Here is a 56,526-nt window from a genome sequence, read left to right as displayed (position 1 = left end):
GAAGGCTCCCGCCACCGCGGCGCCGATCCCTTCCGATCCGCCCGTGACGATGACGTGCTTGCCGACCCAGTCGCTGCCCCGTGCCATCGCGGTGATCCTCAGGCCCGGCTCGCGGTGACGATCTCGGCGATCCGGTCCCGCCACAGCAGGTAGGTGCCGGACGTGCCGTCGTCGGGCAGGCCCTCGAGCGCATTCTCGATCAGCGCATCGGTTTTCGCGACGGTGGTGCCGCAGAACACCTGCGCGGCCGCCTCGCTGTGCTCGTTGACGCTGTCGGTCTGCTGCCGGATCCGCGCCACCATCGCCGAACCCAAGGAGAGCTGCGGACGGAATTCACCGGCCAGGTCCCAGACTTCTTCCATGGCGTCGGGTGTGACACCGCCGGCGAAGGTGACCGCGATGCCGACGCCGCTCCACAGATCGGCGTGCCGCTTCGGGTCGAACTCGTCGATCATCCGCACGACACCGGCCGGGCTGCCGCCGCCGATGAACCACAACGCACGGCCGGTGCCCTGAGTCATGATGCGCTGCAGATTGTCACGGTCACCGAGCCAGCCGGGGAAGCGGGACTCGACATGCTTGTCGCGCACGTAACGCTGCATCTGGAAGAACGCCTTGAAGAAGCCGTAGCCGTCGATGGCGAGCCAGCGGAACAGCGGGTGCTCCGGAAAGACCTTGCTCCACCGGAACTTCGGGATCTTCGCCATCGCCAGGCCGACCCCGACGTACATGGTCAGGGCGTACTGGCTGGCCGGGCCGCTGATCAGTTCCGCGGCCCGGCGGCCGGGGGACAGCGAGTCGATCGCGGTGAGACCGACCGCGGCGCCCTCGTAGGCGAACCCGCGGTACTTCGGCGGCACCTGGAGCAGAGCGGCGATCAGCTCGTCATTGTTCGAGCTACGCACCGCGGAGTCGATGCCGCTGACCAAATGCATGGTCACCTGCTCGAGCTCGAGCGCGGTCGCCTGATCGGGCTGCTCGAATCCACTCATCACTCGGCGGACGCTGGCCGGGCTGGGGACGAACAGGGCCGCGCGCAGCGGACCCAACGGCGAGGACATAGGGTGCTCCAATCGTCAAGGGATTCGAGGGATGAAAGGACGGAAGACGCCGTCGAAGAACGTCAGCGCGCCCGAGGCGGCCAGTTCGGCGTCGCGTTCGGCGTGTACGACCTCGCCGATGACGATGCTGTGGTCGCCGCTGTCGAAGACGGTGTCGAGCTTGCACTCCAGGCCCGCCGCCGCGTTCGCCAGCATCGGCGCGGCGGTGTGTGGTCCGGGAAACCACTCGACCTGGTCGAATTGCGCGCTGCCGTCGGGGCGCGCGGAGTCGGCGAAATACCGTGCCACCGGCTCCTGTCGGCCCGAGAGCACCGAAACGGCGAACGCGCCCGCCTCGTGGATCGCCCGGTGCAGGCGCGCCGTGTGGGCGACGCACACCAGGACCAGCGGGGGATCCAGCGAGACGGACGTGAACGCGTTGGCGGTCATCCCGTGCGGCCGTGGCCACCCGGTGGTGACCACGGTGACACCGGTGGTGAAAGCGCCGAGCACGCGGCGCAGCTCGGCGCTGTCGGTCATGGGCGGGCCGCCTTCGTCGCCAACTCGGCGGGCTCGTCCTCATCCGGGGCGACCGGACCCTGCGGTTCGGATGCGCTCTGCTCGGTGGAGCGCTGCTGCCACCACTCGACGCCACTGCGCACCCACCAGTAGATGCCGCGGGCGGAACACACGATGACCAGCGCGAAGAACAACCCGTACGAGATGTGCAGCGCGGTGACCACGCCGTACAGGATGCCGACCGACGCGCCGAACATGATCTGCTGCTTCTTGCCCGACGGCGTGGTCCCGGGATCGGTGACCATGTAGTTGCTGAACAGCACGAACGCCAGGCCGGTCATCATGCTCAGACCGGCCAGGATCGAGACGTTCGGTTCGAAGATCCCGCGCACGATGGCCTGCAGCGCGAACGCGGTCACCCAGGCGAAGATCAGCGGCATCTTCTTCGTCAGCTTGGCGTTCAGCATGGTGCCGGTGGTCAGCAGCAGGAGCACGATGATCGCGTCCGGCGGCCCGGAGATGTACTCGGTGAAGTGGTACGGCGGCGCCACCGAGATCATCGGGAACACCAGGAAGGCCACCACGATCCCGAAATTCGACGGGTTCATGAAGTGCCGCCACTTGCCGTTGATCTTGGCGCGCAGCACCCACTTCGTGCCCACCGCGACCACGACGCCGAAGATCACCGGCCACAGCTTGTCGTGCGCGAACACCAGGAAGTTGAACGCCAGACCGGTGATGTGCGCCGGCAGCAGGAACTCGAACAGCCCGCGCGGGCCGCGGCCCATGAAGGCGGGCGGCCGCTTGTACGCCCACGCGGCGAGGACTTCCAAGCCGATTTCGGTGGAGTACGCGGTGGCCAGCGCGATGAACGGCCACAGGAACGGCTGCTCGAAACCGAGCAGCGGGAACCCGATCACATTGAAGACCGTGATCGAGATGGCGAAGTTGCGCAGCGCCAGGTAACGCGGATCTTTCGTGGGCGCCGGCGCTTCCACCCACTCCTTGGCGAACTCGGTTCCCGATTTCTGCAGGGCCGAGATGCGTTCCGCAGTGGTGGTGGTGGCCGTGCCTTTGCCGCCGGGGCCGCCGTTGGCCGCGCTGCCGTTGCCGTCTGGACTGCCAGTGGTTTCGGGATGGCCGTTCGACGCGGCCACCGCGTCGTCCGGATCCTTCTTGTCGTTGTCGCTCATCGCTGCTTGACCTCCTGCGCGTCCGAGGCGAGGTTCACGGTGTGCCAGCCCGGCGCGAGCTGGAGGGTTTGTTCGTGCGGCGTGCCGTTGTTCGCACGCCACCGGATCAGGACGTTCAGCGGTGCGGCCGGATCGACATCGCCGAGACCGAGATGTACTTCGGTCGCGCGCTTGCCGGTGTGCCCGCTGCCGCCGTCGACGTAGCTGGTGATCAGCCGGCCGTCCGGCGTGCGCACCTCCACTTGGGCGTCCACCGCGGGAACACCCTGGACCGGGAGCCCGGCCGCGGTGGTCGTGGTGGTTGCGCCCTCCCAAGTCGGCTTGACCAGCTTCAGGCCGAGGAACTGGCCGTTGTTCGCCTTGTTGTTGTGATAGAAGGTCGGATCGCCCCATTGGCGGGCGACGGCGAAGCTGAGCGCGCCGTTGCCGGAGGTGTCGCCGACGGCGATGCCGCGCGAGGGGACGGGGGTGTCCATCCCGAGCGCGTGGGTGAGGTTGGCGAACTTGCCGTCGTCCCGGCGGCTGAAGAAGCCGACCGGATCGCTGCCGGCCAGATCGGCGTCCGCGCCGACGATCGGCCAGGCCCACGGGTACTTGACCAGTTCGTCGTTCATGGTGCCGAGTTCCTGGATCTGCGGCCACCGGTTGGTGTCGCCCTTGATCATGCCGGTGGCCTGGACCAGCTCGTTGCGGCCGTCGTTGTCGAAGTCGCCGGTCTTGGCGTCCCAGCCCCAGGTCTCCCAGGCCAGGCCGACATCGGTCCCGCGGTTCTCGAACGGCGCGACGCCCTCGGCCAGCTGACGGGCGGCGTCCGCGGTGTCCTTGGCCGTGTTGTACCAGGCGAAGTGGCCTTCCATCAGCGCGAACCGCACCGCGATGTTGCTGACGAACAGGTCCGGCATGCCGTCGCCGTTCAGATCGCCGAATTCCGCGGCCATGCCCTTGTCCGAATCATGGCCCATCACATACGACTTCGGGTCGGTGAGGCCGCGCTCGCCTTCGGCGAGATGGAAGCGGATGTCACCCGGCGTGGACTGGTTCACGAACAGGCGGTCGCGGCCGAAGTCGTTGGCCACGTACAGCTCCGGGAGCTGGTCGCCGTTGAGGTCCCTGGACGCGGCGGCCAGCGCCCATCCGGTGTCCGTGCCGATCGGGAACGGATTGGCCGCCTCGCGGAAATCGGCGGTCGGCTCGTCGCCCGACTTGGCGGAGGCCAGCGTGAAGATTCGGGCCTTGCCGCCGTTGCGCGCGTTGGACAGCGAGTCGCTCATCCGCAGCGCGAGCTTGGCGTCGTCGGTCAGCACGTCCATGTCGGGGAAGTAGTTGCCCAGGAAGATGTCCGGCTTGCCGTTGCCGTCGAAGTCGGCGACCGATACCACCGCGGTGATCCAGCGCTGGCCGTGATAGCTGCCCGGCGGGGACTCGGGCGATGGGACCAGGTCCACCGGACGGAAAGCCTTGCTGTCCAAGCGGTTGGCGTTCGAGCGCTGCAGATAGAGGATCGGCGTGCGGCCGTAGAACTGAACGAGCGCGTCCATCCGGCCGTCACCGTTGAAGTCGCCGGGTGTGCAGCCCGACGGCACACTGGACTCGTCGATGGGTAGCGGCTTGGGATCCAGCACGAACGGCTCGTAGCGGCTGGTGTTGCTGTCCGGCGTCGGGCTCAGGAAGACGGTGTCCGAGCGGGGATCGACGACGCACAGGTCGTCGGCCAGCCGGTTGCCGTCGAAGTCGTTCATCGCGATGGCCGCGCCGATCGATGAGATCCAGGCCGCCAAGTGGTCGTAGGCCGGACGCACATGGCGGATCTTGCGATCGGTCGGCAGTCCCTTGGGCAGGGCGATCGGCATCGGGGTGAAGTCGAACTTGCTCGCGATAGGCCCGCCCGCGTCGTCGTGGATGGGCAGCAGCGCCGAGCGCGCGGGAATGAACAGTGAGCCCATCAGCAGCAGGGCTACCGCGGGTACCACGGCTTTTCGGAGGAGGGACCGGTTGATGGGAATTTTCACGAGCGCTGTTCCTCCTCATGAGCGAGAGTGAATTGCTTTCCCGCGGTATCCGCGAGTCCGTCGAGCACCTCGCGCAGCGTGGCCAGCGCCTGGTCCATTTGCTGCTCGGTGTGCCTGCAGTTGATGAAGAACCGCAGCCTGGCCTCTCCGGCCGGGACGACCGGGTGGGTGATGGCGTTGACGCTGAAATCGCGCTGCAACATCGCCAGTGCGGCCAGCACGGCGGGTTCGTCGGCGCCGGTCATGACCGGGATGATCGGGGAATCCTCGGACGTGCCGATGTCGAAGCCGAATTCCCTGGCGCGGCGGTGGAAGTATTCGCTGTTTCGCCGCAGCTGGGTCACGCGCTCCGGCTCGTCGCGCAACACCTCCAGCCCGGCCAGCGCGGCGCCGATGGCGGACGGGGCGGGTGCGGCGGTGTACATGCTCAATCCGCCTGCGACGTATTTGAATCCGTCGACCAGTTCGCGGTTGCCCGCGAGATAGCCGCCGACGCTGCCGAGCGCCTTGGACAGCGTACCCATCCAGACGTCCACGGCGTCGCCGGGCAGGTCGAACAGTTCGCGCACACCGTGGCCGGTAGTGCCGAGGGTGCCGAACGAATGCGCCTCGTCGATCATGATCGAGCAGTCGTAGCGGCGGGCCACCTCGATGATCTCGGGGAGCCGCACCACATCGCCGTCCATGCTGTAGAGACCCTCGATGATCACCATGGCCCGGTCGAAACTGCGCCGGGACATCTTCAGGATGGTCTCCAGCGACTCGGGATCGTTGTGCCGGAACGAAACCCGTTTGCAGCGCGACCATTCGGTGCCGGAGACGATACTGTGGTGGATCAGTGCGTCGCAGACGGCGAGATCGCGCTTGCCGAGCAGGAATCCGACCGCGGCGGCATTGGTCAGGTAACCGCTCGCGGTCACCAGCGCGGCCTCGGTGTCGTAGATGCGGGCGAGCTCGGCTTCCAGCTCACGGTAGATCGGCAGCTCGCCCGCCACGATGCGGACCGCGGCGGCGGAGGTGCCGTACTGGTCGATCGCGTCCTTGGCCGCCTGCCGCACCCGCGGGTCGGCGGCCAGGTCCAGGTAGCCGAAGCTGCTGAAATTCACCACGTCCCGGTCGGCCATCCGGGTCACCGCACCGCTGATGCCCTCGTGCGGCAGGTAGTACGGGTTGACGAGACCGATCTGCTGGACCCAGGTGTCGAACCGGCCGAACCGCTGCGCGGCCTCGAGCACGCCGGGGTGGTCGCGGAAGGACGTGTGCGCGGCCCCGCGCCGCGCGCCGTTGCCGTCGGCCGCGGTCGACGTTGCCGTCGCGGATCCGTTCATGGCCTTGGGGGATCCGTTCGTGGCCTTGGCGGAGCCGTTGCCGCCTTCCGTCACCTTCGTGGTCGCTGGGGCGGCGGTCGTTTCGCCGCCCGCGTGCCTGGCCAGCAGCGCCCGGGCCAGGTCACGGGAGTTGTTGCCGGTCAATTCGTCCTCGCTCTCGCCGCACGCTCTTCTTCTTGGGCAATCTGCTCGGCAATTCGCGCGCCGAGCCCCCGCAACGTCAGTCCGATCACCGCCAGCACCGACAGCTGGGTCCCGAGCACCTGCACGACGCGTGCGGCGAACTCCATACCCATCAGTGAGTCCATGCCGAGTTCCGGCAGCGGAGTATTCAGATCCACGGTCTCGGGGTCGACGCCGAGCACCGCGGCGAGCTGTTCGGCGAGCAGGTAGGCGACCACTTCGCCGCGCTGCTCGACACCCAGCTGCAGGATTTCCGCCCGCAGCGCCTCGGCCCCGGATGCGCCTCCGCCCGCGGCCGCAACCTGCTCGGCGAAGCGCGGCGTGCGCGCGGACGCCAGGTGCGCCAGCGCCCACTGACTCCAATCCACGTCGAACACCACGGCCTGGGTCAGGTTCAGCCGCAGGCATTCACCGAGCAGATCGGTGGCCAGGTCCATGTCCACCGAGCGGTAACCGGTCCGCTCCGCGTACCGGGTGACCGCCTCGTAGTCCGCCATCCCGCCGCCACCGCTCATGAAGCCCCAGTTCACCGCCAGTGCCGCGGCGCCGCGGGCGCGCCGGGTGGCAGCGATCATGTCGAGCACGGAATTGGCTGCCGCGTAACCGAATTGCGGGAGGATGCCGATGACGCTGCTCGCCGAGGAGAACAGCACGAACATGTCGAGGTCGATGTTCGCGGCGGTGATCGCGGTGTCCAGGTTCAGCGCACCGGCCACCTTCGGCCCGAAGATCTCCGCCAGCGACTCTGCGGTGATCTGCGGGACCTCGCGGTTGTTCACCACTCCCGCGGCGTGGAACACCCCGCGCAGCGGGTGACCGCTGCGCTGGATGCGCTCGATCAGCGCGGCGACGGCGTCGTAGTCAGCCATGTCGAGGCGTTCCTCGACGACCTGCACTCCGGCCGCGGCGAATTCGGCCACGGCGGCACGGGCCGCATCCCCGGTAGCGCCGCTGCGCCCCGCCAGTACCAGGCGACGGGCGCCGCCGCGGACCAGCCAGCGCGCGGTAGCCAGACCGAACGCGCCGAACCCTCCGGTCACCAGATAGTTGCCTTCGGGATCGATGGGCAGTGTGGGCCGCTTGGGCAGCACCACGGGATTCGGCTCGCGCAGGTCGAGAACCACCCGGCCGGTGTGCTTGGACCGCACCACGGTTTCGAATGCCTCGGCGGTCGCGTCGAGCGGAAACGCGGTGTAGGGCAGGTATTCGTAGATGCCCTGGACGCACGCTTCGGTCACCCGGCGAATCCCGTTGCGGACGATTTCCGGACGCACGGCCAGGATGCGGTCCATGTCCACGGCGAAGAACGACAGGTTCCGGTCGAACGGGCGCAGGTCGATGGTCCCGCCGCCGTAGATGTCGGCCTTGCCGATCTCGATGATCCGCCCGAACTCGGCGGCCACGCGCAGGTTCTGCTGGAGGATCTCGCCGGGGGCCGAGCTGTAGACCACGTCGACGCCGCGCCCGTCGGTCAGGACGAGCACATCGTCGACGAAGCTGATCGAGCGTGAATTGATCACCTCGTGTGCGCCGAGCGCCGTGGCCATTGCACGCCGCTCGTCCGAGCTCGCCGTCGCGATCACCCGCGCGCCGCGGTTCACCGCGACCTGGACCGCCGCCATGCCCATGCCGCCCGCCGCGCCGTGCACCAGCACCGTTTCGCCTGGTTGCAGGCGCGCGAGGTCGTCGAAGGCGTACTCGGCGGTGAGGGCGGGCAGCGCCGAGCTCGAGTGGCAGGGGTCGATCTCCGCGTCCACGAAGTCCAGGGGCATCGTGGCGCCGTCGTCGGGCCGGATGGTGAGGTAGCGGCGGACCATGTCCCTGGTGCACACCGACATCCGGTCGCCCACCGCGACTTCGGTAACGCCTGGGCCGACCCGCTCGACGACGCCGTAACCGTCCATGCCCAATGTGGTGCCGAAATACGTTCCGGCGAGCTCTTTCTCGGTGAGCACGCCGAGCACCTTCAGGGCGTCCTTGTAGTTGAGGCCGACGGTGTCCACTCGGATCTCGATCTCGCCGGGCCCCGGCGCGACCCGGTCCGCGGCGCGCCAGGCCAGATCCGACAGCATGCGCGAACGCGGAATCTCCAGACGGAACGACGATTCCGGATCGGCCAGCGGCGCGGGCTCATCCCAGCTCGCCAGCCGCTCGCGCAGTGACCGGCGTAGATGCAGAGCCCAGCACGCGCCCGCGCGCAGCGCAACTTCGTCGGCCGACCCGTCGCCGAGCACCTGATCGACGATGTCGGCGGCGCGGGTGGTGGGTTCGGTGTCGACCAGCCGCCACTGCACCGCGGGCTGTTCGTTGCGCAACGTGCGCCGCGCGCCGGTCAGCGCCGCCTGCGCGGGCTGTGCGAAGTCGTCGGTCGGCAGGCAGAAGGCGCGCTCTGTGACGACCACCGCGCGCATCTCGGCAGCCGGGGCTTCGCCCTTTTCCTCGCCCATCACCAGTTCGCCGACCGCCTTGGCGACCAGTGCGAGCCCGTAGGCGTTGGGCACGGCGTCCAGTTCGGCGCCGGACACCACGACGAGGCGTGTGCGCGCCACGTCGGATCCCTGCTGAGCGGCGCGCAAAGCCGCGAGCACGTGGTCGGCGGCGCCGGTTTCCTCCGGCACCAGGGTGAGGAGCTCGGACGCGGTGCGGGCGCCGGCGATTTCCTTCGCCCGCTGCGACACAGTGCTGCCCAGGCTGACCACGAGCAGGAACTCCTCGCCGTCGGCGGGCTCGTCGGTGGCCGGGGCGTCGTCGATGATGGACCACACCGGCTCGTAGAACAGCTCGTCGAGCCGGTCGTGCAGATCCGGCTCGGCCGCCAGGCTGGCGAATCGTACGCCCGAAAGCGCGAGCGCGACAGCACCTTCCGGCGACGCGACGGTGATATCGGCGCACAGCGGATCGCCGTCGACCCGGTGGACCAGGACCACGGCCTGTTCGGGCAGCGGCCCGGTCCAGCGGACCCCGGCGACCGAGGACGGCACCACGACGCTCGCACCCTGTGCGGTCTGGGCATAGAGGGCGGCGAAGCACTGCAGCGCGGCGTCGACCGCCGCGGGGTGAGCCAGGTGCGGCAGGGTCGGCGCGCTGTCGGCCAACGGTGTGAGATCGAGCTCGGCCAGCACGGAGTCCGCGCCGACCTGCGCCCCGGTGATCAGCCGGAAGCTCGGGCCGTAAGCCAGCCCGTGCGCGGCGAGCCCGTCGTAGAGCGTCTCCGCCGCCACGTCCACCGCGCCCACCGGTGCGGTGAGGTCGATCGTGCGCGCGTCGACGTCCGCCTCGATCAGCCTGCCGTGCGCGTTGACCGTCCAGGTGGTGCCGGTGGCGGCGCGGGAGCGCAGGGTGAACCGGCGGGTGGTCTCCTCGACGGTGAGTCGCAGCACCGGCACGTCGTGCTGACCGATCACCAGCGGCGCGACGAACTCGACCGACTCCAGCCCGAACGCCGTGCGGCCCGTGCGCACCGCGACGGCGCTGAGCGCGGCGTCCAGGTAGGCCGCGCCCGGTAGCACGACCGACCCGTCCACCACGTGATCGGGCAGCCACGGCAGCGCGGCCACGGACAGCTCGACCTGCCACTCCGGCGCGGACGCCGCGGTGCGCTGGCCCAGCATGACGTACCCGTCGGTGGCCCCGACGCGATCGGCTTCGATCGCGGGGTCCTCGGTCCACAGGGTGCGGCGCTGCCACGGGTAGCGCGGCAGATCCAGGTGCGGGGCAGGGGTTTCCGGCGCGCCGGGCACGGACGTGGTGTCCATCCCGCCCGCTTGGTACAGCTCGCCCACCGCGCGCAGCAGGTTGTCGCGGTCGTCGGCGTCGCGGGAAAGCGTGCTGATCGCCGCGCCGTCGAGGCTGCGGCGCACGAATGCCTCCCGGATGTTGCCGCTGAGCACCGGGTGCGGCCCCACTTCCAGGAAGACCCGGTGACCCGCGTCGAGGAGGCTGTCCACGGCCGCGCCGAACAGCACCGGCTCGCGCACGTTGCGGCACCAGTAGGCGGCGTCCCAGTCCGGGCTCGACAGTTCGCCGCCGGTGACGGTGGACCAGATCGGCAGCTGCGCGGGCCGCGGCGCGAGATCGGCCAGCACCGTGGTGAGATCACCGAGAATGGGGTCCATCAAATGGCTGTGGTAGGGCACTTCGACGCGCAGCGCCTTGGCGAAGACGCCCTCGTCGGTGAGTTCGGCCCGGATCCGGTCCAATTCGGCCGGATCGCCGGACAGCGTGGCCGCGGAATGGCTGTTGACCGCCGCGACGCAGACGCCATCGACGCCCGAGAGGCGCTCGCGCAGTTGCTCTTCCGACAGCCCGACGGCGAGCATGCCGCCGGTGCCCGCGGTGGTGGCCTGCAACCTGGCGCGGTGGTAACTCACCAGCAGCGCGTCGCGCAGCGACAGCGCACCCGAGACATAGGCCGACGTCACCTCGCCGACGCTGTGGCCGACCACCGCGGCGGGGCGGATGCCGAGTTCGGCCAGTTCCGCGGTGAGCGCGGCCTGCACCAGGAAGTTCGCCGGCTGGGCGTAGGCGGTCTCGGTGATCCGCGACTCGTCCTCCGGCCGCAGGAGTTCCTCGACGATCGACCATCCCGCGATCTCACGGAAGATCTCGTCGATCGAGCGTGCCGCGGCGGCGAAATGACCGCCGGCCTCTAGCAGGCCGCGCGCCATGCCCCACCACTGCGGGCCCATTCCGCTGAACACGAACACCGGCTCGGCGGAGCCGTCAGTGAGTGCGCGGGCGGGCGACTTGCCCGCGCCCGCGGCGAAATCGGCCAGCTGGGCCCGTAGGTCGTCGCGGTCGCGGTAGGCGAACGCGGCGCGAATCGGATGGTGCGCGCGCTGGGTCCATGCCGCCTCGGTCACCGCGCCGACGGGTGCGGTCTCGGTCAGCTCGTGCAGCTGGGTGGCCATGGTGCGCAGCGCGGTCTCATTGCGCGCCGACAGTGGCAGCACCGTGATCGATGTCCGCTCGGCATCCTGCCTTGGCGCTTCGGGCGCGCGGGTGAGGACGGCGTGCGCGTTCGTTCCGCCGTAGCCGAAGCTGTTGACCGCCACCGCGGCCTTCCCGTCGGTGTTGGGTAGCGGCTCGGTCTCCAGCGGAATCCGTACCCGCAGCTCGTCGAACCGGATCTCCGGGTTCGGGTTGTCCAGCCGCAGCTGCGGCGCGATGACGCCGTGGTGCAGGGTCAGCGCCGCCTTGATGACGCCGGCGACGCCCGCGGCGGCTTCGGTGTGCCCGATGTTGTTCTTCACCGAACCGACTGGCAGCGGCTCGTCGCGGCCCTCGATCGCGCCGTACACCGCACCCAGCGCGGCCAATTCGAGCGGGTCGCCGACCGGGGTCCCGGTGCCGTGCGCTTCCACGTAGCGGATGTCGTGCGCGTCGATGCCGGCCAGCCGGTGCACCCGCCGGGCCAGCGTCGCCTGCGCGTCCGGGTTGGGCACCGGGATGGCCAGCGTGCGGCCGTCCTGGTTGACGCCGCTGCCGCGCACCACCGCGTAGATCCGGTCGCGGTCGCGGACGGCCGCCTCCAGCGACTTCAGCACGACCGCGCCCGCGCCCTCGCCGCGGCCGTACCCGTCGGCCGCTGCGTCGAAGGACTTGCACCGGCCGTCCACGGAAAGGAAGCGTCCCTTGCACATCGAGATGAACGCCTCCGGCCGCAACATCGCGTTGGCGCCGCCGACGATCGCCGTCTCGCATTCCCCCGACTCCAGCGCGAGCACCGCTTGGTGCAATGCGACGAGTGACGAAGAGCAGGCGGTATCGATGGTCATGGTGGGCCCGAGCAGGTCCAGCAGGAACGCGATGCGTGCCGACAGCAGGGTGTGCGACGAGCTGGTCGGGCTGTGGCTGTTGATCGAGGCGCGGGACACCGCTCCGCTGCGCACCAGCGCGTTGTCGTTCATGAAGCCGCCGACGAATACCCCGACCTCGCGACCGCTCACCCGGCCCGCCATCCCGGCGTCGTCGAGCGCCTCCCAGGCGACCTCGAGCAGCAGCCGCTGCTGCGGGTCCATGATCGAGGCCTCGCGCTGGGAGATACCGAAGAACTCGGCGTCGAACTCCCACAGCGGCTGGGTCAGGAATCCGCCGTGTCTGGTGTACATCCGGCCCGGCGCGTCCGGGTCCGGGTCGTAGAACTTCGCGAGGTTCCAGCGGTCCGGCGGCACTTCCACGACGCCGTCGCCCTTGCGCACGACGAAGTCCCAGAAAGACGCCGGGTCGTCGATGCCGCCCGGAAAACGGCAGCCGATACCGACAATTGCTACATTGGGCATGCAAAATCCCCTGATGCTCAGGTATTCGAAAAACGCCCGCGGTTTCAGATACGGCGCCATCGAATCAGCGTGGAGACAACCGGAATGAGACGCCGGCAAACATGTTCCGTCGCAGGCGCCGTCCGGAGGTGAAGTAGTTCCGTGGTCGGATGTCAGTGTCCACCCATGGTAGGAGCGTCGATTCGCGGAGGTCAATACGGAATCGCGCGGTACACGGGCGAAAACCCTTGTGCCATTTGCTGATATCAAATTGATAATCACCGCAGGTCAGGGCTGGTATGACAGCATTATTCGCCTGTTATTACAGGGTTATCGTGTGCCGAATCCCGTCGAATTACATCGTTATTCGCACCGAAGGTGCGGAGAGGCCGTGGGAACGGCTACCATGGCTCGTCGATTACGCACTCGGGGTGAAAGGCGATACGCCGTGGATCCGTACAACACCGGACAGTTCCGAATCGATGCGGAAGCTGAGCCCATCGAAAGCGTGGCATGGCTGACCGAATTCACCGAAAAGTACATCGCGGGTTGGAACGGCGCGGACCCGGCGGCGGTCGCGAAATGCGTCACCGAGGACACCATCTGGCACGATCCGTCGATGTCCGAGACCGCGCACGGTCGCGCGGGAGTCGAGAAGTTCGTCGCCGACACGGTGCGCTCGTTTCCGGACGTGGCCTATGCCAATCCCTTTCCACCCGTGCTGGCCGCGGACAACCGGCTCGCCATCGTGCCGTGGCGGATGACCGGTACGCATCTCGGTCTGATCGACCCACCCGGGTTCGCCGCCACCGGCAAGAAGTTCGACCTGCTGGTGATCGATCTCTGGCAGTTCCGCTCCGGGCTGATCTGGCGCAGCCATGCCTCCTGGGATCTACAGGAGATGCTGCTGCAACTGGGCCTGATGCCGCCGCGCGGCAGTGCCGCCGAACGCGCGATGGCGCGCGCCCAGCGGGTCAGGTCCCGGCTTCCGTTCTGAGCCGGTATCAGTCGCCGGGCGCGGCGGTGAACCGCTCCATCGCCACGATGACCGCGGTGCCGACGGTGTCCAGTTCGGCGCCCATGCCGACGAGCAGATTCACGATGGCGGGCACCAGCACCTCGAGGAGGCCGTCGTCGCCGAGGTGCCCCGCCATCTCCAGTTGGATGAAGCCGAACAGGCCCATCCACAACTGTGCGGCCGCCGAACGGACGTCGGGAGTATCGATCAGTCCCGCGTCCTGCGCCCGCCGCACCGCCCCGACCACGTGGTCGAACGTTTCCTGGTAGTGCTCGAACTCCGAGTCGTGCCCGGCCACCAGCACATTCCCACGGTTGATCTTCATATCGATGCGCGTTCCGGTGCCGAACATCAGCTGGAACAGCTCCGGCCTGCGCCGCGCCTCGTCGCGGAAGACCAGGCCCAGCGCCAGCAGATCGGCGATCGGCTCGTCGGTCACGCCCGCCTCGCTCATGCGCTTGCCCAGTTGCGCGAAGCCGGCCGAACCCGCGGCGCGGATCAGGCCGGGCATGCCACCGAAGTTGGAGTACACCGCCATCGTGGAGACTCCGCACATGCGCGACACACGGCGGACGGTCAGGGCGTGCAGGCCCTCGGTGGACACGACCTCCACGGTCGCGTCGATCAGGCGATCGCGCAGTGCGGTGTTCATCGCTTCCGGTGCGGCGGGCGGACGCGCGGCTAGTTCGGTCATTCCGGCAGTTTGCTTGCTCATCGCTTCCGTTCCCCAAACACGGTCAAGCCGTGACGCATAGGCCCGTTAGGGTGGTGTGCACCCTGCCACGTCGCCGAAGCAGTACCAGGGGAACGACTTCGGTTCCGATCGATGCCCCATCGATTCGCTCGGTCCGGGAAGCTGATCGTGGTTCATCGCGCACAGATATCTCCGTCCTTGCCGCACGAATTGGCGGGCAGAGCGTGAGGTGAGGCCGCGGTCGCGGGCTACGAAGAGCGGGCGCACCCGCCGGGAGGTGCGTGTCGGAGGTGAGTGTCGTCACTGAGACTCTATGTGATAGAGAGTAACACCCACAGTCGTTATGCCAAATGTTTTGCGTCCTTTTCGAATTCGTTCTCCAGGGCCGCGCTGTGATATCCGACGGTCGAGACGGCATAGTCCTGTTCACGGTGACAATCGGCCTCCGCCTCCACTCAGTAAGCGGCAACTCCTGTCGCAAATAGGACAAAGCGGGCATGCGCTCGGTGGGTGGGGTAGTGGATCGCGTACCTGTCAAGATCGACCTCGGACCAGTTGGTGTGCGGCGGGCCGCCTCGCGGATCCGTGCGTGGTCCGGATCCGGGACGGCGAAACGCCAGGGCAGGCGATGACGCGCCTCGGTGACCGGCTGCTGCCGGTTCTCCAGGGGGGCGGTCACAAACACCCGGCAACGGTATCGTCCACGGGGGACAGTTTCGTGGGTGGGAGCACTATCGATGTTGTCACCTATTCCGGGAGTCATCGCATGGCCTGCGATCGGCCTCGTCGCCGCCGTCCTCGCGGGCCGGTCGGTGCTCATGCGCGACACCGTCGTAGATCAGCTGATCAACCGGCTGTTCCTGTGGGGTTTGCTGAGCTTGCTGCGGTACCGCTGCGCCATGGCGCCCGGTGTCGCGAGCCTGGCCCATCAGCTGGCGCTCGGCTGCACGGTGATGTCGTCGATGTGCCTGCAGGGGATCGTCCGTGTCTGGGCATTCGACGCGGACCCTGTCGCTGTCTGGCGCAGGCACCGCGTCTGTGGTGTGGTCGCCGCCGGATGCGCCGCGACCATCCTGCTGGCGGGCACGTCGGCGCGCCACGAAGGACGACTGGTCGACCTGAGCGTGAGCCGGGGGACATCGTGGTGTGGACCGCGTTCGGCCTGCCCCTGCTCGTGAACACTTCGCTGCTGGCCCGGATGTGCGTGCGGGAGTTGCGGTCCGGTGGGATCGGCGTGGAGGGGAAACCGGTCTGCGGCGGAATGGCGTGGGCAGCAACCCTCTTCGGTACCGATCTGGCGCTGGCGCTGGTGCAGGCGGTCACCGGTCGGCAAGGCGGGGGAGCGCATCTGACCAGGGTGGAAGCGTCGGTCACCGCGTGCCTCGTACTCGACGCGATGTTCATTGCCATTCCGCTGGTGAAGGTGCAGCTCGACGCGGCGGAGCTAGACCGTGCCGGGCGAACCTGCCGCAGGTTGCGGCTGTTGTGGCCGGATCTCACCACGGCGGTTCCCGAGGTCGTCCTGCGTCCCGGCCCGGAGGACCGCGCCGACGCGACGTCCCGGCTGATGCGGATAACCGCTCCGGCCACCGCCGGGTCGGCGGGGTCGGGCTGTCCGCTGACCGACTACGCACGCCAGGTGGCACAGGCGGCCCGCGCGGAAGTCGGGGTCCGCGCCGGTCGGATCGCCCCCGGCCTGGTTGCCGGTGCCCGCGAAGGATTTCGACGCCGGACTGCGGCAACTGCTCGCTCTCGCCCGGGTGTGGCCGACCGCCCGCGCCACCGCGGGGTGAGTGCTGCGGCCTCGTGGGCCCCTAGAGCACTGCTTGGGTCTGGGTGATCTTTGCGACCAGCTTGTCCGCGTCATCCCGGATCGCCGTTTCGACCACGATGAACGAACGTCCGGCGTGCAGCGGAATCGCGATTGCCGTGGCGTAGCCGGAGCGGACGGCGCGGAGGAAGTTCGTCTTCGACTCGACCGTTGTGGTGCCCTGCTTGCCTTCGGGCAGGTTCAGGAACGCGCACACCGCGCCGGTCGCGTCGGCAAGCGACATCAGCGCTCCACCGTGCAGCACGCCACCGAGGGTGCACAGCGACTCGTCCCAGGCCAATCGGCTGCGTACCAGCTCGGGTCCGTGTGCGAGGACCTCGATGCCGAGCCGTTCGGTGAACGGCATGGTCCGGTGGAACAGCGCGGTGCCCGTCTCGTCGATCATGAGCGCGATCCTGCCCGACGCCGCGCGTGGCGTCGATTACGCCGCAGGTAAGCAGATCCGGCGCGGGCGTTGCGCAAGGGAGATCTCGGCATCGGTTCGATATCGGTCCGCCCGGGGCGAAACGCTTCGCCGTGTGCGCGGGTATCAGGACATGAACCCGTTGAACAGGAGAAACGCGATGACCGACCTCCGGCCGTTCTATCGGCAAGTGCAAACGCACTACGACGTCTCGGACGAATTCTACGCGCTGTTCCTCGACCCCACGATGACCTACAGCTGCGCCTATTTCGAGCGCCCCGACATGACGCTCGAACAAGCGCAGCGCGCCAAGATCGATCTCGCGCTGGGGAAGCTCGACCTGCAACCGGGAATGACGCTGCTCGATATCGGTTGCGGCTGGGGCGCGACGATGGTGCGCGCCGCCACCGAGTACGGCGCCAGGGTCGTCGGCCTGACGCTCAGCCGCAACCAGTACGACCATGTCCGGGCCACGATCGACCGGAAGCGCCTCGCGGGCGCCGAGGTCCGGTTGCAGGGCTGGGAAGAATACGACGAGAACGTCGACCGCATCGTCAGTATCGGCGCGTTCGAGCACTTCCGGCGGGAGCGCTACGCGACATTCTTCGAACGCTGTCATCGGATGCTGCCGCCGGGCGGGCGAATGCTCCTGCACACCATCGTCGGCCACACCCTCGACGACCTCCGGCGCATGAAAATTCCCGTGACCAGGGAGCATGCGCTCTTCCACCTCTTCATCAAGCGGGAGATCTTCCCGGGCGGCCAGCTGCCGCAACCCGCCGAGGTGACTCGGCTCGCCGGTCGCGCCGGCCTGGGCACCGAGAAGATCCAGGAGCTGCGACCGCACTACGCGCGCACCCTCGACTGCTGGGCACAGGCGCTGCGCGAGCACCGTGCCGAAGCGATCGCGATCGCTTCCGAAGAAGTCTACGAGCGCTACCTGAAGTACCTCACCGGCTGCGCGGCGAATTTCCGCAGCGGGCATATCGACGTCATGCAGTTCACGCTGGTGAAGGAGGGTGCCTCCCGGTAGCCGCTCAGCCGCCGGAGGATCCGGTATGCGGCCGCGGCGGCAGCAACCGCCATGGCCCGCAGTTCTCGGTCCGGAACGCGACGTCGGTCGGCTTGATCTCCACGCGGACCGGACTGAGCCGGGTGAAGTTGTTGGCGATGATGTTCTGCATGTTCGTGTTGTCCCCCTCGACCTTCCACAGCCTGCGCCAGTCGCAACCGAAGGCCGGGTCGGAAGTGCCCGGCGCCTCCCATACGCCGGGGAGGATGTCTACGCCGACCAGGTAGACGCCGTCCTGTGGCATGGTGTTCGCGGGTTCGGCCGCCGCCGTTCCCGCGGCCAGCAGGATGACCGCGGAGGCCGCGGCCCCCGCGAGTAGAAGCGTGCTTGCACGCATAAGGGTGTTCTCCTCGACTGTGCTACCGCCGCGTCGCGGCTGTCGTTCGCCCGCCCGCACGGCGGAACCGGGAGATCCCCACATCTCCGCGGCCACACTTACCAGAACAGACCCGGTGGTGTGCCCGAATCCGGAATTCCGGTGCTGTCGAACAACGCTGCGCGCTCCAGTCGCACGATATGTCGTCGCATTCAGCTATTGGCGCTGCTGCCCGCCGTGCAGTGGGCGTGTCTGACCGGCGTTATCTCGGACGACCAGGGCATTTCCGACGCATTCTGCGTGCCGTTCGGCGCTGTGGCGACCCGGGTGATATACGCTCTGCGATCTCTGCGCAAACTGCCGCAGCGCGCCTGATGGCAATGCGCGGCGCAGGCTGTAACACTTCGATAACGCGCCTTGCCTTGCTGAGACAGGCGTTGCCAGAGTGAATCATGGGTTTGGTGTTACAAGTGGGAAGGGAGGGGTGCCCCGTCCCGGGGGCACCGACCGCACTATGAAGCCAAGCATCATCAAGGCCGGTATCTGTACCGCCGTCACGGCCGCGGTAACGATGACGTTGTCCGGGTTGCTCCCTGCCACCGCGCAGGCTGCACCGGCATCGCCGAACATGGCGAACAAACTCGCAGGCAGAACCGTATTCCTCGACCCGGGACACCAGGGGTCGAAGCACTCCGAAAACCTTGCCAGACCGGTCAGCGACGGCCGCGGCGGTACGAAGGACTGCCAGACAACCGGCATGAGCACGATCAACGGCGTTCCCGAACACACCATCAACTGGAACGTCAGCCAGATGGTGCGAACCGCGCTGGAGGGACTGGGCGCGCGGGTTGTGCTGAGCCGCCCGGACGACACGGGCTGGGGTGGCTGCATCGATGACCGGGCGAACGCGGCGACGCAGTCCGGCGCCGCCGTGGCCGTGAGCATCCATGCCGACAGCGCCCCCGCGGAGTATCGCGGCTTCCACCTGATCGTCCCGGAACTGCCGGTTCCGAACGCGGTCGTCAATGAGGTCCAGTCCGGAGCGGGACTTGCCGCGACGCAGGCGGTGCGCGACGCGTACCGGCAGGCAGGCTTCGTCTCGGCGAACTACGGCGGCGTGGTGGACGGCATGCAGACCCGCAAGGATGTCGCCGGGCCCGCGCTGACCGCGGTGCCGCTCGTTTTCCTGGAGATGGGCAACGGAGCCAATCCCGAGGACGCCGCGCTGCTCGAGACGGCGCAAGGCCAGCTGAAACACGCGATCGCCCTCACCACCGGGCTGGTCGGCTACCTGCTCGGTACACCGCAGGCGGGTGCGCCGTCGGATCAGTCGGCGGTGCAGCCCATTCCGCAACCGGGCACGCCATCCGACCGTCCGGCGGGGGAGCAGAGCACTCCGCAGGGGCAGACGGTCCCGGGCACGCCGCAGGGGCAGACGGTCCCGGGCACGCCGCAGGGGCAGACGGTCCCGGGCACGCCGCAGGGGCAGACGGTCCCGGGGATGCCGCAGAGTCAGACGGTCCCGGGGATGCCGCAGAGTCAGACGGTCCCGGGCACGCCGCAGGGGCAGACGATCCCGGGGATGCCGCAGGGCCAGACGGTCCCGGGGATGCCGCAGAGCCAGACGGTCCCGGGCACACCGCAGTCGCAGTCCACACCAGGCACACCTGCGACACCGAACACGCCGGGCACCGCTCAGTCGCCGAGCACACCGTATTCGCAACAAGTACCCGGATTCACCGTGACCCCGGGCTCGATCATGGAGTTGCTGCTACCGCTGGCGAAGTCGCTCGGCTTGGACGACAACGCCATCAGCACGGAGTTGATCGACCTGGCCTACACCCTGGCGGGCATGCTGCTGGGCCCCGCGAAATAGTCCGCACACCGAACCCACCGGACGCCATCCTCGCCGGATCGAGGATGGCGTCCGGCTTTTTCGCACGCTCATGCTGCGCAGTAGGGTGAGCGGAATGGCTGACCGGATTCCTGTTGTGCTCGTCGCGGGGTTTCTCGGTTCCGGGAAGACCACGCTGCTCAACCACCTGCTGCGGAACAATCGGGGTACCCGGATCGGCGTGGTGGTCAACGACTTCGGCGCGATCAACATCGACTCCATGCTGGTCGCGGGGCAGGTCGACGCCATGGTCTCGCTGGGCAACGGGTGCGTGTGCTGCGCGGTCGACGTCACCGAGCTGGACGCGTTGTTCACCCGCCTCGCGCAGCCGCGCGCCGAGATCGACGTGATCGTGGTAGAGGCCAGCGGCCTGGCCGAGCCGCGCAATCTGATCCGGATGGTCGTCGGAAGCGACAATCCGCGCATCCGCTACGGCGGCTTGGTCGAAGTGGTCGACGCCGAGCAGTTCCCGGAGAGCAGCGCACGCCATCCCGAGCTGATCACGCATCTGCGGCTGGCCGATCTGGTGGTGGTGAACAAGGCCGACCGGGTGTCGCCGCAGCAACTGAGCCGGTTGCGTGCGGACGTCGCCGCGCTGGTCGCCCCCGCGCCGGTGTACGGGACGACGCACGGCCGGATCGATCCAGGCCTGCTGTTCGACGAACCGCTGCGGGAAACGCCTCGCGTGGCCGAGCAACTGAGCTTCGACGAACTGCTCGCCGACCACGACCACGACGACCACTCCGGGCACCGCCATCTGCACGACGACTACACCAGCGTCTCGTTCACCAGTGGGCGCGAACTGGATCCGCGCAAATTGATCGGCTTCCTGGAGGACCCGCCGCCGGGGCTGTTCCGGGCCAAGGGCTTCGCCGCGTTCGGCGTGGCCGGCGAACGCAGGAAGTTCGTCCTGCACATGGTCGGCCGCCACATCGTCTTCGAACCGGGCAGCTGGTCGCGGGGCGAACCCCGTGGTGCTCGGCTGGTGCTCATCGGCGCTGGACTGCACACCGACGCAGCCCTGGCCCGGCTGCGGGACACCGTGCACGACGCCGAGGTCCCGCTCGACCCGCAGAGCATGCTCGGCGTCTGGCGCTACACACCGCACTGAGCGCAGCTCGCCACATGTCGCCGGGACCGGGCATTCGGTAGTGGCAACGAGCGGTTTTGCCGCACCGCCGGCTACGCCATCGAGGCGGCCGAGGGCAGGGTCACGCGCGATGACTTCGACGTTCTCGCGATCGCCGAGGTACTCCGGTCACCCGCAGGCATTCACCCATTCGGACAGGCCGTCGGCGAACAATTGCCGTTTCCAGATCGGGACTTCGTGTTTGATCCGGTCGACCAGTTCCGCGCACACCGCGAACGCCTCGCCGCGATGCGCCGCCGCCACCGCGACGACGATCGCGCGATCGCCGATGGCGAGCGAGCCGACGCGGTGCACGGCGGCGACCGGCAAGCCGTGCAAGGTTGCGACTTCCGCGCAGACGGTGTGCAGGAATCGCTCCGCCTGCGGGTGCGCGGAGTACTCCAGAGCCGAAACGGCCTGTCCGCCATCGTGATCGCGGACCTTACCGGCGAACACCACGACCGCGCCGTAGTGCGGTCCGGTCACCGCCGCCTCGACCTCGTCGGGGTCGAGCGGCTGGTCGCTGATCCGGGCGAGCCGGACCGTGGCCTCAGCCGTTGTCATGACTACCACCTCCGGCTACTTGTGCGAGCAGATGATCAAGCAACGGTTCCAGCACCGCGATGCCGTCTTCGACGCCGCCGGGCGATCCGGGCAGGTTCACGATCACCGAGCGGCCCGCAAGCCCGGCCACCCCGCGGCTGAGCGCCGCGAGCGGGAATTTCGCGGTGCCGCGCTGCCGGATCGCCTCCGCGACGCCGGGGAGTTCGCGCTCCAGCAGCGCGAGGGTCGCTTCGGGGGTCGCGTCGGTGGGGGAGGCGCCGGTCCCGCCGGTGCTGATCACCAGCGCGGGCTCGAAGCGCAGCGCGTCGGCCAGACCGTACTCGATATCGTCGTCGGCGTACACCAGCGGACCGCGCACCGAGAAGCCGAGATCGGCGAGCCATTCCACAAGCACGGGGCCGGTGGTGTCGACCCGGGTGCCCGCCGCGACGCCCGTGGAGGAGACCAGCACCACCGCCGAGCGCTCGACCGCATCGAATTCCGGCTCGGTGTCCTCCGAGAATTCCTCACCGGCAACCGCACCGGCCGAGGCGTTCTCGTCGTCTTGCTGCGGAATCGTCGTTTCGGGCTGCTCCGGGGTGGCCGGTCGCTCCCAATGTCCGTGCTTGCCGCCCTCTTTGGTGAGCAGCCGCACGTCGGTGAGCGTCGCCGCGGGATCCACCGCCTTCACCATGTCGTGCAGCGTGAGACCGGCGACCGCGACCGCGGTGAGAGCCTCCATCTCGACCCCGGTGGGTCCCTTGGTCTTCGCGGTGGCCTCGATCGTGATGGCGGTGCCGGTGAATCCGAACTCGACCCGCACCGACGAGAGCGCCAGCTGATGACACAGCGGGATCAGTTCCGAAGTCTTCTTGGCCCCCGCGATGCCCGCGATGCGCGCGGTGGACAGCACGTCCGCCTTCGGCATGTTGTCGGCCCGGACCAGCGCGACCACCTCGGCCGTGGTGCGCAACTCGCCCGCGGCGACGGCGATCCGGGTGGTGTCGTCCTTAGCGCTCACATCGACCATGCGGGCGCGACCTTCGTTGTCGACGTGGGACAGCTCACTCATGCCTCCACCTCGCTGGCGCTCGGCTCCGGCACGAGCGAGCGCTCGGCTGTGTCCATTGTTCGCTCGCTCATAGTGACCACACTCGCACAAGCGCGCCCGCGGGCAGCGTGGTGACCTCGGCGGGCACATCGACCAGCACGTCCGCCCACGCCATGCCCGCCACCAGATGCGAACCGGGCCCCGACACCACCTCGACCGCCTTCGGGTACCGGTGCAGCGGGCGCGATTCCCCGGACCGGGCGCGGACCAGCTTGCCGCGCAGGAATTGCCGCTTGCCCTCCGGGGAGCGCGGCACGGCGGTGAGCAGCGGAAGTTCGTAACTGTCCAGCTCGGGTAAACCGGCGAGGTGGCGCAGGATCGGGCGGGCGAACACTTCGAACGACACCATCGTGCTGACCGGGTTGCCCGGGAAACTGAGCACCGGCACCCCGTCGACGACACTGAGCCCCTGCGGCCCCCCTGGCTGCATCGCGACCGAGCCGAACTGTCCACCGAGCGGCTCTAGCACGTCCTTGACCACCTCGAAGTCACCCTTGGACACGCCACCGGAGGTGAACACCACATCGGCCGCCTTGGTCGCGGCGGACAGCAGCGCGCGGAATCGCACCGGATCGTCGGGGCTGTGCGCCACCGAGACGACCTCGACCCCGTTGGCCGTCAGCGCGGCGGCCAACGCGACGCCGTTGGAGTTGTAGATCTGTCCGGGGCGTAGCGCGGCTCCCGCGGCCACCAGCTCGTCGCCGGTGGTGATGACCGCGCCGCGCACGGCGCCGAACACCGCCACCGTCGGCAAGCCGACCGCGGCGAGAGCCCCGACGTGCCGGGGGGCGAGCATGGTTCCCGCACGGACGAGCAGGTCGCCGGTCCGGACGTCGGTGCCCGGTTCGCGCACGAATTCACCTGCGCGGCGGCCTTGTTCGATGGTCACCGTGTTGTCGTCGGCGTGCGTGTCCTCCACCGGAACCACGCAGTCCGCGCCGGGCGGCAGCGGTGCGCCGGTCATCACTTTCACAGCCGCGCCGGGCGGCAGTGGCGTGCGGCCAGGAGCGCCGGCGGCGACCACTCCGGCCAGCGGCAGCGTGACCGGCGCGACCAGCACGGACTCCGCCCGCACCGCGTACCCGTCCATCGCGGAATTGCGGAACACCGGCAGGTCGATCGGCGAACGGACGTCCTCGGCCAGCTGCCTGCCCAGCGCCCGCGACACCGCGACGGACTCGACCGCGCGCGCGGCCAGCGGCCGCAGCAGCTGTTCGATGCTGTCGCGGTAGTCGTCGACGGGCCTGGCCGAAACGCTCGCGGGCCGGGGGTTCATGCGGTCAGCCTAACTCCCTATGCCAGGGACTTTCCGCCTCCACCGCCTGCGCCGATCCGGTGACAGGGTGTGCGGCGATGTCGCGGTCGTCGGCATGTGGGCGCCTCACGACCGGAGCCCCGCCGCGGTGAGCCATCGGTGGACCTTCCGCCCGCTGCCGATTCGGGCCCGCCGGTCATAATGGACGTGTGACTCTGGTCGAGATCGGGATTCCCGCCGTACGTTCCGGGCGTCCCTCGCTCGACGGCCGTCCCGACGACACCCCCCATTTGCTGGATCGTTTCGGACGCGTCGCCCGAGACCTGCGCGTCTCCATCACCGAGAAGTGCTCGCTGCGCTGTACCTATTGCATGCCGGAGGAGGGGCTGCCGGAGATTCCCCGGCACGAACTGCTCACCGTGGACGAGATCGTGCGGCTGGTGCGCCTCGCGGTGCGCGATCTGGGGGTGCGCGAGGTCCGCTTCACCGGGGGCGAGCCGCTGATGCGGCGCGAGCTGGAGCAGATCATCGCCGGCTGCCACGCGGAGGTCCCGCACATCCCGCTGGCCATGACGACCAACGCCGTCGGGCTCGAGCACCGTGCCCGCGGGCTTGCCGCCGCCGGGCTGCACCGGGTGAACGTGTCGCTGGACACGGTCGACCGGGCCGGTTTCCACCAGCTGACCCGGCGCGATCGTCTCGAATCCGTGTTCGCCGGTATCCGCGCCGCACGGGACGCCGGACTGGCCCCGATCAAGGTCAACGCCGTACTGATGCGCGAAACCCTCGCGGGTGCGCCGGATCTGCTGCGCTGGTGCCTGGACGAGGGCTGCGAGCTGCGGTTCATCGAGGAGATGCCGCTCGACGCCGACCACGAGTGGGCCCGGGCCAACATGGTCACCGCCGCCGAACTGCTCGACGTGCTCGGCACGCGGTTCGAGCTGACCGGGTCCGGCCGCGCCGATCCGTCGGCCCCGGCGGAGAAATGGCTGGTCGACGGCGGGCCGGGGACCGTGGGCATCATCGCCACGGTCACCCGCAAGTTCTGTGACACCTGCGACCGCACCCGCCTCACCGCGGACGGCATGCTGCGGTCCTGCCTGTTCAGTGATCAGGAGTTCGACCTGCGCCAGGCCCTGCGTTCCGGCGCCGACGACGAGGAACTCGCGACGCTCTGGCGCGGCGCGATGTGGAACAAGTGGGCGGGGCATGGCATCGACGCCGAGGGCTTCGTCCCGCCGGAGCGGACGATGGGAGCCATCGGTGGTTGAGATCCGCTACTTCGCCGCGATCGCCGACGCGGTCGGCAAGGACAGCGAGACCCTGGACTTTCCGGCCGGTGCCACGGTGGCCGACCTGCGCGCCACCCTGGCGGCCGCCTACGGCCCGGGGCTGGACAAGATGCTGTCGGTGTGCGCCTACCTGATCGGCGACGAACTCACCCGCGATCCCGCGGCCGCGCTCAGCTCACATGTCGACGTACTCCCGCCGTTCGCGGGCGGATAGGCGTACCTCCTCCGGCCGTGCGCGTTGTGCGTACCTCCGCCTTCGCTCCGGCCGTGCGCGTTGTGCGTACCTTCGAGTCTTCGCTCCGGCCGTGCGCGTTATGCCTACTCCGTCTTCGCTCCGGCCGTGGGCGGGCTCACGACGGACTTCGTCCGGGTTGATTTCGAGTTCGTCCGCGATCTGCTGCGCGCCACCGCGGCGGGACCGGGAGGCATGGGCTGCTGGGGATACGTGAATATTCGGTGCGTGAGGGTGTAGAAAACGGCATGCGCGGTTCGTCGTCCGAATAGAACGGGGTATCCGGCCCGTCGATGCGAGGAAGGATGACGCTATGCACTACCTGGCGACACTGGTGGGACGCGAAGACGCACCCGGCGCCCGGCCCGGCACGCCGGAGTTCGAAGCCGAGGTGGTCGAGTACGCGGCGTTCGAGGAGCGCGAGGCCGCGGCGGTCGCGGGCGGCGCGGCGCTGTTCCCCTCCGCCGACGCGCTGCACATCCGGCGCAGCGCAGGACAGACGCTGCTCACCGACGGGCCGTACGCGGAGTTCGCCCAGGTGGTGGACGGGCTGTACTTGTTCACCGCACGGGACCGAGCAGAGGCGGCCGAGATCGCCTCGGCCATCCCGCTGGGCGATCGTGGGCGCACCGAGGTGCGTCAGGTCGTGGATCTGGGCGACTGACGTGCGCGCCGGTCCGGCCGCGACGATCGACGCCGTCTACCGCGCCGAGTTCGGCCGGACCCTCGCGACGGTGGCCAGGATGGTGGGCGATATCGGCCTGGCCGAGGACGCCGTGCAGGAGGCATTCGCCGAGGCACTGCGCACCTGGCCCGAGCGCGAACTGCCGTCCAACCCGGGCGGCTGGCTGGATCGCGGATCAGGCGTGGATGACCGGCGACGGCCCGAAGGCGATCTTCGACGGTGCGGTGGCGTGGTTGCGTAACCGTCGTGCCCTGCTGCCGCAGGGTGTGACGACCCTGGAGCGGCTGGTGGCCGGCGGGCCGTCAGGCCGCTGATCAGCGATTGTGGGCGCAGCTGGGGGACTCGTTGACTGCGGCGGATGCGCGAGTGTTGTTTAGCATGTTGGAGCCTCGGGTGGAGAACCGGCGCAGGGCATCGATCTGGAGCGGTTGCGGCGCGGGGTGTTCAAGGCGTCGGCGAAGGGACTGCTGACCGCGTTGGGCCGGTTGCGGGATGTGAACGCGTTGGTGCCGGACTCGGTGGACGTCTCGGCGCTGCCGCCGCGGCGGCTGTTGGGGTTGGCCACGCTCGGGTTGTCGGGGCGGGTGGGGCGGCTGCGGCGCATGCAGCGGGAGCATTTGCTGACGGTGCTGGTCGCGACGGTTTTCACGCTGCGCTCGCGTGCGGTCGATGATGTGCTGGAGCTGTTCGACCAGGTGATGGTCAACGATCTGATCTCCAAGGCCGAACGACAGTCCAAAGACGAGAAGCTGCGCCGCTATCCGCGGGTGTCGCGGACGGCTGGCAAGCTCGCCTCAGCGGTGCGGGTGCTGCTGGAGATGGCCGAGGTCGACGCGCAGATGCCGATGCATCTGGTGTGGGATCTGATCGAGAACGCGGTCACCAAGGCCGAGTTGCGGGCCGCGCTCGCCACGATCGACGAACTCGTCCCGGCCGGTGACGCGGAGTTGGACACTCAGCGGATGGAGGAGCTTGCGGGCAGGGTGAACACGGTACGCATGTTTGTGCCGTCGTTGAGGCACACGGTCGAGTTCGGCGCGACCGGGGACGGGAAACCGGTGCTCGCCGCGATGCGCACCGTGGCCGATCTGTTCACCGCGCCGCGCGACCTGGTTGAACATGCTTTCGGACCAGGCCGCTGGTTTGTCGGCGATGGTGCTGTCGGGCACTCCGCGCGACTCGCTGTACGCCGTCGACGTGGTGTTGCGCCAGCACGGCGGGAAGATCCCGGATCAGATCATCACCGATACCGGCTCGTACAGCGATATCGTCTTCGGGCTGCTGCATCTGTTGGGCCGCACCTACCGGCCGCAGCTGGCGAATCTACCTGATCAGCGGCTGTGGCGTATTGATCCGGCCGCCGATTACGGACCGTTGAACAAAGCCGCGCGCGGGCGCATCGATATCGGCAAGATCGTGGAGAACTGGGAAGACATGTGCCGCATCGTGGTGTCGATGCACGCCGGTGAGGTTTCCGCGCACGAGGTCATCCGCATGATCTCCCGAGACGGCAACCCCACCTCACTGGGACAGGCCGTGGCCCACTACGGCCGGATTCCCAAGACCCTGCATATTCTGCGCCTGGCCGACGACGAACCGTACCGGCGTGAGGGCAAGGCCCAGTCCAATCTGATCGAGGGGCGTCACGACCTGGCACGCCGCATCTTCCACGGGCGCAAGGGTGAACTCGTGCGTGCCTACTACGACGGTATGGAAGACCAGCTTTCCGCGTTGGGCCTGGTACTCAATTGCGTTGTCCTGTGGAACTCCTCGTACATGAGCCGCGCGGTGGACGCGCTGCGCGCCCAGGACTATCCGGTGCGCGACGAGGACGCCGCACGGCTGTCCCCGTTCGTGCGCACACACATCGGCTCGGCCGGGCATTACAGCTTCTACCTGCCCGACCTCGGCGGGCACCACCGACCGCTACGCGACCCCGATACCGCCGAGGACCAGGAGTGCATCAGCGCAGGCCGTGCGTGGTCGGCGCGGAGTTCGCAGTGAGGCGGCCGGATCTATAGCTGACGGGGTGTCCGCGGTCAAGGCACACGACAGCACCACGTCGGTGGCGCACATCGAATCTTTCTCACTGCTGGCGAATCGTGCTGGTGAGGCTAGGTTCGTGCGGTTCCATTCGTTCGCACCCGTGCCGAACCAAGGCGGTTCGTGGGTTGAGGGCCAGCAGGAGAGAAATCGGTGAGCTCGGCAACCGCGACGTCGTCGGTGAAAACGGCAACGGCGACAGAGCCGATCCATGGTGGGGCCGAGGTAACGGCCGAACCCAGCGCTGTGCAGTTTCCGCTGTGGGATGTCTCACAGGCGGATCCGCAGGATGTCATCGACGTCACCCGGATGGATGAGAGCTTCCGGACGAGAGTTGCCGGTCCTGTCCGGCGGGATGGGTAGGGACGTCGGTGGCCATCACGGATATACGGGCGTTCGCCCATCTCACCGAGGTCGACATCGATGCGCTCGGGCATGAACTGGATCAGATCCGCACGGACATCGAGCGATCGCTCGGGCAACGAGACGCGGACTATATCCGGCATGTCATCAGGATTCACCGCGGCCTCGAGGTGACTGCGCGTCTGTTGTTGTGCGCCAGCCGATATCGGATGCCGCGGATACCGGGGACCGTGATGTTGGCGGCGGCCAAGTCCATCGAGATGATGGAACTCGGCCATAACATCAGCCACGGCCAGTGGGATTGGATGAACGATCCCGAAATCCATTCCACCAGCTGGGAATGGGATTTCATCGGTCCGTCCGCTCATTGGAGGCGCTCGCACAACTACGTTCACCACACCTACACCAACGTCTACGGGATGGACGAGGACCTCAGCTTCGCGGTGCTGCGGATGACCCGTGATGAGCCGTGGCGTCCGATCCACCTGATCCAACCCCTGATGAGCCTGGCCGTCGCGGCAGGGTTCGAATTGGCCATCGCCGTCCACGACTTGGCACTCGAGCGACGGCACCTAGGCATCCCCCGCAACCAGTTGGGGTCGAAACCGAACATCGAGTTCGCGCGCAAGATCGCCCGCCAAGTCGGTAAGGACTTCCTGCTTTTCCCGGCGCTGAGCGGGCGGGGGTTCCGGCACACACTCGCGGCGAACGCGACAGCGCTGTTGCTGCGCAACCTGTGGTCCTACCTGGTGATCATGTGCGGGCACTTCCCCGACGGCGCCGAGAAATTCACCACCGAACACCTGGAGGGGGAGACCCGTGGTGAGTGGTACCTGCGGCAGCTACTGGGGACCGCGAACTTCACCGCCGGCCCGGTGCTGGCGTTCCTGAGCGGCAACCTCTGCTACCAGATCGAGCATCACCTGTTTCCCGACCTGCCCAGCAATCGCTACCCCGAGATCGCCGAGCGTGTCCGCGCCCTGTGCGACAAGTACGACCTGCCCTACACGACCGGCTCGCTGGCCACACAGTTCTGGCTGGCTCACCGCACCGTGTGGAAGCTCGCGCTGCCGGACCGGTTGCTGCGCCACACCTCCGACGATGCCACCGAAACCCGCTCCGAACGGAAATTCTCCGGAATCTCACTCACCGCAGGTGATCGGTTCATCCGGCAGGCGACCGACCCGATCACCGGTGCGCGACAGGGGCTTCGCGCTGCCCTGGCGGCGGCCGGCTCGTCGAAGCGGCAGGCCGATCACCGTCGGGGCCGGTGGTTTCAGCGGCGATGGATCGGCTCGATCGCCGGTCAGCGCTGAGGGACAGCAGTTGAAAGGACAGTCGTTGACGACACAGCGGCCCGTGGTTCGGATTCTCGCCGGAGTGGCAGGCCGCAGCCTCACCCTGATGGTCGGGATGGCGATCGGTGCGGTGGACGCACTTGCGGCCCGGCGAGACCAGATCATCCAGCAACCCGCCTCTGCGTTGCAGCCGGTCGTCGTGGGCGTGAGCGGAGGCGCGATCGCGGCCGCGGCGATAGCGCTAGGGATGACCCGTGACCAGGCCCGGCAGATCGCGATCGAACATCCCGAGCAGAATGTCCTGGGCGCGAAGAGTTTTCGTTCCCTGCTGACCCGACGCGCCCTGTACCCACAGGCCCAGATTCGTGAACTCGCCCACGCGATCGTCGGTGACCGCACCTTCGCCGACTTCGCCCTCGAGCCAGAACCGGCCGGACAGCAACCACACCAGACCGCGTCGTCTCTGCTCATCCCCGTCTACTCCGCCGAACACGGCACGCTGCTGCTACCCCGGGACCTACCGAAGCTGGGCCTGTCCGACCTGCCCGTCGCCGATGCGCTCGTCGCCGCCACCCGCATACCGGGAGCGCTGCCCGCGGCGGCGGGACTCGAGGAGATTTTCGACGGCGGCTGCCAATACCGGGTCCCGCACGACATCTTCGCCCCGCACCCTGCCTTGATCCTGGACCTGTACGGGCCGGAGCCCCATGACAGCCGGGGAGGGCTGATCTTCCCTCTGTTGCATCCATCGCTGCCCGCAATCGCGCATCGTCCGCGCCCGTTCCGCGACGAGACCTTGCGCGAGTCGACGATCTTCGCCCACCAGCCCTACGGCGCGGCACTCAAAGCGCCCGCACGGACGTCTGAAGAACTGTTCGACACCGGCTACGACATCACCACGACCTGGATCGGCTCCCGCACCGACCACGAACTCCTGAACATCGTCGACCCGCATGTTCTCGGTCTGCCGGCCGAAACCGTCGCGGCCGATCGAATCCAGCCGATCGCCTGACGAAGTCGTTCAGAAGATACAGCTACCGGGTTGCGCCACAGGCTGTACCTCCGCCTTCGACGGGAAATCGCCGGTGTGATGCTCGAACAACTCTGCCGCCCGCCGGTAGGACAACCGCCCACGCAACGTCGACGGGGAATTGGTGCCGTTGGAGGAACAGGATCGGTCGCGGTGGGACCGAGCAGCGGTCCGGGCCGGGCTGGATTGCCTGAGGTCGGCCGAGGCCGATGGTGGCGGTCCGTATCTCGCGCAGGCGCGAATCGCTGCCTCGCACGCGACGGCGCCGAGCTGGGCGCAAACCGATTGGCACTCGATCGTCGCGGAGTACGACGAATTACTCCGGCTCGCTCCGTCGCCTGCGGTGTCGGTGAGCCGCGCCGTGGCCGTGGGTTTCGCCCGCGGGTTCGGCGCGGGGCTGGCCGCCCTGGACGAGGTTGCCGATGACCCGCGGCTGGCCGGATCGCACCTGGTTCCGGCGACCCGCGCCGACCTGCTGCGACGTGGCGGACGGTGGCGGGAGGCCGCGGAGAGCTATCGCGCGGCGCTGGAACTGGCAGGCAACGACCAGGTGCGGCGGTTCCTGGCGCGCCGCCTCGTGGAGGTCGAGTCTGCGCGCTGAGCGCTCAGCGCCACCAGGTGTCCAGCGGCGTGACCGGAACGGTCCGCTTGTGCCGGGTGTTCAGATAGATGGATTCGATCCTGGCGGCGACTTCTTCGGTGACCTCGTTGCCCTCGAGGTAATCGTCGATCTCGCTGTAGCGCAGACCGAGCGCCTCTTCGTCGGGCAGCGCGGGCCGGTCGTCCTCCAGGTCGGCGGTGGGGACCTTGGACCAGATGCTGGGCGGCGCACCCAGTTCTTGCAGCAGCGCCGCGCCTTGGCGCTTGCTGAGGCCGGTGAGCGGGGTCAGGTCGACGCCGCCGTCGCCGTGCTTGGTGAAGAAGCCGGTGACCGCCTCCGCCGCGTGGTCGGTGCCGACCACCAGCAAGTTCTCCTGCCCGGCCAGGGCGTACTGGATCACCATGCGTTCGCGCGCCTTGATGTTGCCGCGCACGAAGTCGCGCAGTTTGTCCACGCCCAGCGCGGTGGCAGCTTCGGCGGCCGCCGCGTTCGCGCTGGGGCGGACGTTCACCACGACCTGGCGGTCCGGCTGGATGAACTTCAGCGCGATCCTCGCGTCGGCCTCGTCGGCCTGTACCCCGTAGGGCAGCCGGACCGCGAGAAAGGTCGCGTCCGTGCCCTCTGCGCGCAGCTCTTCGGCCGCGAGCTGGCAGAGCCGGCCGGTGAGGGCGCTGTCCTGCCCGCCGCTGATCCCGAGGATGAAACCCCGTGCGGGAGTGGCGTTCAGATAATCCTTGAGGAAATCGATCCGCCGCCGCACTTCGGTCTTCGGCTCGATCGTGGGCTGGACGCCCAATTCGCTGATGATCTGTTCGCGCAGGTTCCGCATGGCGCCCGAGTCTACTGGCGATTCATCGGGTGACAACGCGCCGAACGAGGCTCTCCCAGTTGTCTCCGACCTGCTCGCGGGTGTACCCCTGGACGTGCATCTGGTGCATGACCAGCGGCGCGCCCAGCATGGCCAGGAGCGCGTCGGTGACGAGCGGGATCTCCCCTGGTGCTTCGGCCTGCCGCAGCAGCATCGCGACGTGGGCGCGCAGCAGACCGTAGGGCGCGCCGGAATACCGGTCCCCGGCCTCGCCGAGTTCGGCCGCGCGGTGTAATTCGCCCGCGACTTCGATGTCCAGCAACCGGGCGCGTCCGAAGGCGACCAGCCGTTCCACCGGCGGAGCACCGGGGCCGAGCGGCGGCGGGCCGAAGATGAACGCTTCCTGGAACTTTCGATCGGAGTGGTCCAGCAGCGCGAGCATCAGCCCGGACCGGCTGCCGAACCGGCGGAACACCGTGCCTTTGCCGACCCCGGCGCGCTTGGCAAGCGCGTCCATGGTGAGGCTGTCGGCACCTTGTTCGCGCACCAAGTGCTGCGCGGCGTCGAGCAGGAGTTGCCGGTTGCGCGCCGCGTCGGCACGCTCGGCGGGCTGCGACGTGCCTGGCAGCGGCGCGCCGACGTCGAGCAGGCGGCGCCCACGTGGTGGTGGTGCGTCGGATGTGGGGTAGTTCACAGCGCTCACGCATACTCCGCGGGAAGTAATCGGACCGCAGTCCGGTTAATCTGAGGTGACACGACGGACACCACATTCAGTACACCAGGAGTTCTCATGAGCCAGACTCGCATCCTCGCACTCGTCGGTAGCCTCCGTGCTGCCTCGATCAATCGTCAGCTCGCCGAGACCGCCGCGCAGACCGCCCCGGAGGGTGTCGAGGTCACCCTCTACGGAGGGCTCGCCGACATCCCGTTCTACAACGAGGACATCGACGTTCCCGGTTCCGTGCCCGCCGCCGCGCAAGCCCTGCGCGACGCGGTCGCCGAGGTGGACGGCCTGCTGCTGGTGACGCCGGAGTACAACGGCACGCTGTCGGCGGTGCTGAAGAACGCGATCGACTGGACGTCGCGTCCGTACGGCGCCGGTGCCATCACGGGCAAGCCCGCCGCCGTGGTCAGCGCATCGATCAGCCCGAACGCGGCGCAGTGGGCGCACGGGGACGCGGTCAAGGCGCTCGGCGTGGCGGGTGCGAAGGTCGTCGAGTCCGCGCATCTGCACTTCGGTGTGATCGGAGAGCGGTTCGCCTCCTCGCATCCGCGCGATGACGCGGAAGCGCTGACCGAGCTGGCGAGTACGGTGCGCGAACTGGTCGAGGCCACCCGCGGCCAGCTGGCGTCCGTGTAAGCTCCACTCCCGGTCTCCGCCGAGGGCCGTCGTTACCGCGGTAGCGACGGCCCTCGGTGTTTGCCTGATGTTTGCTGTCGGTTAGCTGGAGCTCTAAGAAGTGATCTGCATCACTCTTTTGCCGGTGGGAGAATCGAGCATCCTGGTACTTCTCCCCGTGGAATTTCATCAATGTGACTCGCTACATGTCGTGTTGGATGAATCTGTCGGCCACTAGGTGTAGTGTCTCCGGTACTGGAAGAGGACGCGAGCACGAGACGGTCAACCGTGGCTGATCAGGGGCTTCGAGTCCGGATCCAGGAGTTTGCGCAGTATGTCGGATCGTGCATCGCCAGCGACTGCTTGCAGGTCGCTCGAAACGATCGGCATACGGATCACAAGCTGTGGATCAGGCACAAGGAGAGAGGGACATCAAATGACCGTCACCGTGTACACCAAGCCCGCTTGCGTCCAGTGCAACGCCACCTACAAGGCCCTCGACAAGGTCGGCGTGGACTACGAGGTCATCGATATCTCGGAGAACGACGAGGCGCGTGACTACGTCATGGCGCTCGGGTACTTGCAGGCGCCGGTCGTGGTGGCCGGGGACGATCACTGGTCGGGCTTCCGGCCCGACCGCATCAAGTCGCTCGCGACCGTGGCGGCCTGATCGCGTCCACCGCTTCCGGTTCATCCGAGGGGCCGAGTGCCCAGCACTCCTGAGAAGAGGAAGTCGACCATGTCGGAGACGACGGCGCTGGTCTACTTCTCCAGCGCTTCGGAGAACACACATCGTTTCGTCGAGAAGCTGGGTCTCCCGGCGACTCGCATCCCACTGCACACCGCCGACTCACTGCGCGTAGACCGGCCGTACGTGCTGATCGTTCCCACTTACGGGGGCGGTCGGCACGTATTGGGGGGCAATCGTTCCGAGAAGGATTTCGTCCCGCGGCAGGTCGCCAAGTTCCTGAACGATCCGCACAACCGGTCGCTGCTGCGCGGCGTCATCGCGGCGGGCAACACGAACTTCGGCGACACCTATTGCTATGCGGGCGAATTGATCTCGCGCAAATGCGGGGTGCCGTACCTGTATCGCTTCGAACTCATGGGAACCGCTGAGGACGTCGAGCGCGTCCGAGAGGGATTGGGATTGTTTTGGCAACAGCAACGACAGCACCGACCGGAAAAACAGCTCGCTTAGAGCAGCCCCCGGTCCGCGGCGCCGAAGCGGGCGAGGTCCTGGACTACCACGCCCTCAACGCGATGCTGAACCTGTACGGCCCGGACGGCGAGATCCAGTTCGACAAGGACCGTGAGGCCGCCCACCAGTACTTCTTGCAGCACGTCAACCAGAACACCGTCTTCTTCCACAACCTGGACGAGAAGCTGGACTATCTGATCGAGGAGAACTACTACGAGGCAGAGGTTCTCGATCAGTACAGCCGCGGGTTCATCAAGAAGCTGTTCAAGCAGGCCTATGCCAAGAAGTTCCGGTTCCCCACCTTCCTCGGCGCGTTCAAGTACTACACCTCGTATACGCTGAAGACCTTCGACGGCAAGCGTTACCTGGAGCGGTTCGAGGACCGGGTCTGCATGGTCGCGCTCACCCTCGCCGCCGGTGACGAGGCGCTGGCGAGCAATCTGGTGGACGAGGTCATCGAGGGCCGTTTCCAGCCGGCCACGCCGACCTTCCTGAACTCGGGCAAGAAGCAGCGCGGCGAGCCGGTGTCGTGCTTCCTGCTGCGCATCGAGGACAACATGGAGTCCATCGGGCGCTCGATCAACTCCGCGCTGCAACTGTCCAAGCGCGGCGGCGGCGTCGCGTTGCTGCTGAGCAACATTCGCGAGCACGGCGCGCCGATCAAGAAGATCGAGAACCAGAGCTCGGGCGTCATCCCGATCATGAAGCTGCTGGAGGACTCGTTCTCCTACGCCAACCAGCTCGGCGCGCGTCAGGGCGCGGGCGCGGTCTACCTGCACGCGCACCACCCCGATATCTACCGGTTCCTGGACACCAAGCGGGAGAACGCGGACGAGAAGATCCGCATCAAGACTCTCTCGCTGGGCGTGGTCATCCCGGACATCACCTTCGAGCTGGCCAAGAAGAACGAGGACATGTACCTGTTCTCGCCTTACGACGTGGAGCGCATCTACGGCAAGCCGTTCGCCGACATCGACGTCACCGAGAAGTACTACGAGATGGTCGACGACAAGCGCATCCGCAAGTCGAAGATCAAGGCGCGCGAGTTCTTCCAGACCATCGCGGAGCTGCAGTTCGAGTCCGGCTACCCGTACATCATGTTCGAGGACACGGTGAACCGGGCCAACCCGATCGCGGGCAAGATCACCCACTCCAACCTGTGCTCGGAGATCCTGCAGGTGTCCACGCCGTCGGAGTTCAACGACGACCTGTCCTACGCGAAGGTGGGCAAGGACATCTCCTGCAATCTGGGCTCGCTGAACATCGCCAAGTCGATGGACTCACCCGACTTCGCCCAGACCGTCGAGGTGGCGATCCGGGCGCTGACCGCGGTGTCGGACCAGACGCACATCTACTCGGTGCCGTCCATCGAGCAGGGCAACAACCACTCGCACGCCATCGGCCTCGGGCAGATGAATCTGCACGGCTACCTGGCGCGGGAGCGGGTCCACTACGGGTCCGAAGAGGGCGTCGACTTCACCAACATCTACTTCTATACCGTCGTCTACCACGCGATTCGGGCGTCGAACAAGATCGCGATCGAGCGCGGCAGTTACTTCGGTGGCTTCCCGGAATCGAAGTACGCCAGCGGCGAGTACTTCGACAAGTACACCGATCAGGTGTGGGAGCCGAAGACCGATCGCGTGCGGCAGCTGTTCGCCGAGGCGGGCGTGCACATCCCGACCCAGGACGACTGGCGTGAGCTGAAGGCCTCGGTCATGGAGCACGGCATCTACAACCAGAACCTCCAAGCGGTGCCACCGACCGGCTCGATCTCCTACATCAACCACTCCACCAGCTCTATCCACCCGGTGGCGTCGAAGATCGAGATCCGCAAGGAAGGCAAGATCGGGCGCGTCTACTACCCGGCGCCCTACATGACCAACGACAACCTCGAGTACTACGAGGACGCCTACGAGATCGGCTACGAGAAGATCATCGACACCTACGCCGCGGCCACCCAGCACGTGGACCAGGGCCTGTCGCTGACGCTGTTCTTCAAGGACTCCGCCACCACCCGCGACCTCAACCGCGCCCAGATCTACGCCTGGCGCAAGGGCATCAAGACCCTCTACTACATCCGCCTGCGCCAAATGGCTTTGGAGGGAACCGAAGTCGAGGGCTGCGTGTCCTGCATGCTGTAGTTTGCAGCGCCTGCGTCGCTGCGTTCGCGGAACCGCCGCAGCGACGCAGGCAACCGCCGGGCTCGACCACGAATCCGCGCCGCCTAGACCGGCCGGCAGCGATAGAAGGTCCTCATACCTGCGGTTATTGCCTGATGTGGTCGCAGGTGAGACCTGTTTCTACGTGCCCGCGGCGTTCGCGGCTGCCTCGACGAAGTCGCGGATGGTGGCGCGGTGATCATCTTTGCGCCAGGCGATCGCCATGACCGCGGGCTCGATGCCCGTGACCGGCGTGACGCCGATGCCGGGGCGGCGGTAGATCTCCGCGTCTCCCTCGGACAACAGGACGATGCCGCTGCCTTCCTCGACCGCGGCGAAGGTTTCCTCGGCGTTCCATACCGTCGCGCCGATCCGGGCGGGACGGCCGCCGCGTTCGGGGGCGGCGAGCCAGTGGTCGCGGAGTGATCCGGCGCTCTCCGGCATCGCGATGAACGGCTCGTCGAGTAGTTCGGTGAAGTCGACGCCGTCGCGTCCCGCCAGCCAGTGGTCGTGGCAGAACGCGACCCAGCGCGGCTCCCGGACCAGCACACGCACGTCGAACGAGTCGTGTTGGGGGAACGGCAGCCAGACGAAGGCGACGTCGACCTCACCGGAGCCGAGCCCGGCGGTGGGGTCGTCCCAGTTGACCTGACGCATTCTGGTGCGCCAGGCCGGGCGATTCCGCACGAAGCCTTCGCGCGCGGCACACAGCAGTCCCCGGCCGACGCTGGTGGACATGCCGACGGTGAGCACCGAGTTCTCGGCCGCGGCAGCGTCAGCGACGATGCGTTGTGCTTCGCGCCATTGCGCCAGCAGTACTTGTGCCTGCGGCAGCAGGGCCTCGCCCGCCGCGGTCAAGCCGATGCCGCGCTTGTCCCGGACGATCAAGGTGACCCGCAGCTGCTGCTCGAGCTGGCGGATCTGTTTGCTCAGCGCGGGCTGGGTGATGAACAGGCGCTCGGCAGCCCGGGTGAAGTTCAGTTCCTCGGCGAGAACCGCAAAGTATCGCAGGTCCCGTAAGTGCGCCTCCATAACCATTGGTTATCACACTTGCTATTGGACGGTCCATCGATGTCTGCCCACAGTGGTGCCATGGTTTCTGAGGTTCAGGTCGAAAAGGTCACTTTCGACAGTGACGGCGTCGTTCTGGTCGGTCGGCTCTACCGGCCGGCCGACGCAGCGGAGACCCGGCTGCCCGCCGTGGTGGTCACCGGGTCGTGGCTCACGGTGAAGGAGCAGATGCCGCAGGTGTATGCCCGGCGACTGGCCGAACAAGGTTTCACCGCATTGGATTTCGATTTTACCCACTATGGCGAATCCGGTGGTGAGCCGCGTGACCTCGAATCTCCGTCGCGCAAGAGTCGCGATATCCGTGCCGCGGTCACTTTCCTAGCTGGACGCTCCGATGTCGACGTACAGCGCATCGGCGCGCTGGGCGTGTGCGCCAGCAGTGGATATACGGCGGTGAATGCTGCGGGCGACGCGCGGGTCCGGTCCTTGGCGATGGTCGCACCCTGGCTGCACGATCCGGAGTTGGTTGCGCTGATGTACGGCGGGAATGAAGGCGTATCCCAGCGGCTGGCAGCGGGTTTCGCGGCTCGCGCCCGCTACGAGAGCACCGGCGAGATCGACTACGTTGCGGCGGTGAGCACCACCGATCCCTCGGCCGCGATGTCCGGAGACTTCCCTACTACGTCGACGCCACTCGCGGCGCCGTGCCGGAATGGGCGAACCGATTCGCGGTGCAGGGCTGGAACGAGTGGCTGACCTACAACGCCATTCCGGTCGCCCGGAACATCACGATCCCCACGCTGTTGGTGCACAGCGAGAACGGCGCGATCCCGGACGGCGCTCGGGCCTTCCACGCCCAGCTGGCCGGTCCGAAAGAGCTGATCTGGATCGAGGGCACGCAGTTCGACTTCTACGACCGGGAACCGACCGTAAGCCAGGCCGTGGAACACGTCGTGCGACACTTCCGCAGCACCCTCGGCTGACGCGATCTCCCCAGGCACTCTCTCCCAGAAGGATTTTCCTTGCGCAGAACACTGTCTCGAACACTGGCCGCTGTCGCCTCGGCCGCGCTCACGGTCCTCGGCGCAGGTTGTTCGGACCAGACGCAGCCTCTGCCCGCAGCGGCCGAATCGACCGCCGAGCGGCCCGAACAGCAGGATGCGGGCCACCAGCGGCTGAATGTTCTCGTCGGCGAATGGACCGGCGCGAAGTCGACTTTCGTCGCCGGAGGCACGGTCGACAACCCGGTCCATCGCGAGATCGTGTCGCGCTGGCACTGGATCGGCAAGACCGGCAACAACTTTCTCCAAGAGGAGGCGGAGGGAACACCCGGTGGTGCACCGTACTACCGGCTGGGCCTACTCGGCTACGCCCCGACCGACAACCGCTACGAATGGACCACCGTCGACAACGTCACGCCCATGACGATGAGCTACAAAGGGGCCCAGAACTCCGGCGGTGGAGGTGATATCAGCATGGCCGGCGAGTTCACCGACCCCGGCATTCTCGGACCGCAGTTCACCGGCAAGACGATCCCGATGCGCACGTTGATCAAGCCGGAATCGCAGGATCGCGTCGTCATGGAGATCTACTTCTCACCGCCCGGTGCTCCGGAACAACTCGCCGACCGCGTGGAACTCACCCGCCGCAGATAGGGCCATTGCGGACAGTCCGCACGTAACGTCGCCTCTGCGCCGGATAGAACGCCGCGCGGCTTCAAGATCAGCGGCACACGACGGAGGGCCTTTCTCACGAAATGCCGCAGCCATGTGCCGTTGATCTTGAAAAGCGATCTTGGCGGCAGGTGGAGGGATCGGCGGATCGGCCAGGTCTACGATGAGTACGAGTAGCCGAAATGGGTGATTGCCCCGGAGGCTATGTGGTGGTTGTCCGACGATACTGGCCACTATTGGCCCTGTTGGTGCTGCTGTTGCTGGGCGGCGGCGCGGGGGCCGCACTGTATCTCACCGTTTCAGGGTCCGACGAGCGTGGCGGTGAGGTGGTGCTCGCTCGAATCGACGACCCGGGTCCGGATCCCTTCACGCCGCCCGCTGCTTCGCTGCCGCCGACGAATGCGAAGTTTCCCACGGTCCCGCCACAAGGCGACGGCACGGACCTGGTCTCGCAGCCTTACCCGGGCGACCGGGAGAGGTTGTACGGCGGCACTTTGGACAACGCCAGCTGCGACCGCGAACAGATGATCGCCTTCCTCATGTCGCATCCCGCTGAGGCTGCCGCGTTCGTCGCGGCCCTCAACGCCGATCCGACGCTGTACTGGAGTGGCGGACGTCCGCTGACGGAGTCCGACCTGCCCACCTATCTGCGTGAGTTGACCCCGGTCCTGCTCCGCGCGGACACCCGGGTGACCAATCACGGCTTCGACGGTCAGCGCCCGACTCCCTTCCAGGCCGTGATGCAGGCCGGGACCGCCGTGCTCGTCGACGACTATGGCATTCCCCGCGCTCGCTGCTACTGCGGCAACCCGCTGACCCCGCCGGTTCCGCTGACCCGTGCTCCGGTTTACATCGGCCAGCCGTGGGAGGGATACCACCCAGGCGCGGTGGTAGTCGTGGAACCGAACGTGGTCATCAATACTTTCGTCCTCGTCGATGTCGTCACCGGACAGACATTCACTCGCCCTGCCCACAGCACCGGGGACAGGGATGCTGCCGTCCCATCCGAGAGACCGGCACCAGCGCAAGCACCGGTCGGACCCACACCTGCACCGGCTCCGGTACCTTTCGGGCCTCCCCGGGAGGCTCCCGCGCCTCGGCGTGATGCGCCTGCGCCTCGGCGTGATGCGCCTGCGCCCCCGCGTGATGCGCCTGCGCCTCGGCGTGATGCGCCTGCGCCTCGGCGTGATGCGCCTGCCCCTCCGCGTGATGCGCCTGCGCCCCCGCGTGACGCTCCTGCGCCTCCCCCTCAGGCTCCTGCTCCTGCCCCTCCGCCTCAGGCACCCGCGCCTGCGCCTCGAGCGCCCGCGCCTCAGGCTCCTGGGCCCCAGCGTCAGCAGCCTGCGCCTCAGGCACCTGCACCTGCGCCCCAGGCTCCTGCGCCCCAGCACCAACAGCCCGCGCCTCAGGCGCCCCCGCCGCAGCGTCAGCAGCCCGCCCCTCAGGCACCTGCGCCGACACAGCATCAGCAACCCGCGCCTCAGGCTCCTGCGCCGCAGCATCAGCAGCCCGCGCCTCAGGCTCCTGCGCCGCAGCATCAGCAGCCCGCGCCTCAGGCTCCTGCGCCGCAGCGTCAGCAGACCGCGCCCCAGGCGCCCGCGCCGACACAGCGTCAGCAGCCCGCGCCCCAGGCACCTGCGCCCACGTCTCAGGCGCCCGCGCCCCAGCATCAGGCACCCGCGACGCGTCAGACAACTGCGCCCACGTATCTGACACAGCCACCGCCGACCCTGGGCGCGCTCATCGACGGAACCGACATCGCGACAGACGATCCGTCTGTTGTGGTCGCAGCAGGCGTCACAACCGAACAACTGCGCGGCGCAACCGTCCAGATCCCGTGGACGATGGCATGAGCCAGCCCACGCCAGGATCGCGGGTAGGCGCCCACTTCGGGCACTACCAGCTCAGAACGCTGCTCGGCCACGGCGGCATGGGGGAGGTCTACGAGGCGTACGACACCGCCAAGGATCGCACGGTGGCCCTCAAACTCCTGCCCGAACATCTGGCCGCTGAGAAGCAGTACCGTGAACGGTTCCGCCGGGAGGCCCGTGCCGCCGCGCGCCTGCAGGAACCGCACATCGTCCCGATCCACGACTACGGCGAGATCGACGGGATGCTCTTCATCGACATGCGGCTGGTGCGGGGGAAGGATCTCCGCGGTCTCCTCACCGGTCACGGCCCCATGGCCCCGGCACGCGCCGTGGCGATTATCGGCCAAGTCGCCGCGGCATTGGATGCGGCTCACGCCGACGGACTGATCCACCGCGACATCAAGCCCGCCAACATCCTCGTCACCGACGACGACTTCGCCTATCTGGTCGACTTCGGTATCGCCCACTCGGCCACCAGTACCGTGCTGACCAGCACGGGCACGGCCCTGGGAACCTACGCCTACATGGCGCCCGAACGCTTTCAGCAAGGGGAGATCTCCCACCGCGTCGACATCTACTCGCTCGCCTGCGTGCTCCACGAATGCCTCACCGCCACTCGCCCCTATCTTGCCGACAGCCTCGAGCTACTGATCACCGCCCACTTGTTCGACCCGATCCCACGACCAAGCGCGGTGCACCCGGGAATCCCCGTGGCATTCGACTCTGTCATCGCACGCGGAATGGCGAAAGACCCTGCCGACCGCTACCCCAGCGCGGGCGATCTGGCCCGCGCCGCCCACGACGCTCTCGACAGCGCCGACCAGCACACAGCGGCCAGAATCCTCGCCGGCAGACTGGCCACCACGGTCGTCAACAAGGCGCAGTGGCAACCGGAGCCGCTTCCGACCAAAGCGAGTCGGCCACCTGCCGAGTGGCTCGGTCCGCCACCTGGACCCGCCCCTCAGGTGCCGCCCTCACCGGCCCCGCCCTTAGCAGCCCCGCCCCCACCGGCGCCGCGCGCCCGACCGAAACGGAGCGTGTGGATACCCGTGGTCGCCGCGGGACTCGTGGTGCTCGCGGTTGCGGTCGGCCTCGGGGTATGGCTCTCGCAACGGCCCGATGCGAACACTGCTCGGACCACCGAAACCGCAGCGACCAACCGGTTCACCTCCGCGGAGCGCCAACTGCTGAGCCTGCTGCCACCCGGATATGACCAGAGCAACTGTCTGCCCAGTCCGCCGCAACCCGGCGAGTCAGCCGGATTGTTCTGCTCCGCAACCGCGTCCGTCCCCCGCGCCTCGTTCACCCTGTACCCCGACGTCTCCGCGCTCCGCAGCGGCTATACCGCCAAGTCCTCTGGTCAGGTCGTCAAGTGTCCGGATGGCAGCATGCCGGGCCCGTACGCGTCGCACGGCCAGCCCCAGGCGACCGGCCAGATGACCTGCCGGATGGCCACCATCGAAAGCCCCGCCGTCCCGGAGATCGTCTGGAGCGCGGAGCCCGCCCTCACCCTCGGCGAGGCATTGGCCGACAGCCCGGACGGCGCCGCGCAATTGTTCACCTGGTGGCAGCAGCAGGGCGCATTCAAATAGCCGTCGAAGGGGGTCAGGCGGTCGGCCAGGGGCGCGAGGCGCTCTTCGACTTCGGCTTCTATCGCGCAGATCGCGACGTTGAAGTTCGAGGAGCGCACCACCGCGTCGAAGTCGGTGCCGACCTCGGCGCAGTGCGCGCGCAGGATCTCGGATTTGCGGGTGAACTCTGCGGCATCACGCCAGCGTTCGCAGCGCTATCGCCGTTCGGTCAGCGTCGCGATGACTGGGAACTTGGTGTTGAGGGTCAGCGCGGAAGTCGGGGTGAGGTCCGGGTTCTCGATGGCGAACTCGAACCGTCTCGTGATGGTCGAGAGCGCGAGCTGCATCTCCATCATCGCGAACGCGTTGCCTATGCAGAGGTGCCCGCCCGCACCGAAGGGCAGATACACGTTCCGGTCACGGGTGGCGACCGCGTCGGCGGCGAAGCGGTCCGGGTCGAAGCTGTCGGGCTGGTCCCAACACTCGGGATTCCGGTGTGCGTGGTAGTAGCTGAACATCAGCGGAGTGCCTGCGGGGATGTGGTAGCCCCCGATCTCGTCGTCCTCGGTGGCGCGACGTTGTCCCATCCATGCCGGTGGTTTGAGCCGCAATACCTCCTCCAGCACCTGCTTGCTGTAGGACAGCGAGGGCAAGTCGGTCATGGTGGCGTGCCCGCCCGGCAACGCGGCGTCAACGTCATCGCGCAGCCGCTGACGCACCTCCGGATGCAATTGCAACAGCAGCATGGCTGACGTCAGGGCCGAGGAGCTGGTCTCGTGACCGGCGAAGAGCATGGTGACGACCTCGTCGCGCAGCTCCCTGTCGGTGAGGCTCTCGTTGGTATCTTCGTCCGTCGCGCTCATGAGCATGGAGAGCAGGCCGCCGCTGTCAGCGTCGCGCAGCTTGTCGATCACCGTGTAGACGATGGCATCCATCTCGGCAATAGCCCGCCAGAAGCGCCGGTGGCTCGGCGTCGGAAACTTCAAAGGGACCAGGGGCATTCGCACGAACTTCCCCAATTCGGCATTCACCTTCTGCGTCGCGCGGGAGAAGCCGGTGACCTCCGGGCCGTGCGGATCCAATCCGAACAGCGCCCGCACCACGATCCGCAATGTGAGGTGGCTCATCTGCTCGCCGATGTTGATCGTGCGTCCGGCGCGGGCATGTTCGGCCCATTCGTCACACAGGGAGTCGATCTCGGCCACCATGATCTCGCTGAGCGCATTGATCTTCTTGTGGTGGAAGGCAGGTTGGACGAGGCGTCGGTTGCGTCGCCACCGGTTGTGGTCGGCGATGGTCGCCAGCCCGCGCCCTACGAACGGTTCGATGATGTCGTACATCTGGGTCTCGCGGGTGAAGTTGGCCATGCGTTCCTGCAAGATGTACTTGATGTGGTGGGGATGGGTGATCCCGACCACGTTCCCGGTGATCAGCTGGAACTGAAATACGTTGCCGTGCTGAGCCATAGAGTCGGAGAGGAACGTAATCGGGTCGACCACGAAGCGCTTGGTGTTGCGGAGGCGGCCTGCGGCCATCGGGGTAGCCCGGTGGTGGAAGTGGAAGTCATAAGCGACAAGTAAAACCGACCGGCCGGATGTCCGCAGAACTTTGGCGAGATGGTTGAAGGCCAACTGCCGCAGCAGGATTCGGTTGACCACGAGCTGCGCCGCGAGACCGGCTGGCAGATGTCAGTGGTCAACGCTCAGCGGTGCGCGGTCAGTCGGCACCTCAGGGCGTGTCACGGTGACCACAGTCAGTAGTTCGTCCAATCCTCGGAAATCATCCGGGTTCGTCGTGAACAGTGGCAACTGTTCGGCGATGGCCACGGCGGCGATCATGAGATCGGCGACTCGGCGGCGCGGTTTGCGTCCGACGCTGATGACGCCGGCGCAGACCCTGCCGTAGATTCGCGCGGCTTCCGCACCGAAAGGGATCGGGTCGAACTCGTTCTCTGCGCGCTGGAGCACATCCAGGCGGCGGGCGCGCTCGACGTGCTCGTCGTAGGAGTCTTGTTCGTCGTTGCGGCGCACCTCATGCGGTCCGGCTGACAGTTCCGCCAGGGTGATCGCGCTGATCGCCATCGCTTCGGGCAGTTGCTCCGGATCGATCCATCGGCGCATGATCATGATATTGGTGTCGAGCAGCCCCTGCTCGTAGTCAGCGGGCATACGGATCGTCCGCCTCCTGGTCGGCCGTGGCGGCTTGGTCGGCTCGGAAAGCGTCGATCGAGATGTCCGGCGCGCTGCGCGACATCGCCGCGAACTCTGCGCGGGAAACGAAGCGTCGGCGTCGGCGTAGTGGAATCAGTTCACCGATTTGATGCCCGTCTCGGGTGACGGTGAACGCCTGCCCCTGCTGGACAGCGTCCATGATCTCCTTCGACCGATTTCGCAGGTCGCGCTGGGTGATCTCGGGTTGTGCGGGCATGAACCCATCGTATCAGCGGCGTGCCATCCGGTGCTACATCGTGGCACAGGCTTATGTGCTGGGCCATCCGACCGTGGTCATGACATCGGGGTGTTAAGCACCGAACCAGGTCAGGTGCCTGATCCAGGCTGACGAGTTGGCAGATGCCACCCGCTTCACAATGACGACGAAACGATCAGCCAGCCGACCGCTCGCCGGTCTCAACCGCGGGCCCCTTCGCGTATGTCGAGCCACAGTCCGTAACACGGCTCCGCCTCCACTGTTCTCAGTGCACGTCCTGTGAGCAACCGTTCGGCGCATGGTGTGTCCAACTCTGACGGGGATGACGGCTGCGGAATTCGCTGGCCTCGGCGGGCTGGATCGGTCACGCTGGATGTCGTATGTACGAAGAAGGACAACTTCGACTCGGCGTCGATTTCGGCCGAGTCATCCAGGGAGCCGCCTCGGCGGCCGGTGACGAGGACACCGTATTCCTGTCCGGCGGCCTCGCCGAAGCACTGCGCACGCCGCCCAGTCCGGGCGCGTTCGAGGTCCTGCCCCGTCTGGTCCGGCGTTTCGGAGGCCGGGCCTGGGTGATCTCGAAATGCGGCCCTCGGGTCGAGCAGCGCACCCGCCGGTGGCTCGACCACCACGACTTCTACGACCGGACCGGGATCGCGCGCGACAACGTGCGCTTCTGCCGTGCGCGGGCGGACAAGGCGGTGCACTGCGCCGAACTCGGCATCACCCACATGATCGACGACCGCCTCGACGTGCACCGCGCGCTGCGCGATCTGGTGCCGCACCGGTACCTGTTCGGGGTGCAGACCGATCCGATTCCCGGCTGGGTGCGGCATGTTTCCACTTGGAATGAGGCCGAACTCGCGGTGGAGGCGACGCTCCTCCAGGACGACCGTAGGGAGTGAGCGCTGACGCCGATGGGCGTGTATTTCCGCGCCGACACGTTGCCGACTGGTGCCGCACCGGACCTGTTCGGGGTGCAGTCCGATCCGATTCTCCGTTGGGTGCGTCATGTTCCCACGTGGGATGCGGTCGGACTCGCGGTGGCGGCGACGATCGATCAGTGCGGATGTCCGAGCGTCGGCCGCACGAGACCGGCTGAGCGGCCCCGAGGACGCCCGGCCGGTCTCAATTGCCCGCTCCCTACGCGCCGGTGAACTTCTCCCCGGCGATGGACTTCGACGGCGCACCGTCCACACCCACCGGGATGTCACCCTCGAGTGTCGTGCGGTACAGCACCCGGGTGACGTCGAGGTGGTTCAGGTCGCTCGGTGCGAGGTGTGCGGTCGCGCGGTTGTCCCAGAACGCGAGACTGCCCTTCTCCCAGCGGAACCGGACCGTGTACGCCGGGTTGGTCACCTCGTCGAACAGCAGCTTCAGCACCGCGTCGCTCTGGCTGGGGGACAGCCCGACGATACGGGTGGTGAAGCCCGGATTGACGAACAGTGCCCGCTCACCGGTCACGGGGTGCACCCGGACCACCGGATGCTCGGTGACCAACGGCGCGGCTGCGACCTTCTTCGCGTAGTCGCTGTCGGAGCTCCAGGCGGGCTGGTTGCCGCCGAACCGGTGCTCGGCACGCAGTCCATCGGCGAACAGCTTGAGCGATTCCGGCAGGTTTTCGTAGGCGGCCACCAGGTTCGTCCAGCCGGTGTCCCCGCCACGTGCCGGCGCGATCTCGGCGCGCAGGATCGAGGCCGCGGGCGGGTTGATCAGCGCCGAGACATCGGTGTGCCAGTAGTTGGTGTAGCTGAACTTCCGTACTCCGAAACGCTTTTCGTACAGGCGACTGTCGACCGCGAGGATCTCCGGGTACTCGGTCGGTGCGTCATCGTCATAAGGGTGCGACGGGGTGACGACGCCGAACCGGCGGGAGAAGGCGATCTGCTGGGCGTGATCGATGTGCTGATCGCGGAAGAACAGCACCTTGTGGGTGTGCAGCGCGTCGGTGATCGCCGCGACCTGCTGGTCGGTCAGCGGCTGACGCAGATCGACGCCGGAGATGTCGGCGCCGATGTAACCGGCGACCGGTGCGATGTGCACCGTGTCGGTTACGGCGGAGGTGGAGGTTTCGTGTACGGCGGTCATTTCGTGAACTCATTTCGAGATAGAGGATCAGGCCCGTGCTGGACCGGAGGAGCAGTGGCGGCTGCCAGGACGACAAGCGCTGCGGCAGATGCGCATGAAGTCGATGACGCGGCGTTTCGTCAGCGGCATGGCGATCCGACTCCCGGTGAGCGGATATCGAGCGGACATGGTCACGCGTTGGCCGGGACGCGCCACCGTGACAGGCGGCGTTCGAGCGTGACCAGCAGCCCGTTGAACCCGAGACCGAGCAGCGAGATGGCGAGGATTCCGGCGTACATGTTCGGGATCGCGAAATTCTGCTGCGCTGCGGTGATCAGATAGCCGAGTCCGGCTCTCGCTCCGAACATCTCGGCGGCCAGCAGCACCAGGATCGAGCTGGCTGCCGCCATCCGCAGTCCGGTGAAGATGGATGGCAATGCCGCGGGCAGGATCACCTTCTGGAACAGCCGCAGCGGCGAGAAACCCAGCGATGCCGCCGATTTGATGAGCAGCGGGTCGACGGTACGCACGCCGGTGATCGTGTTCAGCAGGATCGGGAAGAAGCTCGCGTACACGACGATGGCGACTTTCGAGGTTTCGCCGATGCCGAGGATCAGCAGGAAGACCGGAAGCAACGCCAGCGCAGCGGTGTTGCGGAACAACTCCAGGATTGGGTTGAGGAAGTCCGCCACAGGTTTGTACCAGGCGATCGAAACGCCCACCGGAATCCCGACGGCCAACGCGATCGAATATCCGACCAGCGAACGGTTCAGGCTCGCGGAGATGTGCGTCCACATCTCCCCGCTCGCCACCAGGTCGGTGAACGCCTGGGCGACCACCGAGAAGGGTGGCAGGAACACCTCGTCCACCAGTCCGGCGCCGGGGGCGAACTGCCACACCAGCAGGAACAGCGCGATCACGAACGTCGGTTTGAACAGCCGCCAGGCGAACCGGCCGGCCATGTGGACCGCATTCGCGACCAACGGGGCCGCGCTTGACGCCGGCCGCGCCGAGACGGGCCGCGACGGCTCGGCCGCGCTCTGCTGAATCGGGCGCTCGGTGAGCTGAATCGCACTAGACATGGGCCGCTCTCTCGGTGGTGGATTCGGCATGGGCAGGGTGGTCGGACAGCGACTCGCGTTCCAAGCTCGCCGCCCGCTGGACCTCGCTTTGCAGCAGCGTCCAGATCTCGTGGCGGTAGTCCCGGAAGCGTTCGGAGGAGCGGATGTCGCCGCCCGCGTGGCGATCGATCTCGACGTCGACCATGGCCTTGATCCGGCCCGGCCGCGAGGTCAGCACCGCCACCCGCTGGCCGAGGTAGACCGCCTCGTCGATGCCGTGGGTGATGAACAGGACGGTCTTGCCGGTAGCCCGCCAGATGCGTAACAGCTCGTCCTGCAAGGATTCTCGGGTCTGCGCGTCGAGCGCGGCGAACGGCTCGTCCATCAGCAGCACCTCCGGGTCGAACGCGAGGCTGCGCGCGATGGCCACGCGCTGCTTCATGCCGCCGGACAGCTCATGCGGGTAGCGGTCGCCGAAACCGGAGAGCCCGACGAGCTCGAGATAGTGCTCGGCCAGTTCCCGGCGCGCTGTGCGGCGCAGACCCTTGGCCTCCAAGCCGAACTCGATATTGGCGCGCGCCGTCCGCCACGGCAGGAGCGCGTACTGCTGGAAGACGATGCCACGGTCCAGGCCCGGCCCGGTGATCGGCTTGCCGTCCAGCAGGATCTCGCCGGAGGTCGGCTTGCTCAGCCCGCCGAGCAGGTCGAGCAGGGTCGACTTGCCCGATCCGCTCGGCCCGACCAGGACCAGGAACTCGCCCTCGCGCAATTCGAGCGAGATGTCCTTGACAGCGGTGAACCGTTCCTGCGAGCCGCGCACCGCGAATTGCTTGTGCACGCCGGTGAGCGACAGTTTCGTCGCGGTCGTGGTCATTTCGCCGCCACCGCCTCGCCGGTCGGCCCGCTCTCCGGCCGGTAGGTGCCGTTCGCGTACGGGTTGAACGTGTTGGTGAACAGATCCGTGGCCTTCAGCTTGCCGTTCGGCAGTTCGCCGTTGCGCACCAGCCAGTCGATCCAGATCTGGATTTCCTTCTCCGCGACCACCGCGCCCGGCGCCGGGATTCCCGAACTCAGCCAGTACGGCACCAAGCCGGGGTTCTCGTTGCGGCCGCGCTTGGCGATGATCTCGGTGAATTTCGCCTGCACCTGCTCGCGCGGCGCCACCTGGAGCCAGCGGATCGCGCGTGCGGTGCCCTGAACGAAGTCCTTTACCGCTTCGGGATTCTTGGCGATGTAGTCGTCGCGGAAGACGTAGGTGCCGTAGCCGGCCGTGCCGAAGATGGCTTTGTCGGTGTACAGCGGGCGAATGCCGCCGCGTCCGAGTGCGGTGTCGCGGAAGACGCCGCCGAGGGCGCCGACCTCGACCTGTCCCTTGCGCACCGCGTCCTCGGTGTTGGCGGGAGGCACGACGGTCAGCTGCACCTGCTCGAGCTCCTGCTCGGAAAGACCCTGCTGATGCAGCCACTCCCTGGTGATGAATTCATGATGGGCGCCAAGGGTGTTCACGGCGACCTTCTTGCCGATGAGGTCGCGCGCCGACGTGATGCCGGCGTCCTCACGCACGTAGTAGCCGGTGAACGACTGTTCGTCCGCGCCATAGGAACTGAGCACCGAGGTGACCTTCGCCCCGCCCGCGATCAGTTTCACCACCGCGCCGTTGAACGCGCTGCCGAATTCGACCTGATTCGTCGCCGCGGCCTGGATATTGGCGGGACCGCTGGTGGTGTCGCCTTCCCAGTGCAGTGTGATCTGCTCGAAGTAGCCCAGGTCTTGGGCCAGCTCATAGGCGCCGACCTGGCCCGTGGCTCCTTGATAGCGGAGCACGTACTTGCCGTCGGCGGTCTTGGCGGGCGCGGATTCGCCGCAACCGGTGAGCACCGACAGGCCGGTGAGCAAAGCGACGGCGGCGGAGAGCGCGCGGGCGACGCGCCGGGTGGATGAGGGATGGGGCATTGTTCGTTCTTTCGAAGACGAGAAGGTGCCGTGCAGCTGGAGTGCTCGGCATGCGGCGGCCACGCCACCGTTGGGAAACGGTGGCGTGCGGGGGCGGCGGCGGACGCGCGGGATTCGGGTGAGACCGCTACGTCAGCGGCGACAGATTCCGTGCGGGATGCGCATGAAGTCGATCCCGCGACGGCGGATCAGTGCGGTGGCTGTCGACACTTCGAGACTTCCGTGAGCTGTGCTGGGAAAGGGCCCGTGGTCTGCGACGTCCGAGCCTGCTTGGCACACACTGTCCCTGTTGTCAGGCATGGGAGCAACAGTTCGACGCCGGGTGCGTGAAACCTTGCTATCCCGGCGTCGATGAGTCACCGTTTCACGGTGGTGCGCAAAACCGGTTCGGTTACAGCGCTCACTATGAGGTGATCATTCTCCCCGAAGCGGGGTAAGCTGCACGGGGATGTTTTCGACGTCCATGGGATGTTGATCGGAATGGTGCGGATACCCGGATCCGCGGCGACGACGAGTAGGAGGTGGGGTTGCGATGCGCAGCGAACCTCCCAGTCGAAGGCCGCGCGGCGCCGCCCCTTCGCATGCCTGATTGATCTGCGACGGCGGGGGCAGGCGCCCGCGGTGTGAATTTCGCGCTCCTTGTTCACTCACGCATGTGCTGAGGTCCTCCCATGTCGCAGACCGACATCATCGAAGTACGCCCGACGCTGTCCGAGTCCCTGCAGGACATCGTCGAAGCCCACCGTGTGGACGCCGCGCTCGACTGGCTCGGCAACCACCCGCCGCACGTCATCGCCGATCAGCTCGCCCGCATGGACGCGGTGCGCGCCGGGATGGCGTTCCGCCTGCTCGACAAAGATTTGGCGCTGGCCGTCTTCGAAGAGCTCGAGCCGGTGGATCAGCAGCAGATCCTGCAGGGTCTGCGCGATCAGAGTTTCCGCGAGCTGGTCGAGGGCATGGCGCCCGACGACCGGGCCCGCATGCTGCGCGAAGCGCCCGCCAAGGTCGCCAAGAAGGTGCTGGCCGGGCTGAGTCCGCGCGAGCGGAGGATGACTGCGAGCCTGCTCGGCTACCCGGAGGGTTCCGCGGGGCAGTACATGACGCCCGAGGTGGTGGCGCTGCCGCGTGAGCTGACTGTCGCCGAGGCGCTGGGCATGGTGCGGGCCAAGGGCGGCAACGCCGAGACGGTGTACACGCTGCCCGTCGTCGATGCGGGCAGGCGCCTGACCGGCATCGTCGAACTGCGGGAACTGGTGCTCAGCGAGCCGGGGACGATGGTGTCGGAGCTGGTCGTCACCGAGCCCGCCTTCGCCCGCGCGACCGACGCCGCGGAGAAGGCCGCCCGGTTGATGCGCGAGACCAACGACATCAACCTTCCGGTGGTGGACAGCGAGGACCGGCTGGTCGGGCTGCTCACCATCGATGACGCGGTCGAGGTGATCGAGGCCGCCGACAGCGAGGACGTCGCACGTCAGGCGGGTTCGGCGCCGTGGGAAGGCCACTACATGGCCGCCGGGGTGTTCCAGCTGGCCCGCTATCGCGCGCTGTGGCTGCTGCTGTTGCTGCTCGCCGCGACCCTCACGGTGAGCGTGACCGACTTCTTCGAGGGCACCTTGCAGCAGGCGGCGCACCTGGCGCTGTTCATCCCGCTGCTGATCGGCGCGGGCGGTAACGCGGGCGCGCAGGCCGCCACCGCCTGCGTGCGCGCACTCGCGGTCGGCGAGGTCAGGGTGTCGGATCTGTTCCGGGTGATCTGGCGGGAATGCCGGGTGGGCCTGGTGCTGGGTGCCCTGCTGGCTTCCGTGGGCCTGGGGATCGGCGCGGTGTTCGTCGGCACCCGCATCGCCCTGGTCGTCGGCATCACGCTGGTCCTGATCTGCGGTTGGGCCGCTACCATCGGCGGCACCATGCCCCTGCTGGCGAAGAAGCTGCGCATCGATCCCGCCGTCGTCTCGGCCCCGATGGTCACCACCCTGGTCGACGCCACCGGCCTGATCATCTACTTCACCACGGCCAAACTGGTTCTCGGCATCTGAAACTCGCGGAACACGACAGCGGTCATTGGCAGCGCGGCGATCAGCGCCGGTATATCGAGACAAATTCCCCCTCATTCGATCAGCAATATCACGGTGTTTCACCGCTCGACCGGGCCGAATGCCTGCCGGGTCCGGATATTCGGCTCAGGCGGCGTTGCAGTCGCTCGAAGTGGTTGTGCGCCAATATTTTTGAGCGTCGGGAAAGCCGACTGTCACGGGGTTTTCGGATTCAGCCTCGCGTGGAGTCGAGAACCCATTGCCGGTAGCCGGGATGGGCGTCGACCACAGGGACGGCGAGGACCTGGGGAGTTTCGTCGGGGTGCTCGGCGTCGGCCCGTTCGATGATCGCGGACACCAGGCTGGCGCGTGTGTGCAGGACGACAAGTGCTTGCGCGTCGTCGTGAATCCGGCCTTCCCAGCGGTAAATCGACCGGATACCTGGAATGACGTTGCCGCACGCTACCAGCTCGTCCTCGACGAGTTTGTGCGTGAACTCGGCCAGCCACGCCGGATCATCCGCGGTAATAGAGACATCTACGATTTCGTCTTCGGCCATGTCGTCAAGTTTCCCTGGGTCTGGATCAATTCGGCCATCAATTGTTCGACCTGGTCCCGGTCGCGGGCGATTACGCCCCAGCCACGAACGATCAACCCGGCGTAGCTGAGGCCGGTCCACGATCCGATCATTGCGTGCCCGTGTGGATGCAGGACGGCGTACAGCGAGCCCTTCGACCGGACGGCGCCATCGGTTGCGATGTACCAACCCATCAAGATTTCGTTGTCCCAGAGCTTCATCTCCCCGCGCCACTCGTAGGAGCCCTCGGAGACCGGCCTGGCTCGTCCGCCGTTCAGGGCGATGAACGCGCCGTTCTGCTGCATGGTCAGCTCGTGCACGTCTATCCGCTCCACATCGTCTTTCCAGGTCTGCCAGCCTGCCCACCAGTCACCGGAGAGATCGAGCCCGCGCGGCATGACGCCGGCCAGCTCCGACAGTGACACGTCCAGCGCATTCGCCAGTCGCGCCGCGATCGAGAGTGATGGTTCCGAGGCGCCGGACTCGAATCTGGCTATCTGGCGCTGCCCCACACCGACTAGTCGACCGAGGCCGTCTTGGGACAGGTGCAGCTGCTCTCGCTGCCTTCGGATGACATCGCCGGTAGTACTCACCGCCGCGTTCCTTCCCTCGTTTGCTGAGCAAAGCGTACCCACTGGGCCTATGATTAGACATGTACGTCTGATCAGACAGTTTTGACTAATCGGTGTTTCGCAGGGGAGGACAACGACGTGTGTGAAGAACTGCCCCAGTGCGTATCTCCCGGCTACCCGTACCCATCGGGCGCCGCTACGCCGTGCCGAGAGGATCGGCTCTTGCGAGTTCACGCCGAGTGGGAACTCCAGACTTCCCGGTGCCGAGGTGTCGCATCCCCCGGCACCGGGAAACACCAAGCTACGGACGGTCTCCGATGAGGAAGGGCGGAATCCGGACCACCGAGACAGGGGACGGCCGGAAGACGGCGTATTGGCGACTGCTCGGCCGTAGCGCGTACGTGATCCGCTTCCGGGTCAACGACGACGGCTCGACGGCGTACCGGTTCCCCGGCAATCTGCTGCCCGCGGTTCAGCCCGGGACCGTCCTATTCGACACCTTTCCCGATCTGGCGCAGGCCCGTGAGTGGTTCCCGGAACACCACGACTTGTGGAACACGGTGCGGGACGATTACTGGTCGACCCTGCTGGACTCGGCCGACCTTCCGGCTGGAGGGCTCGATGATCGGTGAACCCGTAAATCTGCGCAGGTCCGCCGAATACAGACGGGCAGTTGTCGCGTTCCATCATGCGTGCGACCAATGGGCACGGGTGGGGGAACCCCCGAGTGGACCAGAATTCGACCGGATCCAGGCGGCGAGAAACGAGTTTCTGGAGCTTGCGCCGGAAGCCACGGACTATCCCTGAACGCGCCCTACCGGAATGCCTCGGTTGCGGAAGTCGGCCCAACACCTCGATGTATCGGTGTGCGATTCGGATTCGGGAGAATGGCCGCAGCGGCTGAGGAAGCTGTTGCGGGAGGGGGCGGCTGCTCGGCCGGGATGCCCAGCCGAGCGGCGCTCGTTCAGAACTCCCAGTCTTCGTCTTCGGTGTTGACGGCCTTGCCGATGATGTAGCTGGAGCCGGAGCCGGAGAAGAAGTCGTGGTTCTCGTCGGCGTTCGGCGAGAGGGCGGAGAGGATGGCGGGGTTGACTTCGGTTTCGTCCTTGGGGAACAGGCCCTCGTAGCCGAGGTTCATCAGCGCCTTGTTGGCGTTGTAGCGGAGGAACTTCTTGACGTCCTCGGTGAGGCCGACCTCGTCGTAGAGATCCTGGGTGTATTCGACCTCGTTGTCGTAGAGCTCGAACAGCAGCTCGAAGGTGTAGTTCTTCAGCTCGTCGCGCTCGGCCTGGGAGACTCGCTCCAGACCCTTCTGATACTTGTAGCCGATGTAATAACCATGGACCGCTTCGTCCCGGATGATCAGCCGGATCATGTCGGCGGTGTTGGTGAGCTTGGCCCGGGACGACCAGTGCATCGGCAGGTAGAAACCGGAGTAGAACAGGAAGCTCTCCAGCAGCGTGGAGGCGACCTTGCGCTTCAGCGGATCGTCGCCGTTGTAGTACGACAGCACGATCTCGGCCTTGCGCTGGAGGTTGCGGTTCTCCTCCGACCAGCGGAACGCCTCGTCGATCTCGCGGGTGGAGCACAGCGTGGAGAAGATCGAGCTGTAGCTCTTGGCGTGCACCGACTCCATGAACGCGATGTTGGTCAGCACCGCCTCTTCGTGCGGGGTCAGTGCGTCCGGGATCAGGCTCACCGCGCCGACCGTGCCCTGGATGGTGTCCAGCAGGGTGAGGCCGGTGAAGACCCGCATGGTCAGCTGCTTCTCGTCGGCGGTCAGGGTGTTCCACGACGGAATGTCATTGGAGACCGGGACCTTCTCCGGCAGCCAGAAGTTGCCGGTCAGCCGGTCCCAGACCTCGGCATCCTTTTCGTCGGGCACCCGATTCCAGTTGATGGCCGACACCCGATCGATCAGTTTCATGCTGTCTCCATGCCTTTCCCAAGCCCGCTGCCGTCACGGAATGCCTACCCTTGGAACACTACTCCTTGTGGGTGACAAGTCCGCGTAGCACAACACCTTGTGTCGCCGCGGCATGCTTCCGGGTGCGGAAGAACGCCGGGACGTGCCGCGCGCGGCTCCCTATTGTGCGGCACGCGCCCGCCGGCGACCACATCGGTCTCGCCGTGCCCAACCGATCGCTATTCGTTTGCCGATACTCGGTCGATGGCGTGACCCACCCCGGCTACCTGCGCGGATTCGACCAGGTGAGCGATTACGTTGGGCCGGACAGGTGTCGCGTTTGGAAGGAGTGAGTGCTATGACCAGTCCGATCAGCACCCGTCCGGTGCTCGGCGACATGACGATCTTCGCAGGCGTGCTCATCCTCGTCGCCGGTGTCCTGCACCTGTTGACGGCCATCGCGGCGATCGCGGGGCGCGACGTGTTCGTGGTGACCGAGGATCAGGTGTTCCTCATCGACGTCACCGCGTGGGGGTGGATCCACCTGGTGATCGGAGTGCTGGTGGTGACCGCGGGCATCGGCATCGTGACCGGGAAGACCTGGGGCTATCTCGCGGGCATCGTGCTGGCGGCGATCAGCATCCTGGACAACTTCCTGTTCGTGTCGATCTACCCCTTCTGGGCGCTGGTGCTGATCGCCATCGACGTGCTGGTGATCTGGGCGCTGGCCAGGCAGCTCGCGGCGGTACAGCCCGCGCCGCGATAAGTTTTCGGCCCCTGAACCCGTCTCGGAGGGGTTCAGGGGCCGTGGGTTGTGCGTGCGGTCGGTGCGGCAGACGACTTCGCCCAGCCCTGCGCGCTCTACCGTGGCGGCCGACCGCCGGGCGTGCCGGCGCGTGACGATCTCGGCGGCGTCCTGTTTGAGTTCGCCCAGCGTCACCGTGTTCGGGTC

Annotated in this window: 51 protein-coding genes and 4 pseudogenes (1 of these 55 only partly in view); 28 read left to right on the top strand and 27 right to left on the bottom strand. The window is 67.2% G+C overall.

Annotated features, from left to right (window positions below; all coding sequences use genetic code 11):
- The 7 genes in view from AB0M45_RS08215 to AB0M45_RS08185 are tightly spaced (at most 15 nt apart) and all read right to left on the bottom strand, a layout consistent with a single transcriptional unit that may run on beyond the window.
- A protein-coding gene (locus tag AB0M45_RS08215; RefSeq protein WP_364324239.1) for an SDR family oxidoreductase crosses the window boundary here: on the bottom strand, positions 1–87 show its 5' portion. 717 nt of this gene lie to the left of the window's left edge; the window shows 87 of its 804 coding nt (coding positions 1–87); it begins with the start codon at positions 85–87; the stop codon falls past the left edge of the window.
- An 11-nt stretch (positions 88–98) separates the two neighbouring features.
- On the bottom strand, positions 99–1,061 hold the full coding sequence (locus AB0M45_RS08210) for a DUF1702 family protein (RefSeq protein ID WP_364324237.1): 963 nt from the start codon (positions 1,059–1,061) through the stop codon (positions 99–101).
- A 15-nt stretch (positions 1,062–1,076) separates the two neighbouring features.
- Positions 1,077–1,580, bottom strand: coding sequence for a flavin reductase family protein (locus tag AB0M45_RS08205; protein ID WP_364324229.1), 504 nt, complete (start codon positions 1,578–1,580; stop codon positions 1,077–1,079).
- Positions 1,577–2,752 carry an enediyne biosynthesis protein gene (locus AB0M45_RS08200; protein ID WP_364324227.1) on the bottom strand — a complete coding sequence of 392 codons (1,176 nt, stop codon included), beginning with the start codon at positions 2,750–2,752 and terminating at the stop codon, positions 1,577–1,579. The genes AB0M45_RS08205 and AB0M45_RS08200 overlap by 4 nt, the downstream gene beginning before the upstream one ends.
- Positions 2,749–4,761, bottom strand: coding sequence for a CRTAC1 family protein (locus AB0M45_RS08195; protein WP_364324225.1), 2,013 nt, complete (start codon positions 4,759–4,761; stop codon positions 2,749–2,751). Before AB0M45_RS08195 ends, AB0M45_RS08200 begins: the two co-directional genes overlap by 4 nt.
- Positions 4,758–6,233: an aminotransferase class I/II-fold pyridoxal phosphate-dependent enzyme gene (locus AB0M45_RS08190; protein WP_364324223.1), complete on the bottom strand. Its 1,476-nt coding sequence runs from the start codon at positions 6,231–6,233 to the stop codon at positions 4,758–4,760. Before AB0M45_RS08190 ends, AB0M45_RS08195 begins: the two co-directional genes overlap by 4 nt.
- The gene (locus AB0M45_RS08185) at positions 6,230–12,553 is read right to left on the bottom strand and encodes an SDR family NAD(P)-dependent oxidoreductase (protein WP_364324221.1); all 6,324 of its coding nucleotides are present in this window, start codon (positions 12,551–12,553) and stop codon (positions 6,230–6,232) included. Before AB0M45_RS08185 ends, AB0M45_RS08190 begins: the two co-directional genes overlap by 4 nt.
- Positions 12,554–12,980: 427 nt before the next feature.
- On the opposite strand from AB0M45_RS08185, the gene AB0M45_RS08180 reads away from it, so the two are divergent.
- Entirely contained in the window at positions 12,981–13,529 is a 549-nt protein-coding gene (locus tag AB0M45_RS08180) for a nuclear transport factor 2 family protein (protein ID WP_364324219.1), read from the top strand.
- A 7-nt stretch (positions 13,530–13,536) separates the two neighbouring features.
- Here the strand turns inward: AB0M45_RS08180 and AB0M45_RS08175 are convergent, their stop codons facing one another.
- Positions 13,537–14,265: a TetR/AcrR family transcriptional regulator gene (locus tag AB0M45_RS08175; protein WP_364324217.1), complete on the bottom strand. Its 729-nt coding sequence runs from the start codon at positions 14,263–14,265 to the stop codon at positions 13,537–13,539.
- 716 nt (positions 14,266–14,981) lie between these two features.
- Between AB0M45_RS08175 and AB0M45_RS08170 the strand changes: the two genes are divergently transcribed.
- Both AB0M45_RS08170 and AB0M45_RS08165 read left to right on the top strand, forming a co-directional pair.
- A complete protein-coding gene (locus AB0M45_RS08170; protein WP_364324215.1) occupies positions 14,982–15,422 on the top strand; it encodes a hypothetical protein in 441 nt (146 codons plus the stop codon).
- The gene (locus AB0M45_RS08165) at positions 15,386–16,084 is read left to right on the top strand and encodes a hypothetical protein (protein WP_364324213.1); all 699 of its coding nucleotides are present in this window, start codon (positions 15,386–15,388) and stop codon (positions 16,082–16,084) included. Before AB0M45_RS08170 ends, AB0M45_RS08165 begins: the two co-directional genes overlap by 37 nt.
- On the opposite strand, the gene AB0M45_RS08160 is transcribed toward AB0M45_RS08165, so the two are convergent.
- On the bottom strand, positions 16,059–16,460 hold the full coding sequence (locus AB0M45_RS08160; protein WP_364324211.1) for a PaaI family thioesterase: 402 nt from the start codon (positions 16,458–16,460) through the stop codon (positions 16,059–16,061). The genes AB0M45_RS08165 and AB0M45_RS08160 overlap by 26 nt on opposite strands.
- Positions 16,461–16,638: 178 nt before the next feature.
- On the opposite strand from AB0M45_RS08160, the gene AB0M45_RS08155 reads away from it, so the two are divergent.
- The gene (locus AB0M45_RS08155) at positions 16,639–17,511 is read left to right on the top strand and encodes a cyclopropane mycolic acid synthase family methyltransferase (RefSeq protein WP_364324209.1); all 873 of its coding nucleotides are present in this window, start codon (positions 16,639–16,641) and stop codon (positions 17,509–17,511) included.
- 4 nt (positions 17,512–17,515) lie between these two features.
- Here AB0M45_RS08155 and AB0M45_RS08150 read toward each other — a convergent pair whose 3' ends face one another.
- On the bottom strand, positions 17,516–17,887 hold the full coding sequence (locus AB0M45_RS08150) for a hypothetical protein (RefSeq protein ID WP_364324207.1): 372 nt from the start codon (positions 17,885–17,887) through the stop codon (positions 17,516–17,518).
- A gap of 550 nt (positions 17,888–18,437) precedes the next feature.
- On the opposite strand from AB0M45_RS08150, the pseudogene AB0M45_RS08145 reads away from it, so the two are divergent.
- Both AB0M45_RS08145 and AB0M45_RS08140 read left to right on the top strand, forming a co-directional pair.
- Positions 18,438–19,202 (top strand): annotated as a pseudogene (locus AB0M45_RS08145) (N-acetylmuramoyl-L-alanine amidase); the annotation flags it as partial.
- Positions 19,203–19,836: 634 nt separating this feature from the next.
- The gene (locus tag AB0M45_RS08140; protein ID WP_364324205.1) at positions 19,837–20,871 is read left to right on the top strand and encodes a CobW family GTP-binding protein; all 1,035 of its coding nucleotides are present in this window, start codon (positions 19,837–19,839) and stop codon (positions 20,869–20,871) included.
- A 147-nt stretch (positions 20,872–21,018) separates the two neighbouring features.
- Here AB0M45_RS08140 and AB0M45_RS08135 read toward each other — a convergent pair whose 3' ends face one another.
- From AB0M45_RS08135 to glp, 3 genes are all read right to left on the bottom strand, one after another.
- The gene (locus AB0M45_RS08135) at positions 21,019–21,453 is read right to left on the bottom strand and encodes a molybdenum cofactor biosynthesis protein MoaE (RefSeq protein ID WP_364324203.1); all 435 of its coding nucleotides are present in this window, start codon (positions 21,451–21,453) and stop codon (positions 21,019–21,021) included.
- Entirely contained in the window at positions 21,440–22,504 is a 1,065-nt protein-coding gene (gene moaCB / locus AB0M45_RS08130) for a bifunctional molybdenum cofactor biosynthesis protein MoaC/MoaB (protein ID WP_364324201.1), read from the bottom strand. The genes AB0M45_RS08135 and moaCB overlap by 14 nt, the downstream gene beginning before the upstream one ends.
- A gap of 67 nt (positions 22,505–22,571) precedes the next feature.
- Complete coding sequence (gene glp / locus AB0M45_RS08125) at positions 22,572–23,819, bottom strand: gephyrin-like molybdotransferase Glp (protein WP_364324199.1); 1,248 nt, start codon at positions 23,817–23,819, stop codon at positions 22,572–22,574.
- 188 nt (positions 23,820–24,007) lie between these two features.
- Here glp and moaA point away from each other — a divergent pair, with 188 nt between their 5' ends.
- The 9 genes and pseudogenes from moaA to AB0M45_RS08080 all read left to right on the top strand — a co-directional run.
- A complete protein-coding gene (gene moaA, locus AB0M45_RS08120; RefSeq protein WP_364324197.1) occupies positions 24,008–25,069 on the top strand; it encodes a GTP 3',8-cyclase MoaA in 1,062 nt (353 codons plus the stop codon).
- The gene (locus AB0M45_RS08115) at positions 25,062–25,304 is read left to right on the top strand and encodes a MoaD/ThiS family protein (protein ID WP_364324195.1); all 243 of its coding nucleotides are present in this window, start codon (positions 25,062–25,064) and stop codon (positions 25,302–25,304) included. The genes moaA and AB0M45_RS08115 overlap by 8 nt, the downstream gene beginning before the upstream one ends.
- Positions 25,305–25,635: 331 nt before the next feature.
- On the top strand, positions 25,636–25,986 hold the full coding sequence (locus tag AB0M45_RS08110) for a YciI family protein (RefSeq protein WP_364324193.1): 351 nt from the start codon (positions 25,636–25,638) through the stop codon (positions 25,984–25,986).
- Between the two features lies 1 nt (position 25,987).
- Positions 25,988–26,173 (top strand): annotated as a pseudogene (locus AB0M45_RS08105) (sigma factor); the annotation flags it as partial.
- Positions 26,174–26,192: 19 nt separating this feature from the next.
- Complete coding sequence (locus AB0M45_RS08100; protein ID WP_364324191.1) at positions 26,193–26,321, top strand: DUF4158 domain-containing protein; 129 nt, start codon at positions 26,193–26,195, stop codon at positions 26,319–26,321.
- A gap of 838 nt (positions 26,322–27,159) precedes the next feature.
- Positions 27,160–28,011, top strand: coding sequence for a Tn3 family transposase (locus AB0M45_RS08095; RefSeq protein WP_364324189.1), 852 nt, complete (start codon positions 27,160–27,162; stop codon positions 28,009–28,011).
- Positions 28,012–28,421: 410 nt separating this feature from the next.
- The gene (locus AB0M45_RS08090; protein WP_364324187.1) at positions 28,422–29,729 is read left to right on the top strand and encodes a fatty acid desaturase; all 1,308 of its coding nucleotides are present in this window, start codon (positions 28,422–28,424) and stop codon (positions 29,727–29,729) included.
- Positions 29,730–29,754: 25 nt separating this feature from the next.
- On the top strand, positions 29,755–30,723 hold the full coding sequence (locus AB0M45_RS08085; protein WP_364324185.1) for a patatin-like phospholipase family protein: 969 nt from the start codon (positions 29,755–29,757) through the stop codon (positions 30,721–30,723).
- 136 nt (positions 30,724–30,859) lie between these two features.
- A pseudogene (locus AB0M45_RS08080) lies at positions 30,860–31,342 on the top strand (RNA polymerase subunit sigma-24); the annotation flags it as partial.
- A 4-nt stretch (positions 31,343–31,346) separates the two neighbouring features.
- Here AB0M45_RS08080 and nadE read toward each other — a convergent pair.
- On the bottom strand, positions 31,347–32,171 hold the full coding sequence (gene nadE, locus AB0M45_RS08075) for an ammonia-dependent NAD(+) synthetase (RefSeq protein ID WP_364324183.1): 825 nt from the start codon (positions 32,169–32,171) through the stop codon (positions 31,347–31,349).
- A gap of 22 nt (positions 32,172–32,193) precedes the next feature.
- Positions 32,194–32,799 carry a helix-turn-helix domain-containing protein gene (locus AB0M45_RS08070; RefSeq protein WP_364324869.1) on the bottom strand — a complete coding sequence of 202 codons (606 nt, stop codon included), beginning with the start codon at positions 32,797–32,799 and terminating at the stop codon, positions 32,194–32,196.
- Positions 32,800–32,940: 141 nt separating this feature from the next.
- Here AB0M45_RS08070 and AB0M45_RS08065 point away from each other — a divergent pair, with 141 nt between their 5' ends.
- The 4 genes from AB0M45_RS08065 (at position 32,941) to nrdE (ending at position 36,834) form a co-directional block, all read left to right on the top strand.
- On the top strand, positions 32,941–33,510 hold the full coding sequence (locus tag AB0M45_RS08065; RefSeq protein ID WP_364324181.1) for an NAD(P)H-dependent oxidoreductase: 570 nt from the start codon (positions 32,941–32,943) through the stop codon (positions 33,508–33,510).
- Between the two features lie 415 nt (positions 33,511–33,925).
- On the top strand, positions 33,926–34,159 hold the full coding sequence (locus AB0M45_RS08060) for a redoxin NrdH (RefSeq protein WP_364324179.1): 234 nt from the start codon (positions 33,926–33,928) through the stop codon (positions 34,157–34,159).
- Between the two features lie 69 nt (positions 34,160–34,228).
- Positions 34,229–34,690 carry a class Ib ribonucleoside-diphosphate reductase assembly flavoprotein NrdI gene (gene nrdI / locus AB0M45_RS08055; protein WP_364324176.1) on the top strand — a complete coding sequence of 154 codons (462 nt, stop codon included), beginning with the start codon at positions 34,229–34,231 and terminating at the stop codon, positions 34,688–34,690.
- A gap of 62 nt (positions 34,691–34,752) precedes the next feature.
- Positions 34,753–36,834, top strand: coding sequence for a class 1b ribonucleoside-diphosphate reductase subunit alpha (gene nrdE / locus AB0M45_RS08050; protein WP_364324866.1), 2,082 nt, complete (start codon positions 34,753–34,755; stop codon positions 36,832–36,834).
- A 159-nt stretch (positions 36,835–36,993) separates the two neighbouring features.
- On the opposite strand, the gene AB0M45_RS08045 is transcribed toward nrdE, so the two are convergent.
- Positions 36,994–37,884, bottom strand: a complete 891-nt coding sequence (locus tag AB0M45_RS08045) for a LysR family transcriptional regulator (protein ID WP_364324174.1) — start codon at positions 37,882–37,884, stop codon at positions 36,994–36,996.
- A gap of 60 nt (positions 37,885–37,944) precedes the next feature.
- Here AB0M45_RS08045 and AB0M45_RS08040 point away from each other — a divergent pair, with 60 nt between their 5' ends.
- The 5 genes from AB0M45_RS08040 to AB0M45_RS08020 all read left to right on the top strand — a co-directional run bounded on the left by AB0M45_RS08040 (position 37,945) and on the right by AB0M45_RS08020 (position 42,999).
- A complete protein-coding gene (locus AB0M45_RS08040) occupies positions 37,945–38,619 on the top strand; it encodes a dienelactone hydrolase family protein (RefSeq protein ID WP_364324173.1) in 675 nt (224 codons plus the stop codon).
- Entirely contained in the window at positions 38,595–38,846 is a 252-nt protein-coding gene (locus tag AB0M45_RS08035; RefSeq protein WP_364324172.1) for a hypothetical protein, read from the top strand. The genes AB0M45_RS08040 and AB0M45_RS08035 overlap by 25 nt, the downstream gene beginning before the upstream one ends.
- A 39-nt stretch (positions 38,847–38,885) precedes the next feature.
- Positions 38,886–39,518: a DUF1579 family protein gene (locus AB0M45_RS08030; RefSeq protein WP_364324170.1), complete on the top strand. Its 633-nt coding sequence runs from the start codon at positions 38,886–38,888 to the stop codon at positions 39,516–39,518.
- 200 nt (positions 39,519–39,718) lie between these two features.
- Positions 39,719–41,389 (top strand): DUF6777 domain-containing protein, encoded by a 1,671-nt coding sequence (locus AB0M45_RS08025; protein ID WP_364324168.1) that lies wholly within the window; start codon positions 39,719–39,721, stop codon positions 41,387–41,389.
- The gene (locus tag AB0M45_RS08020) at positions 41,386–42,999 is read left to right on the top strand and encodes a serine/threonine-protein kinase (RefSeq protein WP_364324167.1); all 1,614 of its coding nucleotides are present in this window, start codon (positions 41,386–41,388) and stop codon (positions 42,997–42,999) included. The genes AB0M45_RS08025 and AB0M45_RS08020 overlap by 4 nt, the downstream gene beginning before the upstream one ends.
- Before the next feature lie 8 nt (positions 43,000–43,007).
- Here AB0M45_RS08020 and AB0M45_RS08015 read toward each other — a convergent pair.
- From AB0M45_RS08015 to AB0M45_RS08000, 4 genes and pseudogenes are all read right to left on the bottom strand, one after another.
- Positions 43,008–43,163 (bottom strand): annotated as a pseudogene (locus AB0M45_RS08015) (LLM class F420-dependent oxidoreductase); the annotation flags it as partial.
- A gap of 30 nt (positions 43,164–43,193) precedes the next feature.
- Entirely contained in the window at positions 43,194–44,636 is a 1,443-nt protein-coding gene (locus AB0M45_RS08010; RefSeq protein WP_364324165.1) for a cytochrome P450, read from the bottom strand.
- Positions 44,637–44,666: 30 nt separating this feature from the next.
- Positions 44,667–45,146, bottom strand: coding sequence for a type II toxin-antitoxin system VapC family toxin (locus AB0M45_RS08005; RefSeq protein WP_364324164.1), 480 nt, complete (start codon positions 45,144–45,146; stop codon positions 44,667–44,669).
- On the bottom strand, positions 45,136–45,405 hold the full coding sequence (locus AB0M45_RS08000) for a type II toxin-antitoxin system prevent-host-death family antitoxin (RefSeq protein ID WP_195128273.1): 270 nt from the start codon (positions 45,403–45,405) through the stop codon (positions 45,136–45,138). Before AB0M45_RS08000 ends, AB0M45_RS08005 begins: the two co-directional genes overlap by 11 nt.
- A gap of 380 nt (positions 45,406–45,785) precedes the next feature.
- Here AB0M45_RS08000 and AB0M45_RS07995 point away from each other — a divergent pair, with 380 nt between their 5' ends.
- Positions 45,786–46,310, top strand: coding sequence for a hypothetical protein (locus AB0M45_RS07995; RefSeq protein WP_364324161.1), 525 nt, complete (start codon positions 45,786–45,788; stop codon positions 46,308–46,310).
- A 238-nt stretch (positions 46,311–46,548) separates the two neighbouring features.
- Here the strand turns inward: AB0M45_RS07995 and AB0M45_RS07990 are convergent, their stop codons facing one another.
- The 4 genes from AB0M45_RS07990 to AB0M45_RS07975 all read right to left on the bottom strand — a co-directional run bounded on the left by AB0M45_RS07990 (position 46,549) and on the right by AB0M45_RS07975 (position 50,486).
- Positions 46,549–47,493: a TauD/TfdA family dioxygenase gene (locus AB0M45_RS07990; protein WP_364324159.1), complete on the bottom strand. Its 945-nt coding sequence runs from the start codon at positions 47,491–47,493 to the stop codon at positions 46,549–46,551.
- A 170-nt stretch (positions 47,494–47,663) separates the two neighbouring features.
- Positions 47,664–48,554 (bottom strand): ABC transporter permease, encoded by an 891-nt coding sequence (locus AB0M45_RS07985; RefSeq protein ID WP_364324157.1) that lies wholly within the window; start codon positions 48,552–48,554, stop codon positions 47,664–47,666.
- Positions 48,547–49,407, bottom strand: a complete 861-nt coding sequence (locus tag AB0M45_RS07980) for an ABC transporter ATP-binding protein (RefSeq protein WP_364324155.1) — start codon at positions 49,405–49,407, stop codon at positions 48,547–48,549. Before AB0M45_RS07980 ends, AB0M45_RS07985 begins: the two co-directional genes overlap by 8 nt.
- Positions 49,404–50,486: an ABC transporter substrate-binding protein gene (locus tag AB0M45_RS07975; RefSeq protein WP_364324153.1), complete on the bottom strand. Its 1,083-nt coding sequence runs from the start codon at positions 50,484–50,486 to the stop codon at positions 49,404–49,406. Before AB0M45_RS07975 ends, AB0M45_RS07980 begins: the two co-directional genes overlap by 4 nt.
- A 671-nt stretch (positions 50,487–51,157) precedes the next feature.
- On the opposite strand from AB0M45_RS07975, the gene mgtE reads away from it, so the two are divergent.
- Positions 51,158–52,522: a magnesium transporter gene (mgtE, locus tag AB0M45_RS07970; RefSeq protein WP_364324151.1), complete on the top strand. Its 1,365-nt coding sequence runs from the start codon at positions 51,158–51,160 to the stop codon at positions 52,520–52,522.
- 229 nt (positions 52,523–52,751) lie between these two features.
- Here mgtE and cutA read toward each other — a convergent pair whose 3' ends face one another.
- Positions 52,752–53,078, bottom strand: a complete 327-nt coding sequence (gene cutA, locus AB0M45_RS07965) for a divalent-cation tolerance protein CutA (RefSeq protein WP_364324149.1) — start codon at positions 53,076–53,078, stop codon at positions 52,752–52,754.
- Entirely contained in the window at positions 53,057–53,689 is a 633-nt protein-coding gene (locus AB0M45_RS07960) for a helix-turn-helix transcriptional regulator (protein WP_364324147.1), read from the bottom strand. Before AB0M45_RS07960 ends, cutA begins: the two co-directional genes overlap by 22 nt.
- A gap of 296 nt (positions 53,690–53,985) precedes the next feature.
- Here AB0M45_RS07960 and AB0M45_RS07955 point away from each other — a divergent pair, with 296 nt between their 5' ends.
- Positions 53,986–54,300, top strand: coding sequence for a hypothetical protein (locus AB0M45_RS07955; RefSeq protein ID WP_364324145.1), 315 nt, complete (start codon positions 53,986–53,988; stop codon positions 54,298–54,300).
- A gap of 332 nt (positions 54,301–54,632) precedes the next feature.
- Here AB0M45_RS07955 and nrdF read toward each other — a convergent pair whose 3' ends face one another.
- The gene (gene nrdF, locus AB0M45_RS07950; protein WP_364324143.1) at positions 54,633–55,595 is read right to left on the bottom strand and encodes a class 1b ribonucleoside-diphosphate reductase subunit beta; all 963 of its coding nucleotides are present in this window, start codon (positions 55,593–55,595) and stop codon (positions 54,633–54,635) included.
- A 337-nt stretch (positions 55,596–55,932) separates the two neighbouring features.
- Between nrdF and AB0M45_RS07945 the strand changes: the two genes are divergently transcribed.
- Positions 55,933–56,340: a hypothetical protein gene (locus AB0M45_RS07945; protein WP_364324141.1), complete on the top strand. Its 408-nt coding sequence runs from the start codon at positions 55,933–55,935 to the stop codon at positions 56,338–56,340.
- Positions 56,341–56,526: the final 186 nt, after the last annotated feature.

Origin of the sequence: Nocardia sp. NPDC051787 (assembly GCF_040681325.1) — a bacterium.
Classification (GTDB): Bacteria; Actinomycetota; Actinomycetes; order Mycobacteriales; family Mycobacteriaceae; genus Nocardia.
The sequence above is the reverse complement of the archived record's forward strand: the minus strand, read 5'-3'. Positions and strand labels throughout refer to the sequence as shown.

What these genes read in the sequence shown, in the direction of transcription:
- AB0M45_RS08175 (WP_364324217.1), bottom strand. Translation starts at nt 14,265, where the DNA reads ATGAGCAAGCAAACTGCCGGAATGACCGAACTAGCCGCGCGTCCGCCC.
- AB0M45_RS08020 (WP_364324167.1), top strand. Translation starts at nt 41,386, where the DNA reads ATGAGCCAGCCCACGCCAGGATCGCGGGTAGGCGCCCACTTCGGGCAC.
- AB0M45_RS07985 (WP_364324157.1), bottom strand. Translation starts at nt 48,554, where the DNA reads ATGTCTAGTGCGATTCAGCTCACCGAGCGCCCGATTCAGCAGAGCGCG.
- AB0M45_RS08210 (WP_364324237.1), bottom strand. Translation starts at nt 1,061, where the DNA reads ATGTCCTCGCCGTTGGGTCCGCTGCGCGCGGCCCTGTTCGTCCCCAGC.
- nadE (WP_364324183.1), bottom strand. Translation starts at nt 32,171, where the DNA reads ATGCGGAACCTGCGCGAACAGATCATCAGCGAATTGGGCGTCCAGCCC.
- AB0M45_RS08045 (WP_364324174.1), bottom strand. Translation starts at nt 37,884, where the DNA reads ATGGAGGCGCACTTACGGGACCTGCGATACTTTGCGGTTCTCGCCGAG.
- AB0M45_RS08000 (WP_195128273.1), bottom strand. Translation starts at nt 45,405, where the DNA reads ATGCCCGCACAACCCGAGATCACCCAGCGCGACCTGCGAAATCGGTCG.
- AB0M45_RS08160 (WP_364324211.1), bottom strand. Translation starts at nt 16,460, where the DNA reads ATGATCGACGAGACGGGCACCGCGCTGTTCCACCGGACCATGCCGTTC.
- AB0M45_RS08065 (WP_364324181.1), top strand. Translation starts at nt 32,941, where the DNA reads ATGAGCCAGACTCGCATCCTCGCACTCGTCGGTAGCCTCCGTGCTGCC.
- AB0M45_RS08150 (WP_364324207.1), bottom strand. Translation starts at nt 17,887, where the DNA reads ATGCGTGCAAGCACGCTTCTACTCGCGGGGGCCGCGGCCTCCGCGGTC.
- AB0M45_RS08170 (WP_364324215.1), top strand. Translation starts at nt 14,982, where the DNA reads ATGTTGTCACCTATTCCGGGAGTCATCGCATGGCCTGCGATCGGCCTC.
- AB0M45_RS08200 (WP_364324227.1), bottom strand. Translation starts at nt 2,752, where the DNA reads ATGAGCGACAACGACAAGAAGGATCCGGACGACGCGGTGGCCGCGTCG.
- nrdI (WP_364324176.1), top strand. Translation starts at nt 34,229, where the DNA reads ATGTCGGAGACGACGGCGCTGGTCTACTTCTCCAGCGCTTCGGAGAAC.
- AB0M45_RS07975 (WP_364324153.1), bottom strand. Translation starts at nt 50,486, where the DNA reads ATGCCCCATCCCTCATCCACCCGGCGCGTCGCCCGCGCGCTCTCCGCC.
- AB0M45_RS08060 (WP_364324179.1), top strand. Translation starts at nt 33,926, where the DNA reads ATGACCGTCACCGTGTACACCAAGCCCGCTTGCGTCCAGTGCAACGCC.
- AB0M45_RS08095 (WP_364324189.1), top strand. Translation starts at nt 27,160, where the DNA reads ATGGTGCTGTCGGGCACTCCGCGCGACTCGCTGTACGCCGTCGACGTG.
- nrdF (WP_364324143.1), bottom strand. Translation starts at nt 55,595, where the DNA reads ATGAAACTGATCGATCGGGTGTCGGCCATCAACTGGAATCGGGTGCCC.
- AB0M45_RS08205 (WP_364324229.1), bottom strand. Translation starts at nt 1,580, where the DNA reads ATGACCGACAGCGCCGAGCTGCGCCGCGTGCTCGGCGCTTTCACCACC.
- AB0M45_RS08185 (WP_364324221.1), bottom strand. Translation starts at nt 12,553, where the DNA reads ATGCCCAATGTAGCAATTGTCGGTATCGGCTGCCGTTTTCCGGGCGGC.
- AB0M45_RS07990 (WP_364324159.1), bottom strand. Translation starts at nt 47,493, where the DNA reads ATGACCGCCGTACACGAAACCTCCACCTCCGCCGTAACCGACACGGTG.
- glp (WP_364324199.1), bottom strand. Translation starts at nt 23,819, where the DNA reads ATGAACCCCCGGCCCGCGAGCGTTTCGGCCAGGCCCGTCGACGACTAC.
- AB0M45_RS08110 (WP_364324193.1), top strand. Translation starts at nt 25,636, where the DNA reads ATGCACTACCTGGCGACACTGGTGGGACGCGAAGACGCACCCGGCGCC.
- cutA (WP_364324149.1), bottom strand. Translation starts at nt 53,078, where the DNA reads ATGGCCGAAGACGAAATCGTAGATGTCTCTATTACCGCGGATGATCCG.
- AB0M45_RS07955 (WP_364324145.1), top strand. Translation starts at nt 53,986, where the DNA reads ATGAGGAAGGGCGGAATCCGGACCACCGAGACAGGGGACGGCCGGAAG.
- AB0M45_RS08100 (WP_364324191.1), top strand. Translation starts at nt 26,193, where the DNA reads ATGACCGGCGACGGCCCGAAGGCGATCTTCGACGGTGCGGTGGCGTGG.
- AB0M45_RS08140 (WP_364324205.1), top strand. Translation starts at nt 19,837, where the DNA reads ATGGCTGACCGGATTCCTGTTGTGCTCGTCGCGGGGTTTCTCGGTTCC.
- AB0M45_RS07980 (WP_364324155.1), bottom strand. Translation starts at nt 49,407, where the DNA reads ATGACCACGACCGCGACGAAACTGTCGCTCACCGGCGTGCACAAGCAA.
- AB0M45_RS08040 (WP_364324173.1), top strand. Translation starts at nt 37,945, where the DNA reads ATGGTTTCTGAGGTTCAGGTCGAAAAGGTCACTTTCGACAGTGACGGC.
- AB0M45_RS08025 (WP_364324168.1), top strand. Translation starts at nt 39,719, where the DNA reads ATGGGTGATTGCCCCGGAGGCTATGTGGTGGTTGTCCGACGATACTGG.
- AB0M45_RS07995 (WP_364324161.1), top strand. Translation starts at nt 45,786, where the DNA reads ATGTACGAAGAAGGACAACTTCGACTCGGCGTCGATTTCGGCCGAGTC.
- mgtE (WP_364324151.1), top strand. Translation starts at nt 51,158, where the DNA reads ATGTCGCAGACCGACATCATCGAAGTACGCCCGACGCTGTCCGAGTCC.
- moaCB (WP_364324201.1), bottom strand. Translation starts at nt 22,504, where the DNA reads ATGAGTGAGCTGTCCCACGTCGACAACGAAGGTCGCGCCCGCATGGTC.
- AB0M45_RS08005 (WP_364324164.1), bottom strand. Translation starts at nt 45,146, where the DNA reads ATGCCCGCTGACTACGAGCAGGGGCTGCTCGACACCAATATCATGATC.
- AB0M45_RS08155 (WP_364324209.1), top strand. Translation starts at nt 16,639, where the DNA reads ATGACCGACCTCCGGCCGTTCTATCGGCAAGTGCAAACGCACTACGAC.
- AB0M45_RS08135 (WP_364324203.1), bottom strand. Translation starts at nt 21,453, where the DNA reads ATGACAACGGCTGAGGCCACGGTCCGGCTCGCCCGGATCAGCGACCAG.
- nrdE (WP_364324866.1), top strand. Translation starts at nt 34,753, where the DNA reads ATGCTGAACCTGTACGGCCCGGACGGCGAGATCCAGTTCGACAAGGAC.
- AB0M45_RS07945 (WP_364324141.1), top strand. Translation starts at nt 55,933, where the DNA reads ATGACCAGTCCGATCAGCACCCGTCCGGTGCTCGGCGACATGACGATC.